This window comes from uncultured Porticoccus sp. (assembly GCF_963975625.1).
GTDB lineage: Bacteria > Pseudomonadota > Gammaproteobacteria > Pseudomonadales > Porticoccaceae > Porticoccus.
In genome coordinates this window covers 115343-173013 of sequence record NZ_CAXBHS010000004.1, presented here as the reverse complement: position 1 = coordinate 173013, position 57671 = coordinate 115343, and the positions used below count along the sequence as shown (strand labels likewise).

The following is a 57671-nucleotide window of genomic DNA, read 5'->3' as shown; positions in this document are numbered from 1 at the left end:
TCGGGGAGCCGGAGATGACGACCAAACGCGATGGCGAGGATACAGACATTCAGGCAATGCTCCATGGTGTAGTAATCCATGTGCTTGATTTTCACCATCCATAACAGCGCACTAGGATTGCGCAGGATACTGTCAATGCAATTGCCTACCACATCCTTGGCTCCCTGCGTATCCAGAACATTGCCGAGCCTGGCCTGTTCCAGCAGGTTTTCCACCTGGCTATGGGTTGCCTCATAGGCTCTGCGTGCCACGGGGTGTTCATTCTCCACCGTGTTCTGCATTGAGTATTCGGGCCGGGTATTCATTGCCTGAATCAGCGAACCGCTATCATTATCAACGCGAGCTCTTTTGTGCAGAGCATTACCACCTGGACTGGCAGCGCTTCGCTTTGAACGACCGAAACTGGCTCTGAACGGATCTTTCTTTTCGCCCCAAAGGCGACCCTCCTTTTCCACAAACACGTAATCACAGTATTCCTGCAGTTTGCGAATTTCAGAGGGGTGACGTATCACAAAACCCTGTAACAAAAACGGTGTTTCCAACCAAGGGCGATCCAACTCAGTCACCAGCATGCCCAGTTTCAACCCGCTCACCGGCACACGGATAAAATTTGATCGATCGAGAAACTGGTTACTCATCTCTATTCCTTGATATCGCTGTAATGCGACAGGCCACGCAAGAATGGCTCAATCGGCAAACAGCGTTTTACGTATGTTGAAGTCTCACTGCAACCTCTTGTTTCAAGCGGGGTACCAGTTCAGCCTCAAACCACGGGTTTTTGGCCAACCAATATCGGTTGCGAGGCGAGGGATGGACCAGAGGCATAGTATCAGGTAAGTAATCACGCCAGTGGTGGACCCGTGCAGTAAGCGTCCGGTGTTGCGTCTCTTTGAGATAATAGCGCTGGGCATATTGGCCAATCAACAGGGTCAGGGATATCCTCGGCAACCGGGTCAGTATCGCCTCATGCCAGGTGGGCGCACACTCTGCCCTGGGTGGTAAATCACCGGACTTCCCCCGTCCCGGATAGCAAAAGCCCATCGGCATAATCGCAAAAAAGCCCGCATCATAAAACTGTGTTTTACTGACCCCCAACCACTGGCGCAACCGGTCACCACTGGGATCATCCCAGGGAATACCACTGGCATGCACCCGAGTCCCCGGCGCCTGACCAATCACCAGAACCTGGGCCGTCGACTCTGCACGCAAGACCGGCCTCGGCCCCAGCGGCAAATTCCTGCACAGGGTACAAGATCGCACCTCGCTCAGCAGATCGCGAAGCACCAAGGCATCATCATCTCCGGCGACATGGCTCACGGATCAACCCCGAAGCTCATTGTTGTCGACACTGGCCCAGTAAGTATTGAGCAGAAAACCACCCAGCACACCCAGCACCAGCCACAGCGACCACACCCCGCCGGGAACGGTCAATAATACCCAGGCCACCCCCGACATAACAAACAGGGATACCAGAGGCTGGCGCAATTTTCGGTTGATCGAATAGCCATTATCGTAGGGACGAATACGATTCAGAAGGGGCGCCCCCGATGACAGTAAAACTCCCAGCCAAACAATATCCCGGGCGACAAACAATCCCGCCAGAGCGGCCAGAAAAGCCACCGTGCTCCAAGTGTAAAAAAACAGGGAAAAAAGCTTTTTCATAGGGCCGACCACCATCAATCAGACTGCTGAGTTGCCACACCAGACAGCCGAGGCATAACACGCGCCCGCAAAAACTCGGGCAACACCAGCATGGCCGGAGTGAACACCAGTGTCAAAATCGTCGAGAACAGCAGGCCATTGACGATCGCGGCGGCCAATTGCTGCCACCATGAAGCGAGCTCGCCGTTCACCTCAATCTGTCGGTGAATAAAGTCCAGACTGACACTACAGGCCAATGGCAGCAATCCCACCGCTGTTGTAACCGTGGTCAACAATACCGGACGAAGCCGGGTAATGGCGGACGAGACAGCGGCATCCAATGCGCTCAGATGACTCTCCTCCCGGCGCAGGTGGTTATAGGTATCAATCAGCACAATATTATTGTTCACCACGATACCGGCAAGCGCCACGATGCCGATACCCGACATCAAGACACTCAGCGGCTGTTGCATCACCAGTAAACCCAATAATACACCGGCCGTGGACATCACCACGGCCGAGAGAATCAGGAACGCCTGGTAGAAACTGTTGAACTGCATGACCATCAGAATCAGCATCAAAAACAGCGCCATCAGAAAGGCCACACCGAGGAATGCAATAGAATCTTCCTGCTCCTCGTTGGCGCCCCGAAAAGCAATTTTTACGGCAGGGTTGATGTCGGCGGTTTTCAGCCAGGCAGCAATTTCCTTCACCTTGTCATCCGGCAACACGCCATCTTCGGCATTGGCCTTCACAAACAACACATCACTCCGGTCGATCCGCTGGATGCTGTCCAGCCGCGGTCGGGGTTTGCGTTCAACAAAAGTGCTGACCGGCACGGCTCCGGATGGCGTTGTAACCCGCAGTTCATCCAACGCAAAAAGCCCGCGGTCCGCCGCCGGATAGCGCACCCGGATTTCCACTTCCTCCTCCGCATCATCGGGCCGGAATTCACCGATCTTGATGCCATTGGTCACCAACTGCACCATGTTGCCCACCTGCAGGGTATCGACGCCCAACATAGCCGCTTCGGCGCGATCGACCACCAGCTCCCACTCAATGCCGGGCAAAGGCAGGGTGTCCTCGATATCCCGCAAGCCGGTCATCTGACTCTCCAGGTAATAGCGAATCCGTCGGGCTTCCTCCCGCATAACTCCCCGATTGGAGGAAGAAAGCTGCAACTGGATGTCCTTACCCACCGGCGGACCACCCTGAACCGGATTAACCGTCACATCTATACCAGCCATACCGGCCACGGCGCGACGAACATCGGCATAGACTTCGCGGCTGGTGCGGTCGCGATCACTGGCCCGCCCTAATTCCACCAGGATATTACTGATCTGATCTTTGGCTCGCTCAAGGTTGCCGCCAATGCTGCTGCCCCGGCTTGCGGCGTAGACAGTTTTTACATGGGGTACGGCCATTACCCGGAGTTCGACCTCCCGGGACAGTCGCGCCATATCGGCTATGGTCAAATTGCCCTGTGCCTGTACAGACACAATCCCGTAGCGATCTTCGGTCTCCACAAAAAAGTCCACTCCACGACCAAACGTGCCGTAGAGCACAAAAATCGTCACCAACAGCAGCAGCACCGAAACTATCGTCAATACCGGCTGAGCCAGAGCCCAGCCAATAAACTTGCCGTAGGCGGTACCAAGCTTACCAAGATAAGCCTTCCCCCTGACCGGGATATCGGTTGCAAGGGCCGACTGATCTTTTTTCCGGCCAAACAACACACCCAGTACCGGCACAAATAACAGGGCGTACAACAGAGACCAACTGAGCACCGCAAAAACTGTCACTGGCAAGTAGGACATGAATTCTCCCACGACCCCCGGCCAGAGCATGAGCGGTAAAAAAACGGCCAGCGTCGTTGCCGTCGAAGCGACCACCGGCATAAACATACGGCGCACTGCTGTCACATAGGCATCACGCAGCGACATACCCGACAGGGTTTTCTGGTCGGCGTACTCCACCACCACAATGGCCCCATCAATCAGCATCCCCAGTGCCAGCAACAGTCCGAAAATCACCATGAAGTTAAAACTGTAACCGAGCAGGTAGACAACAATCGTTGCACCAAACAGTGAAAAGGGAATACCGAGACTCACCAGCAACCCGGAGCGCAAACCCAGTGCGGCCACCACTACCACCATCACCAGTGCAACAGCGGTGAGAATGTTGCCCTGTAACTCATTGACCATTTGCAGAGCGAAATCAGACGCGTCAAAAATATAGTCGATCTGGACGCCCCGGGGCAGGGTGTCGGCAGAACCTTCTACCAGAGCCTTGACCGAGGCGACAGACTTGATGGCATTGGCCTGGTTGCGTTTAAACACTTCAATGGCCATGGCCTGCCGACCATCGATATGGCTGAAGGTGGTGGGATCCTTAAAGGTACGGCGAATATCTGCCACATCTGCCAGCGTGACCACCCCCTCGGCGTTGGACTTCAGCGGCAATCCCATCAGATCTTCTCGCCCCTCGATAAGACCCGGCACCTTGACCCCGAAACGGCCGCTGGCCGTATCGTACTCGCCACTCGGAACCAGCAGGTTATTGGCTGCCACAGTTTTCAAGAGCTCATCGGCCGTGATGTTGTAGTGTTCGAGTGCAGAGGGGTTCAGCAGGACTTCGACCACCTCCTCGCGATCACCCGACAGATTGGCCTGTAGAATTTCCGGCAGTGATTCTATTTCCAGCCGCAAATCACGGACGATGTGAAACAACTCGCGCTCGGTAAGCTGTTCCCCGGAAAAAGCAATCACCAGAGTCGGCTCGGGGGATGCCGACAGTTCGTTGACGATCGGCTCATCCGTATCATTGGGGAATTCCGCCTTGGCGCGGTTCACCGCCTCACGCACATCCGCCAGTGCGGCACTGATATCAATATCAATCTCAAATTCCACAACCGCAAAAGCCGACCCTTCCTGGGCACGGGTAGTCAGTTCCTCCACCCCGTCCAGTGATTTCAATTCGATTTCCAGCGGCTTGACCAGCAGACGATTGGCGTCTTCTGGCGAAATCCCCTGATGCGTTACCGTCACCATCACCACCGGCACGGTCACATCGGGATTCAGATCAACACTGATCAGGTAACGGGCTACCACGCCGGCAATCAATACAAACAGCAGAATGGATACGGTGGCTCTGGCGCGACTGATCGCCTGCTCGAGAAGCTTCATTGGGCAGACTGAACCTCTGCGACAGGAAGCGTTTCTTCCTCTTCTGCCACCACCTGTTCACCCGCAGAGACATATTCCTGCCCAACGGTAATGATACGGGTGCGCTCCGGTAGCCCGGCAACCCACACGCCCTCGCCGTCATCACCGATCAGATCGATCAGGACAAAGTCCACCCGATCATCCTGACCAATGATTTTCAAGCCAAGCTCACCACCATCACCCAGAGCCAGCAGCGATGCCGGCACACGGTGGGCCTGAAATACTTGAGTAGCCACCATCACCTGACTGGCCACACCGGCGCGAAGGCGAAAGGAAGGGTTTGGCAGGGTGACCTCCATTTCATAGGTGCGGGTTTGCGGTTCGGCCAAGTGGCTTAGATAGGTCACCTTACCGGTCACCAACTGCCCCGTGGCCAGCCGTACCGAGGCTTTACCACCAACCTCCGCACGAACGACTTCGCGTTCCGAGAGGCGCGCAACCACTTTCAGTGGATTCATTTCCACTATCTCGGCACAGATATGATTGCGGTCCATGTAATCGCCCACCTCCACAGGCCGGTCATCGACAAAACCGGCAAAAGGGGCCGCAATACGGGTATTGGCTAAATGGATTTCCGTGAGGCGAAGTGCGGCCCTGGCGCTTTCCAGACGCGCATTGGCCTGGGCGATAGCCGAATCAGACTGATAGCCCTTTTCTTTCAGCTTCAGGGCACCGCGATAGTCGATTTCAGCCTGCGCAACGGCTGCCTGGGCTTCCAGCACCCGCTGCTCGCGGTCTTCCTTGGCAAGTTCACAAACGATATCGCCTTCCTCAACCGCCTGTCCCTTGTCGGCGGGCACTGCTATCACCCGACCACTGACTTCAGCCCGCAGGGTCACATGGCGATTCGGTACCGTCCTGCCCCGAGCGGAAATCTGGCGGGAATAGTCCTCTGCCTCCACCCAGCGAACCCTGACCTTGGTCAACTCACTCGCAACCACCGGGTCGTCCGCTGGTGTGATCCCGTCGTTACCGGTCACCAGTCCACTGACAAACCAGATGATGATTAATACCAGGATCACCAGCGCGATTTTCACATTGGCATTCAATTATGTTCTCCCCACAGAGCAGCACAACTCGCACGCAGACCATTCTGCACCGCAACAGCCATGGTAGCCGAGCCAATAAAAGGATGAAACGCGAATCACGGAGAGCTTCAACTCACGACATCCCAACATCATTGTTGATCGGCCCGAGTTTTGTATTGAGTTGCTGAAGGCGGTCAGCCAGAAACAGGGCGTAGTCCCGCTGCTCCTGCAACTCCGCTTCTGAATCACCTGCGGGAGAGCGGTGGATAAGGTTAAACGGTACCCGCACCATCGGGTGATCGGGAAACTGCGAGCGATAGAGCTCTATGCGCCAGCGGAGGATATGTACAATCTGCCGATAGACGATCAGTTGCGTCGGCAACGTCAACGGATTGTGCTCAGGCTTGGCATGCAGGCAGGCAAGGTCCGTGGCGAACACAACGGCTTCACGAATCAGCCCCGGCACAACGATATCCTGTGTTCTTTTATGGCCGGTAATCACGGCAATTTCGCCAAACACATCCCCCGGAATCAAAACCCCAATCACTTTGCTGTGATCAAGCGGGTCGCACACCAGCAGTTTTCCCCGCATCAGGAAGTACATCCAACTGCCCTGTTCACCGGCCTTGAGGAACGTCTCACCGGGTGCTACCGAATAGAGATGGGACTGCTGAATCAGTATCTGCAGCTGCTGCGGATCGTGACGGCCGACTTCCTTGAAAAAATGCAGTGAGGCGACCTTTTTTTCCAGCTCTTCTGCTGTCAATTGCAATGCCGGGTTCGTAGGCATCAATAGAGCTCCCCTGGTTGCTGGGCAAATTATCATACCCCTTGCGGCGGATAGCCAGTGTTTAAGCGTATTTAACGTAGGAACAGGGCACCGGGGTGATACAACCGGCAGACAGCTGTTACAGTAACCGGGACAAACCGGCAACCAAGATACCATACAGTAGCGGCGTCAAAACCTGCCCTGTCGCTTTTTGCCAAGATACTTTTTAACCTGCAATGGATGACCAGACTATCAGTACACTGCACTTCAAGAACAGTTTTGCCGCACTGGGTGAGAACTTCTCCACCCCGGTTACACCCAGTGGCATTGAGAATCCCTGGCTGGTCAGCGTCAACGAGGACGCCGCCGATTTGTTGGGTATTGATACGGCAGAATTGCAACAGAACTGGTTTTTACAGTGGTGCAGCGGCAACCTCACCCTGCCGGGCAGTGCCCCCCGGGCGATGGTGTACAGCGGCCACCAGTTTGGTTCCTATGTACCTCGATTGGGTGATGGACGCGGACTGTTACTGGGTGAAGTGGAGGGACCACAGGGCAAATGGGACGTCCATCTCAAAGGCGCCGGACAAACGCCCTACTCCCGCTTTGGCGATGGTCGCGCCGTATTGCGCTCTACCATCCGCGAATACCTGTGCAGTGAAGCCATGCACGGTCTGGGCATTGCCACTACCCGGGCACTGAGCATCGCCGCCAGTAACGAACCCGTCTACCGGGAAACCACCGAGCAGGCCGCCATGCTGATTCGGCTGGCCCGCAGTCATGTCCGCTTCGGCTCCTTTGAATATTTTCATCATCGAGGTGAAACCGAACAGGTCCAGATCCTGGCTGACCATGTGATCGAACAACATCTGCCTGAACTCGCTGGCTGTGATGACTCTTATCTGGGTCTGTTCCGGCATGCCGTTCACAGTACGGCACGGCTGATTGCCCAGTGGCAGGCAGTGGGCTTTGCTCACGGTGTGATGAACACCGACAACATGTCGATTATTGGCGACACGCTGGATTACGGCCCGTTCGGCTTTCTCGATGGCTACAACCCGGACTTTATCTGCAATCATTCCGATCACAGCGGGCGCTATGCCTTCAAACGACAGCCCGTTATCGGTTTATGGAATTGCAATGCCCTGGCCAATGCCCTCACCAGCCTGCTCAGTGTGGAAGCGTTGACCGCAGTATTGGAAGAATACGAGCCGCTGTTTATTGACAGCCTGCTGCAACTTCACCGACAAAAGTTGGGGCTGACTACGACAGAGGAAGGCGATCAGGCCCTGATCGATGACCTGCTGGCAACCCTGACAGCCAGCAACGTCGACTACACTATTTACTTTCGCAAACTCTGCGCCTTTCAGGAGCAAGGTGCCAGTGACCGACTGCGCGACTTGTTTCTGGATCGCGCAGCCTTCGATAGCTGGGCTGAACGCTATCATCAGCGACTCGCCAGAGAGCCTGAACAGATCTCAGAGGCTGAGCGCCGACAAGCCATGCTGAAAACCAATCCCAAGTATGTGTTGCGCAACTACATGGCGGAAATCGCCATTCGCCATGCCGAGGATGAAGGGAATTATCGTGAAATCGACCGATTGCTCAAGCTACTGCAAACGCCCTTTGACGAGCATCCGGACTGCGAGGAATACGCCAGGCATCCACCGGCCTGGAGCCAACAGTTGAGTGTCAGTTGTTCTTCCTGACCGCATTTTTAACCAATCGCTCGAATGCGCAATGACTCGACAGGATGACGTTTATGGGCCTATTGTGCAGACCCCTTGTCCTCCGGCTGCCAGGGCCACCGGCCCTCTATTTCAAGGTGCAGGGTCAGACTGAGGAAGGTTCGGATCAGAATGATCAGACCGAGCACGGCGACATTCTCCAATGAGGTTTCTACAATCACGGTACGGATGATGTCCCCGGCAATCAGGAACTCCAGCCCCAGGATTATCGAGCGTCCCAGCTGCCTGCGATACACCCGGTAAGCAATGCCCTCCGACTGATGTCGATAACCCCGCAGGAAATTGATAGTGGAGAGAACAGAGCCGATCATCACCACTAACACACCGGCAGCTTCGATGGCGTATCCCGCCAGGGAAATAATCTCGGTAAGTCCCATGATATTCCTGTCCTGTTTTAGAGCGGCCAGACCCAAAGAATCATGGGCGTGGCACTAGCCACGATCAGTATGGATAACGGCAGCCCCATACGCCAATAGTCACCGAACTGATAACCACCCGGCTCCATCACCAAAGTATTGGATTGATGTCCTATAGGTGTTAAAAAAGCACTGGAGGCACCAATTGCCACTGCCATGAGAAAGGGATCCGCCGAGACCTGCATGCCCTGCGCAAGGTTGATGGCTACCGGAGCAGCCAGAATAGCAGCGGCGGCATTATTGACTACATTGGATAGCAGCATGACCGCCGTCATCAGTATCGCCAGGGTCGCTATCGGCGGAACAGCGCCGGCAATATTCAATAGTCCGTCGGCAATCAACTGGGAGCCACCGGTCGTTTCCAGTGCATTACCAACCGGCAGCATCGCGGCCAGCAATACAATCACCGGCATATCGATACTTTTGTAGATTTCACCCGGCGGCACCAGATTCACCAGCACCATCACCAATGCGCCACACACCAGTGCAGTGGCGGCAGATACCAGATTCAGGGCTATCATCGCCAACGACAGGGCAAAGATCGCGATGGCCAGAAAAACCTTGCGTGGCCGACCTATCTCCAGCCCCCGGGAAGCCAGTGGCAGGCAACCCAGACTGGAAAGAGCTGCCGACATATTCTCCTCCTGAACCTGCAACAGCAGTATGTCCCCCGCCACAAAGCGGATTTTGCCAATCCGTTGCCGCAGCCGATGGCCCTGCCGGGCCACAGCGAGCACGTTCACGCTAAAGCGCTTGCGTAAATCAACACCGGTGGCGGTTGTGCCCAGCAGAACCGAGCCGGGCGTAACAATAGCTTCCGCCAACGTCAGCTTGCCGGGTTTGGTCTTTGATCTGTCTTCGACCTTTTCTTCAGCAACCGCATCGCTGCTCCTGTCGACCTGCGTTTGCTCCAGAGCAACCTGTAATTCTTCCTGATCATCTTTGGATGACTCTGCCAGATCCTGCTCTTTGTTGCTCCCCTCTGCCAATTCGAGCCCGGTCTCATCGATCAATGACTTGAGGCTGTCCGAGTCCGCCTCCACCAGCAAAATATCCTGCTCCCTGAGCACCTTGTAGATGGACGGCATTTCCTGACGCTGCTCGTCGCGGTAGAGGCCCACCACCATCACATCAGAATCGTCTTGCACGACGGACAATAGATCGTAGAGGGTTTGCCCCGCGTATTTACAGCCCTCGGGGATACGCAGTTCCGTCAGGTAGGCACTGATTTCAAACAGCGATTCCGAGTCATCCTGATCTTCACGCCGGGGCGTCAATCGCCAGCCGATCAGCGCGATAAAGACCACGCCAACCACCGTCACCAGCGTCCCCACCGGCATAAAATCAAACATGCCAAACGGTGTACCACCGGCCTCTGCCCGATAGGACGCAATGATGATATTGGGTGGGGTGCCGATCATGGTCAGCATCCCGCCGAGCAGCGAGCCAAACGCTAAAGGCATCAGCAGCAGGGAGGGAGAAAAGCCGCTCTGGCGGGACATCCACACTGCCACTGGCATAAACAGCGCCAGCGCACCGACATTGTTCATAAAACCGGAGCAGATGGCCACGATACCGGTCAGCACCGCCACCTGAATCCAGGGTGCATCGCCCGCTCGCATCAGATGCCGGGACAGGGTATCCACCACCCCGGCATTGAGCAGTCCACGACTCAACACCAGCACTGCCGCCACCGTAATCACTGCGGGGTGACCAAGCCCCATAAAGACCTGATCAGGCGGCACAATACCCACCAGCGCCACTACCAGCAGGGCCATCAGTGCGACGATATCGTAGCGCCAGCGATTCCAGACAAACATACCCAAGGTAGCGGCCAGCACCGCAAAGACAATTAATTGATCACTGTTTACACCACTCACAGGGATACTCCAGATCAACATTTGATGGGCTGAACAAACACAACAAACCGGGTTTGCCAGAGGCAGGCCCAACCGCTGATTTGTGTAGTATTCACTACAGGGTTACCTCGATCTGCCCAACAACCCGCAGGGCTTTCGCCACAGCTGCCTCAGTGCTGCTATCCCGGGCCAGTGCAACCCCGAGACGTCGTTCACCACGAACCGCCGGTTTACCGAACAGGCGCAGTTCCGTGTCCGGCTCGGCCAGCGCTGCAGACAGGTTGCCGTAACGCATGTCGCTGGACTCGCCCGTCACCAATAATACGGCGGAAGCACAGGGCCCAAGCTGTCGGATCACAGGAATCGGCAAGCCGAGAATGGCCCTGGCATGCAGGGCGAATTCGGACAGATTCTGGGACATCAGTGTCACCAGACCGGTGTCGTGGGGCCTTGGTGATACCTCACTGAAATAGACGGCATTGCCCTTGATAAACAGTTCTACCCCAAACAGGCCATAGCCACCCAGCGCGCCGGTGACGGCGGCGGCAACCCGCTGCGCTTCCTCGAGAATAGCGGCATCCATAAACTGGGGCTGCCAGGACTCGCGATAATCACCTTTCTCCTGACGATGGCCGATGGGTGCGCAGAAACTGGTGCCATCCCGATGACGCACCGTAAGCAGGGTGATTTCCTCATCAAAGTCCACAAACCCCTCGACAATCACCTTACCCTGACCGCTGCGACCACCGGATTGGGCGTACTCCCAGGCGGCATCAATCTGCTCTTCGGTTTTGACGGTGCTCTGGCCTTTGCCCGAAGAAGACATAATCGGTTTGACCACACAGGGCAGGCCGACCGCCCTGATAGCCACATCATATTCAGCCCTGGTTTCAGCAAAACGGTAAGGCGAGGTAGCCAGTCTCAGTTCCTCGGCGGCAAGTCGGCGGATGCCCTCGCGGTTCATGGTGAGGTGAACCGCTCTCGCCGAGGGCACCACCTGCCAGCCCTCCTGCTCGAGCGCCACCAGCTCGGCGGTGGCAATCGCCTCGATTTCCGGCACAATCAGATGCGGCTTTTCGTTCTCCACCAGCCAGCGCAAAGCCTCCCCGTCCAGCATGTTGATCACATGACTGCGATGGGCCACCTGCATGGCCGGGGCATTGGCATAGCGATCCACGGCAATCACCTCGCAACCATAGCGCATCAACTCTATGGCCACCTCTTTGCCGAGCTCACCACTGCCGAGAAACATCACCCGGGTGGCATGGGGTGCGAGAGGGGTACCAATGGTTGTCATGAATCACTCCTGTCGGTGGGCCTGTCGGTCATCTGGGACAGATCGGGAAGCTGCACGATCAAATCCGCCGGGCGTTATCTTTTTCTCGCCAATGTCAGTCCGTCCCCAATCGGCACCAGGCTGATGTCCAGCCGCTGATCGGCCAGCAGTTTCTGGTTAAAGGCACGAATGGCCAGAGTATCCTCATCCTGTTTGTCGGGATCGATAACCGAGCCGCCCCACAGGACGTTGTCCACGACAATCAGGCCACCCTGGCGCAGCAGTGCCAGACAGTGCTCGTAATAGGCGTCGTAACTTGCTTTATCGGCATCGATAAAGGCCATGTCAAAACGCCCGGCGGCACCGTCCTTGCGCAGGGTTTGCAAGGTCTCGCTTGCCGGGGCCAGATGCAGGTCTATTTTGCTGCTCACACCGGCCTCGCTCCAGTAGCGCTGGGCAATATTGGTATATTCTTCACTGACATCACAGGCCAGCAAACGGCCATTCTCGGGCAGTGCCAGCGCCATTGCCAGGGAGCTATAGCCGGTGTAGACCCCCACTTCGATGATGTTTCGGGCACCGCAGAGATGCACCAGCAGCGCCATGAACTGCCCCTGCTCCGGGGCGATTTGCATATTGGCCGTGGGAAGGGTCGCGGTTTCCTCGCGCAATGCCGCCAGCACTTCTGGCTCGCGCAGGGAAGTATCCAGAAGATATTGATGAAGTGCGTCTGTGAGACTGATGGTTTGATTGGACATCGTCGCTCTCTCCCCTTTTATTGCAAGAAACGTTTTTCCGGAACGGGATACTCAGTCCTGCTTATCTTCCGTATCCGTCACCTTGTTATCTGTTTCCTTCGATAGCTGCGCTTCCGCTTTTGTCAATACCGGGGCACCCTCACCGGAACCGAGCATGACACCCATCCAGCGGGTATCGGGGTCATTTTCCAGGGCAATCTTGACCATGATGGTCAACGGAATGGACAGCAACATACCCACTGGGCCAAGCACCCAGCCCCAGAAAACCAAAGAAAGAAAGACCACCAAGGGCGATAGATTGAGACCCCTGCCCATTATTCTCGGCTCAAGAAAATTCCCCACCAGCACATTAACCACCACGAAACCTAGAGCTGTGAGCCCCGCAAAGAGTGGGTTCAGTTGTACCAGTGCCAGCAGCACCGGTGGCACCGCCGCGATAATTGAACCTATATTCGGCACAAAATTGAGCAAAAACGCTAACAACCCCCACATCACCGGGTAATCCAGGCCGAGAATCCACAACCAGACCATCACCAGTACCCCGGTAAGCAAGCTCAACAGCGATTTGATACCCAGATAGCTGTTAACGCTGTCGGTAAACTTTTGCATGGTGTCACGACTGACACCGTTGTCCTTTCTGGCCAGCTGCAATTTTTCACTGAAGCCCACCTGTTCCGCGAGGATAAAAATAACTGTCAGCAGGATCAGGAAGGCGTTGGTCATGGCATTGCCCAATGAACTCAGGGTATTGCCAGCCAACTGCATGATCTTGCCGGGATCGAAGCTGTTGCGCATCTGCTCCATGTCCAGCTTGACCCCGTGCTCCCCCAGCCAGGTCAGCAGCCCACCGCTCAACTGTTGTAGGCCCTCCTGATAAGCTGGCAGGTTTTTGCGGAAATCACTGATGGATGAACCCACCAGGATACCGATCAGCCAACCAATCAATACCACCAGGGCAATGATCAGACAGATCGCCACCACATTGGGTACCCGGCGCTCTTTGAGCCAGGCCAGCAACGGCGAAAAGATCAGTGCAATAAATACCGACAACAGAAACGGTACCAGCACAGTTTCTGCGGCCTTGAGTCCTGCTACAACCACCACGAAAGCAGCAGCGATCAGTAGTCCCTTGGCCATGGGTGATAATTCTCCACTCATCATTGCTCTCCCTTGAGTTCATCAAGCAACTGCTTCACTTCGTCAATACCCCGTCTGGTCAACAAAAACCCCGTGCCGCCGATATACTCGCGCTGATCGATATCGACACATTGCTGACGAATCATTTCAAGACGCTCATTATGTCGGATCGGTACACCCAGAAATACCTGCCAATCGGAATCGGTGGCTCGCCCTTCCACCATCAGGGTGAGCAGGGTTTCCAGGTTCTCCTTTTTCAACAGATAGTAAGGTGTACCAAAGCGTACAAAAACCAGCAAGGCTACCAGCACTACAGCAAATGTCAGCAATATGGTTAACAGCAGGCTCACGGTAGCACCAACAGCTTGAACGCCACCAGCAGGGTTACCGCGACAATCACCGGCTGAACCAGAGCGGAGCCCCGGCTGATCACCAGATTGGAACCCAGCCGCGCACCCACCACCTGCGCCAGAGACATGGCAATCGCCAAAGACCAGTTCACATGACCACCGACGATAAATATCATAGCCGATACGCCGTTCACCGAAAGGACCATAGCCTTGGTCTGAGCCGTGGCTTTACGTAAACCATAACCCAATAACAAAACCAGCAGAAACGGAAAAATTGACCCCATTCCCGGGCCAAAGAAACCGCCATAAAATCCCATTAACGGTGCAGCGGTACAGGCAAACTGTGCCGGGGACAGACGGGACTGACGGTTTTCGTCGGTCATTTTCGGTGCCAGCAGAAAATACAGGCCAATGGCAATCAACAATACCGGTAGCAACAGGGCCAGTAATTCGTTGCCAACACTAAGGGCAGCCCAGGTGCCCAGGCAGGCACCCAACAGCGCTGTTATAAAGGATGGCAGCAGCGGCCTGAGTTCCAGATGACCCTTGCGAAAAAAATTCCAGGCCGAGGAGAGCGTACCCAGCGTGCTCTGTACCTTGTTGGTCGCCAGGGCAGTAATGGGCGGCAGCCCTGCCCAGAGCAGAGCGGGCAAAGTCAGCATGCCACCGGCACCGGCCATGGAGGAAATAAACCCGGCCACAAAGGCGATGGCAGTGAGCGGTAAGAAAATGGACAGGTCAGGCAACGCTTTGGCTACCTGCTGAATCGAAATCAGCAAGCCCTCGAGTTATTGACCTTGGTCGGGATGGTGGCATCAGGAGGTCTTGAATTGATCGAGCTCAGCCTTCAGCTCGGCAATTTTTTCCGGCACGACTGGTTCACTGGCAGGCAGCTTTTCCAATTCTCCAACCAGGTGTTTCAGTCTTTGCAGACGCAATTGCAGAATATCAAAGCTCCGGTTAATCGCTTCCGCCTCGGGCTGAAAAACATCCCGCTTACGCAAACGAACCCTGGCAGTAAAATCGCCGCCTGACAGCGCTTCGGCCTGCCGAACCAGCACAAAGACAGGGCCGGCAATACGATTACTCGACACCAGACTACCCCACCAGACACCGCCGATCAGCAGGACTTCCAACGCCGCCACCAGCAGAATATTCCAGCCCCCGAGTAGCAGGCCCGGGGGGCCGGCAAGCAGGGCATGGGTGATAATAGTCAGGTTGACCAACAGTACGGCAACGGCGGCGGCAAGCAGCGCATACTGGTACTGGAAGCGGCTGTTGATGACGACCGTTTTACGACGGTTATCCATGGCATTTCCCCATCCTTTCAATGGCACCCAGACTATTACAACCGGTGATGGTGGGCAATGACTAAGGGTTGATCAAAAATGACAGGCGGGCACTCAGAAAAGCCCCGCCAGATCTCTCTGTCAGAGCTCCCGTGTTGCCCTGAAGTCAATCTCGGGATAGCGCTCGACAGTCAGTGACAGATTGACCCGGGTGGACGCCAGATAGGTGAGGTGGCCACCGCCATCCACGGCAATGCCCTCCGGTACCTTGCGCTTCAGCTCGTCGATTTTTTTCTTGTCGTCGGATTCAATCCAGCGAGCCGTATATACATTGACCGGCTCATAGACCGCCTCCACCCCGTACTCGTCTTTGAGACGATAAGTCACCACATCAAACTGCAACTGGCCCACTGCGCCAACCACGATATCGTTGCTTTGTATCGGGAAAAACACCTGGGTACTGCCCTCTTCCGACAGCTGCTGCAGGCCTTTCTGGAGTTGCTTCATCTTCATCGGATCGCGCAGCCGGATACGCCGGAACAGTTCCGGTGCAAAATGGGGGATACCGGTAAATTTAAGATCTTCGCCCGCGGTGAAGGTATCACCGATCTGGATGGTACCGTGGTTGTGCAGGCCGATAATATCCCCGGCCACCGCCTCCTCCACAGCAATTCGCTCGCCAGCCTTGAAACCCACTGCATCGGCAATGCGGATGTCCTTGCCCAGACGCACATGGCGCATCTTCATACCCTGGGTATATTGACCGGAACAGAGTCGCATGAAAGCAATCCGGTCCCGGTGCCTCGGGTCCATGTTCGCCTGGATCTTGAACACGAAACCGGAGAATTGCTGCTCATCGGCTTCCACCACACGCTCCACTGCACCCCGGGGTTGTGGCGGTGGCGCCCACTGCACGAAATGGTCCAGCATTTCCCGAACACCGAAGTTAGACAGGGCAGTACCAAAGAACACCGGCGTCATTTGTCCGGCCAGGAACATCTCGAGATCGAACTGGTGGGTCGCACCGCGAACCAACTCGATTTGCTCGCGGATATCATCCACGTAATAACCCAGCAGTTCGGTGGCCTCATCAGAGTCGATTCCCACAATCTGAATGTCCTCCGGAATGGTGTGTCCCTGCCCCGGTCTGAACACGTGAATCGTGTCAGTATAGAGGTTATACACGCCCTTGAAATCCGGCCCCATGCCAATCGGCCAGTTGATCGGTGCACCGGTAATTTTCAGAACCGCTTCAATTTCATCCAGCAAATCGACAGGGTCGCGAATATCGCGGTCCATTTTGTTGACGAAAGAGATGATCGGCGTGTCCCGCAATCGGCAGACCTCCATCAACTTAATGGTGCGGGCTTCAACACCCTTGGCACCATCAATCACCATCAGTGCCGAGTCCACCGCTGTGAGCGTGCGATAGGTATCCTCGGAGAAGTCTTCGTGGCCAGGGGTATCCAGCAGATTGACCATGGCATCCCGATAGGGAAACTGCATCACCGACGAGGTGACAGAAATCCCCCGCTCCTTCTCCATCTGCATCCAGTCGGAAGTCGCCTGGCGATCACCTTTTTTACCTTTCACGGTACCCGCCACCTGAATCAGATTACCGAATAAAAGCAGCTTCTCGGTGATGGTGGTTTTGCCGGCATCGGGGTGCGAGATAATAGCAAACGTGCGCCTCTTATTGATTTCACTGGATAAATTGCTATCACCCATACTGCTCATACCCTAGTTTGTACTTAAATTTGTACTTGTTCGTCACATTACCCTTTCGGGGCGAAAAAACGCGTTATTTTACCAATAAACAACCGCGCTATAAATTACCGCTCCAGAATGTTTTCCAGCTCGGTTAATTGCTGCTCATAAACATCCGGCCTGTCCTTCTTGAATTTCTCTAAGTTCAGAAGCTTCCACTTCACCGATGGAAAGCTCTGATAGTCGTAAATCGACCAATCTGGCGCTAGACGATTCAAGCTCAGCAAAAAGGCTTTGTCGTCATGATTCAGGCTGGTTCGGGCCGTTTCGATAAGCTGAAGCCTTGTGGCCTCATAATCATCGTAACTAAACTCAATCGCGCTCATGCCTTCGAACTGATTTTCAAACGCTGTGCGCTGATCCAGTAAATGTGGATCAAGCATTTCATGGGTCGGGCGATTACTGCTCACCAAGCTGTAATTTACAAACCTTATCTTTGTGCTGCGCTCGTATCGATGGACGCAGTGCTTCGATACGCCCTTTAATGCGGTTAAGTGCCGCATTAATTCCGTCTAGCGTCTCTTTACGCTCGGCAATCTCGACATACGTTAAATCGATGTCCACCGATAGCCTTGGCATATCCCGCACAAAGAGATTGATCGCCGTGCCACCATGCATGGCAAAGCATTTTTCTTTGGCCACTTCGGGCAACACATCCAAAAGAAGCCCCACCGGCTTTTTATAAGCTTCATTCGTGGAGAGCCTCCAACTCTTTCGGCACAGTTATCTGATACTTCGGCACGTATACACCATCACTGACGATGGCGCGCTTGCCTGAGCCCAAATCGACCTTATCCAGCTTGAGATAGTTAAGCCATTCATGCCCTGCTCTATCCGCCAAATATAGGAATAGGCGTTTAACCTTCACCGAAGTACAAGCCTCCAACAGCTTTTGAACCGTGGCTGGGCGCAAGTTATTCAAACCCTCCATCAGTTCATAGACTTCCATGAGCGGCTGCGACTTGGGAGCCAAATACAAGCACTCCATAACCGCCCTAGCTGAGCTAGATACTTTAACCTTAAAGCTCTTATGCCCAACCTCTACCAATCCAAGATCAGCGGGTAAAAACGATGTCAGCTTACAATTCACACTGACACCCCAATCCCGCTTTTTAAACCAAAGGGGCAAACTGTCTTCTTTCCCACCAAAAAGCTGCACTGACTTGGTAGCCAGCTCCAGATAATGGGCTTTACCCTGCATCGACAGAGCTGTTTTAGCTGCTGGATGCACAGATAGCCCTAGCTGGGTTTGTAAGGCATAGATGCCGCCCAAATAGTCCACCTGATCGCTATGGCGTATTAGCGCCCCTGTACCGATAGAATTAAACCAATGACTTCGCTTATAGCGCTTCTGTAAATCAAGACTGTAACCTTGTTTAGCAAGCCATGCCGAAGAAAGCACGACGCCTAGTGGCTGAGTGCTGAGCAAATGGTTCAATTTTGACTCGTTTTCGGTACTCATAGTACCAATATATTATATTTTTTAAACTGCCTCAACCGAGAAGTTTATATTTTTCTTTCTTTCGGTACTTCAAGTACCGAAATAATGGATATTTTAAACTTCGGGCGGCTTTGCCGCATCATACACCGCCAAGCTCCATATCACGCCCCATCTTTTCATAGTCGATATAGAACGCGAGGCTTTCGGGAATCTCTATTGTGTCCGTTGTCAGCTCCTCGGCAAAGTCGGCCACACCCTCATGACAACCTGCATAGTTTTCTTTCATGGCTTTCTGGACTTCGTCAATCGTCGAAAAATGGCTTATCAACTCTCCTGTTATTTCGCCGTGCTCTTCGATAAAGCACGCAATTTCTGCGCACTTTGAATGTCTTCATACTCTGAGAGAGGGCAAGAACCCAACCGCTACAGTTTTCAGACAACAACAGCAACACTTCGCACCCGGTCATTCCCGGAGAAATTCAAAACACCGACAAAAGACATCAACTTTACTTATCAGGGGATCCTGATCTGCATCAACAGTTTGTTAAACAGCCACAACGAATAAGCCTGATGGCTACCTGCGCGCAAAAAAACGCCGCTTCGGACGATGAATCAATCAATCATTTCTGGTAAAGTCGCCCGCCGGATCGCACGCGCCAGCGGCGTACCCTGGAAGAGCTCCTCACGACCCCAATCATTACTGCCACACATGCCGAGGTATTCCTGAACATGACACGGACCGCTTGCGTCAAATCACTGCTATTCAGCCTGTTACTCTTCTTTCTTCCCACCGCCGCCTTTGCGGCAGCGGGCCCTATCGACCTGACCAGCACAACAACTGGTCTGGTGGCTCTGGTGGTTTTTACGCTGGCTTACATTCTGGTGATGGGTGAAGAAAAACTGCATTTGCGCAAGTCGAAACCCGTGCTGGTTGCCGCAGGCATTATTTGGGTACTGATCGGCACCAGTTATGTCGCCAACGGCATGCCAGATGAGGCCGAGGGTGCATTTCGTCATACCCTGCTGGAATTCAGTGAACTGATGCTGTTCCTGCTGGTGGCAATGACCTATATCAATGCCCTGGAGGAGCGCCGCGTCTTTGATGCACTGCGTGCCTGGTTGGTACGCAAAGGCTTCAGTTACAGGTCCCTGTTCTGGATAACCGGCGGCCTCGCTTTTGTTATTTCTCCGATTGCCGACAACCTCACAACGGCCCTGCTGATGTGTGCGGTGGTCATGAAAGTCGCCGAGGGTCACGGCCGCTTCATCAATTTGTGCTGCATTAATATCGTGATTGCCGCCAACGCCGGCGGGGCCTTCAGCCCCTTTGGGGACATTACCACCCTGATGGTCTGGCAGGCGGGCATTGTCAAATTCAATGAGTTCTTTACCCTGGCAGTCCCGTCCCTGGTGAACTATCTGATTCCCGCAATCATCATGAGTTTTTTTGTGCAACAGCACAAACCCGACACCGTCTATGAAGCAGTGGAGATGAAACGCGGTGCACGCCGTATTATCGTCCTGTTCCTGCTCACCATAGCCTCTGCCGTGGCCTGCCACAGTTTGCTGCATTTGCCGCCGGTACTCGGCATGATGACCGGCCTGGGCTATCTACAATTTTTCGGTTATTTTCTGCGCCGCACACTGCCCAAGTCCCTGGAACGCAAGAGAGCAATAGCCCTGCAGAAAGGCGATGAGGAGGCACTCAATCGCCTCGGCGGCATCGTTCCGTTTGACGTATTCAACCGGGTCGCCCGTGCAGAGTGGGACACACTGTTGTTTTTCTATGGCGTCGTGGTCTGTGTCGGTGGACTCGGCTATATGGGCTACCTGCATATGCTATCCACGACGCTCTATACTGACCTGGGCGCAACCTACGCAAACATCTTTCTCGGGCTGGCCTCCGCCGTTATCGATAACATTCCAGTGATGTTTGCCGTACTGACCATGGAACCTGAAATGAGTCATGGGCACTGGCTGCTGATCACGCTCACTGCCGGCGTCGGGGGTAGTGTGCTGTCGATTGGTTCGGCGGCTGGAGTCGCGTTAATGGGCCAGGCCAGGGGCTACTATACGTTCATGGGCCACCTGAAATGGGCACCGGTAATTCTGCTCGGCTACTTTGCCAGCATTGCCACCCACATGTGGCTGAATGCCGGCAGCTTTCATGTGATGGGATGACAAACCTGTCGGGGGCTACGGTGGACAACTGCCTCTCTGGAATGGCGAATGATCCGCTTTCACGAGGAAATACTCCACCGTGCCCCATACCCCAGGTAAAACCAGCTGATACCGCTAGCAGGCAACACAGACATTGCCAATGCCTGACAGAAAGCTATAATTCGCGCCCGCTTCGAATCAGGCCAGCCAATGCGTTTTAATCAGATACCCACGCCACCCTGACATAACGCTATCGGTCCTCTACACACGCTTAGCCCAGCCATTCCGTTCAAAGAAACACCAAGCACTGCGTTTTCCAAGTGGTTGGCGAACAGCCACCGCTTCTGGGTTTATTGAAAATTTTCATCCCGAATAGCGGGCAGAGCCATTTTGCCTCTCTCGGGAGTGAGCTGTTCCGGAAAAGGGCTGCCCAAAAAAAGTACCAGGAATTATTGTTATGTTATTTCATTCCACCCGCCAACAATGGCTGGGCAACATCCGCGCTGATGTACTGGCCGGGATAGTTGTTGCTCTGGCTCTGATTCCCGAAGCCATCGCGTTTTCCATTATTGCCGGGGTTGATCCCAAGGTTGGCCTCTACGCCTCATTCTGTATCGCTGTGATCATTTCGATTGTCGGCGGTCGACCCGGCATGATCTCAGCCGCCACCGGGGCCATGGCGCTGCTGATGGTGACACTGGTGAAGGAACACGGCCTGCAATATCTTTTGGCGGCAACGCTGTTGACCGGGGTACTGCAAATTGCAGCCGGTTACCTGAAACTCGGCAACCTGATGAGTTTTGTCTCACGTTCGGTAGTGACGGGATTCGTGAATGCGCTGGCTATTTTGATTTTTATGGCGCAATTGCCGGAGCTGACCAACGTCACCTGGCACGTTTATGCGATGACTGCTGCCGGTCTGGGTATTATCTACCTGTTCCCGCTGCTGCCGGTGATCGGCAAAGCGATCCCCTCACCCCTGATCTGCATAGTGGTGCTGACGGGAGTCGCCCTGCTGATTGGTCTGGATATCCGCACGGTGGGCGATATGGGTCAATTACCCGATACGCTGCCGATCTTTCTCTGGCCAGAGGTACCACTCAATCTCGACACCCTGATGATTGTCCTGCCCTACTCTGTTTCATTGGCGGTTGTGGGCCTGCTGGAATCGATGATGACTGCCACTATTGTGGACGATCTCACTGATACCCCGAGTGACAAAAACCGCGAGTGTAAGGGCCAGGGCATCGCCAATATCGGTGCGGGCCTACTGGGGGGCATGGCGGGCTGCGCAATGATTGGCCAGTCGGTAATCAATATAAAATCCGGTGGCCGCGGCCGTCTGTCCACACTCACTGCAGGGGCGCTTCTGATTATCATGGTGGTGTTTCTCGGCCCATGGCTGTCCCTTATTCCCATGGCGGCACTGGTAGCCGTGATGATTATGGTGTCTATCGGCACTTTCAGTTGGCAGTCAATTACCGACCTGAAGAAGCATCCGATCTCCACCAATATCGTGATGATGGCTACTGTCGTGGTAGTTGTGGCCACCCATAATCTCGCCTATGGTGTGCTGGTCGGGGTTTTGCTGGCATCACTGTTTTTCGCCAACAAGGTCAGTCATTTTATGTATGTGACTTCGACACTGGATGATCAGGCCAACACTCGCACCTATCGGGTGGTGGGTCAGGTGTTTTTCAACTCGGCCGATAAATTCAATGCCTGTTTCGATTTCAGGGAAGCGCTGGACAAGGTCATCATTGATCTGAGCCGCGCCCATTTCTGGGATATTTCGGCAGTGTCCGCTCTGGACAAAGTGGTGATCAAATTCCGTCGCGATGGTGCCGATGTGCAGTTAATTGGTCTCAATGACGCTACATCCACCATCGTCGACCGCTTTGGTGTGTTTGACAAGCCGGAAGAAATCGACAAGGTACTCGGGGGACATTAATGAATAACAATAATCACAGACGGACCATTCTGGCCTGTATTGATGGCTCCACCTACCGGGAATCGGTCACGGATTACGCCAGTTGGGTGGCCCAAAAGCTCAGTGCACCGCTAAAGCTGCTGCACAATATTGAACACCGCGAGACCCCGCCGCTGATGGATCTCAGCGGCAGTATCGGCCTCGGCAGCCGGGAAGAATTGCTGGAAGAACTCACCAGCATGGAAGAACGCCGCAGCAAGATCTTGCTGGAGCAGGGCAAGCTGATGTTGCAAAGTGCCCACCAACGCGCAATATCGATGGGCAGCAGCACGCCGGAGACCCTGCAGCGCCACGGCAGCCTGGAAGAAACTCTGGTGGAAATGGAAGAAGAAATCCGGGTACTGGTGGTGGGCGTTCGCGGCGAGGAGCACGAACATCAGGAAAAACAATTGGGTGCGCACCTGGAAAGTCTGATTCGTGCCATGCACCGTCCCGTACTGGTGGTTAACCGGCCGTTCGAGCAGCCACCACAGCGTATCATGATTGCCTATGACGGCAACGAGGCCTCCCGCAAGGCACTGGATATGGTGAGCCTCAGCCCCCTTTACCGGGGACTGACCTGCCACATCGTACATGTCAGCGACTCAGCGGATATTCCCTCGGCACAACTGGAAGAAGCTGCCGCCACCTTGCAAGATGCCGGACTGGACGTGGTTTCCACCAGTTTGCATGGCAATGTTCAGCCACAACTCGAACAATATTGCCGGGAAAACAACATCGAATTGATTGTCATGGGTGCCTTCGGCCAGAGCCGTATACGTGAACTGCTGTTTGGCAGTGTGACCCAGCGGATGCTGATCAATTCAAAAATTCCGCTGTTGTTGCTGCGTTGATACGGCTAATAGGAATAATTCAGGTATATAGTCGAGCGCTATTGGAAGATAGCAATGTAAACCACCTACAAGGGAATAGAAGAAAAGCCCGATATTAGTCCCCTACTGACTAATGCTACTCAACAGCAGGCACACTCGCAAAAAAACCAGCCACAATGTCTCCAAAAGCTGTGTGTTGTTGAATATGACTGCGAGTTCTCCCCTAAGGACGTACTCGGCCTTAAACGATCAAAACCAATTCCTGAGCGACAATGTCAAAACCAGGAATTACCTTTGGCGGAGATGATAACAATTGTCGTGTTATCCTGGTTTGGCTTGTTGACCTGCTCCACTGTTTTCAGGAGCTTGGATACCAGCAGAGACGAGGTTTTACGCTTGTATTTGGTCACCAACTTTTCGATCTCATGGCCCTCAAGGGTATCCAGCCCATCGGAGGCCAAGAATAGTTTATCACTTGGCCTCAACAGCCCCTCCCGGCTTTGCAAATCCATCAACGAAATATCATCAGCAGACAGGCAACTTCTCAAGGCATTACGCTGAGGATCCATTCTTGCTTCCTCAGGACTGATACGACCAATCTCGGCCAACTCATCAAGTACTGCAGCCATGGAATGATCCTGGTTGAGTTTCTCGAGCCTGCCTTTGCGATAATAGTAAAGGTGGGAATCCCCGGCACTCACCCAATGAACATCGTTACCAACGACATAGACTGCAACCAGAGTGGTTCCCATCTCGGGCGGTGCACCCTGCTCAGCGATTTCATTTCGTATGGCCTGGTGCGCTGCATCTAGTGATAACTGTAACGCCTCGGTGGGAGGGAGTCCTGACAGAGTCAAAAAATGATTGATAAATGCGGTGGCGGCAACTGAGCTGGCTACAGCTCCGCCCTTGTGCCCCCCCATACCATCGCACAACACTACCAGACATCCCTCAGGATCAGACACCTCCTCTACGCAGATTTCAAAGCAGTCTTCTTGGTAGTGACGAGCGCCCTGAATAGCCTCTCCGTGGATATCAAGCTTCATGAGCAATAGCCCATCATCAATGGAGGGTTACTCCCAATCAAAGCCATCACCACAGAGCTTTATAAACTTTAATGTGGTATTCCCCAGAGAAATCATGGCATCTTTGTTTAACTCACAGGAGGACAGCACCGGTTCGTTACCAACATAGGTGAGATTCTGACCACCTCCATGCTGGATATAGAACTTTTTGTTCTTGTGATCATAGGCGATCAGACAATGAGCCTTGCGAGAAACCTCTTCATCGCCAAAGTTCAGTTCTACGCCATTACTTTCCTCTCTACCAACCGGATTCATCCCATAACCAAGAGGGCGGCTCATACCCCGCCCCGGACCATCGACCACCACCAACCACCCCACCACAAATTCAGGGTGATAGGCAGTACCGCTGGAAACAGGAGTGGACGAGACCTCTTCACCACCGGCACCCGGTCGAACCCGGCGCGTTACCGGATTCAGATCACCCGCCAACCCACCGGAAATAGTGGCTTCCGCAGCTGGAGAAGAGGGTGAGGAATCGGCTGGGTTCTTTTTCACAGTCACATCCGTTGCCCCTCCTACCCGTCTAGTCGGGTTATTAAAAAAACCTCGGTCATTTCCATCATCATTTGACATGCTGATTCTCCTGAAAAAGTTTATTGTCGGGTAGCGCTAATTTTTTCCCGATGACGGCCATCGGGATGTAACCGCAAATAAATCTCAAATGCCTCTGTTGTATTGATCTGCTTGGCAATTTCAAAATCACGATCATCCTGAACAGAATCTTTAGAAGCAGCGGCAGGTGCTCTGGGCTTACTGTCCACCACCCGTGCTCTCACCGCTGACGGATCCGGCTCAGATGGTTCAGTGCGGTTTTCAGCTACTCCCTCATCATGACTTACCGTACTATCTGGTGCATTCTTCACAATCCGATGATCGGACTCCGACTTATCCAGTCCCGATGCCATGAAAAACATGACAAAACCAACCACAACTCCAAACGTCACAGCCACCATACCCCAGTGGAAGGATTTTTTTTCTCCTTGATTATTCGTGTTTTTGGAGTTTTTCCCACGCTTGTCAACCGACTCATCCACCGCGGGAGAAGATAACCGGACTGTTGCCTGATCATCCACTGACGATGAATCCAGAGTGGGGAGGACCCCACCTCTTATGACCTCGAGCCATTCACTGACTGTCTGTGGCCGATCACTTTCCTCAGGACTCAGGGCCCAATCCAGCGCATGCAAAAAAGCCGTATCAATGCTCTTTATACGGTCTACCAACTTGGGGAGCTGGTCATTTCGGATTCGTTCAGTTGCCTCATAATGGGATAGGTTTTCTCCGGTAAGGCAAACGTAGCCTACGGCAGCCAGTGCATAAATATCCGTCCAGGGGCCCTGATTTCCCCGAGTTGAATACTGTTCAATCGGCGCATAACCCGGAGTCAGAATGGTTGAGATGGACTGGGAGCGAACCCCGATGGCCTGCCGGGCAGCCCCGAAATCAATCAACACTGCCGTACCGTTATCCCGCAAACGAATATTGCCCGGCTTGATATCCCGGTGCAACATATCAGCAGAATGTACCGCCGCCAAACCTTCAGCAATCGGTAGTAAAATGTCTTTCAACTGCTCCACCGACAACAGGCCGTCCCTTCTTAAAACTTCCGAAACATCGCGCCCCACGGCAAAATCCATGATGATGTAGGCAGTACTGTTGCGTTCGATATAACGGATCACCCGGATGATGCTGGGGTGTTCGAAAAGCGCCAGTGTCCGCGCTTCCTGAATAAAACGGCTCAACCCCCATTGATATTCATCCACATCCTGAGCGACCCGAGTCTTCGGAGAGACATGCATTCCCTCATCACGGGAAGCAAGGTTAAAAGGAAAATACTCTTTGATGGCCACATAACGATCAAGCTGCTTGTCATAGGCCTTGTAGGTAATACCAAAACCACCAGCACCAATTTCTTGCTCGATCACATATTCATCAAGTTCGTATCCCGCCGGCAGGACTTGGGAGGATGACTGATCAGTAGTGAAATTGCTATTCTCCATCACGTTTTCCGAAAGATCCTAACCTTCGTTTAATGGTGCAAAAAGGCCGATAATTCGCCAGCCCCAAGCCTTCTCGGTAGCACCGGCAAAGTATAGTTGTCGACGTACTGTTCCTTTGGCTGTTATACGCTGAATGGAAGGGCACTCTATGCTAACCACAGCCCTGACTTGCCCGATTAAGCGCTGTAGCTCGATCCGCTCACCATCAAAAACGTCCGGAGTCGATGAACGAATTTCCAGGGTCGCCTCATTTTTTGAGCGACAATCAAGTGTAAGCATGAAAGCCTCCATTCCTGCGTGAGACATCAGTAGACGCTCCGAGGCCTGTACCGGGCTAACTGTCAATAAAAGCAGAAGCGTTGAAAAAAATGCAGTGACTTGCCAGTGGATAACGGGGTTACGAAGAAAGATTCCTATCAAGCTCATACGCATTCTTCAGTTAATAGCCTAAACCAGCTTCCAGGTACCATCGCCCTGCTGACAGACCCGCAAATCTTCTGTAATAGTTCCATCTGCTGTGGTCACTTCCTGTCTGACTGTTTTACAAACACTGCTGGCCTGTACTTTTACCTCGGATACAGATTCCGTGGAAGCCTGGGCATAACTTACCGGCTGGTTCGATGGGGACATCAATGGACGGTACACATAACCTCCAGCAGTGCCATCAGGGAGCTGGGAAATGAGGTACCACTTTTTATCCGGCAGGGCCTCACCAATCACTTGAACCGATTGGTTCCCGGCCAACTGGGAAACTATTTTATAGTCCGTCCCGGGGCCACTGCGCACATTAGTAACACTCTTCGGACTGTAGGGTGCACCGATCAAGCTCAGCGGTGGAGTCTGCTCTACTTTCTGCTTCAACACTTTAAGCTTAACCGTTTTTTCTTCTCGGCTCACAGGCTGGTCGTCAAGCACACTGACCTGACCGGTGACTCCATCATCACCGGAAAAAGTGACTCTCTGACCAGTTCCAGCCGCTTGTTGCTGAGCAGCAAACAACTTTTCCTGGTCACGCCGGCTCAACACTTTGGCAAACTGGTCACCAATATAAGCACCTGCCGCCGCACCAGCGAGGATGGCTGCCGCGCGAAGGGCATCGTTATCCATATCCTCTGAGAGCTTTTCCGCAATCACACCGCCACCCACTGCACCGGCTACCTTGCCCCAGGAAGCCTTTTGTTCTTCCGTCATAGAAGCACACCCCCCCAGAGTCAAGGATACTGCTACAACGCCACTGACCAAGGCTTTCCTTTTCAGTTTCATGTCTTTTCTCCATCTCCACTCATCATCAAAATTAACCGGAAATCACCTTAAATTTCACACCACCCAACCTGACTTCCGCGCCATTTTCCAACGGTACACTTTCACCTGATGAAAGCTGCCTGCCATTTACGAATGTACCATTGGTGGAATTGATGTCCCGGACATAGAGATTATTACCTTGTGCATAGAAAGCACAGTGCCGACGGGAAATACTGTCTTCGTTAACGGCATAGGCAGAATCATCAGGGCTGCGGCCCACCACCACATCACCTCGATATAACTGATCTCCGCTTATCACCAAGCGGTAACGTTGCCGGTTTGCTCCATACCCATCCAGAATCAGGTTTATCTTGGGAGCATCCAGCACAGTCGCCGCCGGTTGGGAAGAGCGCACTGCACCGGCAGAAGGAGACTTCGACTGGGGACGAGAGGCACGAAGTGAGCGAGAATAGCTTTCCACCGCATGACTAATCTGTTGCCGCGCAGCCGGGCTTCGCAACAGATGAACCAGAATAATGCCAATGATGACCAGTGCCGCACCACCAAAATAGAGAGAAAATTGTAGTATTTTGGAAAGTTTTCTATTTTCTTCTTCGTACAGATCCTGTTTGGAGTAACAGACACTTTCATCAAGAAAATATTTTATGCCCTTACTGTCCAAAACCCGGATCAACTCTGAAATATCTGAGGCCAGCCCATAGGCAGCGTTGGAAACCACACCCATCGCGTCCAATTGACGGCCCTTCGAGTCAAACAGGCGTGCAGTCTCCGTAGGAGATGCGCTGTGTACACCGACCACCCTCCCGCACTCGTCAAAAACGGGGCCACCACTGTTTCCCCCAGAGGTCGGAATAGTGTGCAGCAACTGCACAATGTTTTGTTCGGTACCAGACCACCGACCACCCTCGATAATCCGGGCAAGATTGTGCGCGGCATAGGTTGAATAGGCGGTAATGTCCTGAGATTTTACCGCCGTCTGATCGGCAATACCCGGATAGCCCTGGGTTGCCACTATACTGCCCTGTAGCGGTCGTTGATTGGCTAGAGTCACTGGCTCCAAATTTAATTGGTTCCAGTATTCTGGCTTGACTTTGAGGATAGCCAAGTCGAGGTCTTTCGATGTCCAGGGATTGTCTTCCACATTGGTTCCGACAAATTTATTCGCCACATCAAATCCCTGCATGGCATCAATACGCTGACCATCCCGTAAGACAAAAATAGCAGCTGCATTGTTCACCACATGCCAGTTGGTAACTATATGTCCCTCATCGTTGATCACAAAACCCGTACCATGTCCCATACCGACATTACCTTTGCGGTCCACGGTGAGAACATTAACCTTGACCACATGATTTTCGTAGGTCTTACCTGCAAAAGCCAAACGCCCTCCGGCCAAGAACAGAACGACACCAATAAGACAGGCAACACTGAATACGGTAGCTACTTTATTGCGCTCGTTGATTAGCATCACGACTTCGTGCGCTCCAAAACTGTCAATGTGCACTGCACCTGACCAAAATCGACTTTATCTCCGGTAATCAGTGCCGCGCCTTCCTCCGACACAGCCACACCGTTGACCCGGGTACCACCTGTTGATCCCAAGTCTTTGATATGCAAATAATTTTCTTTAATATAAAGTTGGGCGTGCTGTCGACTCACCGTGTCATCGGCAATCACTACTTGCGCTAGCTCAGGATTCCGCCCCACGACTAGGCCATTCTGACGCTGCATCAGATCTTTACCCAGCACCAGAAAAGCAATGGGCGCGTTAGAAGAGTCACGGCCTTCAAAACGGCAGTCACCAAAACTGGCGGATGCCGCCAACAGGGCTTTGCTAGCAACAGACAAGTCCTTGCGGCGCTTGATTAACAGTAATACCGCAATTAGCACCCCGATCACAATCGCAGCCACAGCGCCCCAGAACAATGTTTGGTTCTGCTTCTTGATATGGGCATTTTCCGAATCGATCAATTCTGCATTGCTGTTGATATCAGCAACAATGGTCGTGATCTCCTCTCGCTCTTTTTCCGCATCTTCGCGGGCTTGGCGTTCTTGTTGCGTATCCTCCTTGGCTTTATCCGCATCAGCCTTGGCTTTTTTTGCTGCGTCTTCCGCTTCCTTCGCCTGTTTTTTAGCCGCTTCGACTTCCTGCTGTTTGGCGGCTTCAGCAAGTTTCTGCTGCTCCACGACACTTAGGCAAGGGGAATCCGCTTTAAGTGGAGAAATAGATAGCGAGGCCAAAAAACTTTCAAGACGGGAGAGTGGCACAGCAGTAGCACCCACAGGGGTGTGAGCTCGCCAAAGCTCTTTGAGAGTTGCCCCTGGCTTGCTCCTGATCACCCCAGACAGTTGACCACAGCGATTCACCAGGGGGGCACCATAGCCACCGCGACCCATAGCTGTCACCAACTTCACATAACCAGTTTCCTCTTGGGATGTATCGAACAGCGCTTTGGTCCATTTCAGCTCTGGGACAATCACTGCAACAAACTTGGGCTTGTTCGAAAATCCAAAAAAGGTACTACGTGGCGTTTCTTCGGTTTTGTGCCAATACCCAGCCACCTCCAGCGTGCCTTTGTCCGAGGCTGTATCTTGGGAAAAAATCAGAGGAGAAGACGTCAGAGAAGCCGCTCGCAGGACTGCCATATCACTGGCGGCGTCCGCCTTGACCATCACGGCCTGCAGTTTCTGCCCTTGACTATCAAGGACAACATATTTGTCAGCATGCTCAAGAAGGTGTGCACTGGTGATAATCACGCCGCCATCAGCAACCACCACGCCAGAGCCCTGGTTATAGAGCTCATCTCCCTTGTAGGCGAGGACCTGAACTACCGCTGTTCGCCATTCCGCGCTGATGCAAAGCCGGGGACTGGTGCTGGAGGCTGAGCAGCGGTTGCTGGACAGTGAGGCGGCGCTGGTGGATGCCCAACGCAATTACCAGATAGTCACCGGTCTCCATCGGCGCCCGTCAGTGGCCTTCTCGGAAGAACGTAGCCAACGACAGGTCATCGACTCCGGGCACCCTCTGCTGGGCTTCTTGCAGGATCAAGCGAAAAGCCGACAACTGCAGGCACAACTGGCGCGACACGATAGCGCCGGCAACCCCACCCTGTTCATGGGCATGCGCCGGGAACGCGGTAGCAGTGGCGAGGAGGATATCGACAGTCTCGGCATCGCCATCACCGTACCCTTTGGCGGCGGCAACTATATTTCCGCAAAAAGCAGTGCCGCGCGCCTCGCCGCCACGGAAGCGGAAGTCCGTGTCATGCAGACCCACCGAGAGTTGCAACAACAACTGCACGAGGTGGAGCACCAGCTGGAATCCACCCGCCGCTCCCTTGAACTGGGCAAGGAGCGGCAGGCGCTGCATCGGCAGCACTGGCAGATGGCAAAGAAAGCCTTCTCCCTGGGTGAAACCGACATTTTGCCCGCCATTCAAGCCCTGCGGCGGTACCGGGAGAGTCGCCTGCAATACCAACTGACGGAGCTGGATCAACAGCGACTGGCCTCCGAATTCAATCAAACCGTTGGAGTACTGCCATGAAAGCCCCCAAGGAACCGTCGGAACTGACCACTAATCGGTTCTCTTTCGCCCTGCCACTGGCCCTGTCTCTGGCACTGATGACCGGCGGCAAAGTGAACGCAGAAGAAGCAGAGGCCATCCCCCTGAGCCGGGATGAAGCGGTCCGCATGAAGCTGGTTTTCCAACCCGCCCGCAGCGCCGACTTGCGCGACGGCAACAGCATACCCGCGACGGTCATCAACTCCCCCGAACACAGCGCCCAGGCCATTGCTCTCTACAGCGGCACCCTGACTCGCTGGCACCGGGTTCCGGGAGATGCTGTCAGCGCCGGACAACCCATCGTCACCCTGAGTAGTCCGGGCCTGATGGCCGTGGAGGAATCCTGGCTGAAAGCCCACCACGACCTGGAACAGGCCCGCTATGAATTCGACCGTGATAACGAACTGTTCAAGGAAGGCATCATCGCCAGACAGCGGCTACAACAAACCCGACGCCGTCTACAGCAGGTGGAATTCACCCTGGCATCCCACCGGCAACAACTCACCAGGGCCGGGTTTACTGACACAGACCTGGCCCAGCTGCCCAGCGGCAAACGGCAACCCGGTGAATACCCGATCAAGTCTCCGGCTGCAGGAAAACTCAGTGAACGCCTGTTCAATGCCGGACAGGCGGTGCCCGCCAACACCCCGGTCGCCACCCTGCAGGCGGACTCCGAGCTATGGCTCGAAGCCGCTGTACCCGCAGTGCTGGCAGCAAGCCTGGAAGTGGGTGACCGTCTGCAACTGACGGACACAGACAGAACGGCGATCCTCAAATACAAGAATGCCGCCGTAAACCCCACCACCCAGATGGTAGATATCATGGCGGCCCTGGAGCAATCACAGACCGCTCTGCCGGGCCAGACCCTGATGCTTACCCTGCCGCCCCTGGCCCGGGGTGTGTTGGTCCCCGCAGCAGCGGTAACCCATTCAGGCAATGCCACCACTATTTATGTGCGCAGTGAAAATGGCATTGAAGCCCGAGCTGTCGCTCTGTTACCCATGGGCAATAACTACCTGGCCACTGGAGGCATTTCCCCCGGCGAAGAACTGGTGGTAGAGGGCGCCGCCCTGCTGAAAGGTATCCAACTGGGACTCGGGGGCACCGAATAATGTTGAGTCGCCTGATTCAGTTTTCCCTCAGCCAGCGACTGCTGATCAGTCTGCTGTCCCTGTTGCTGATCGGTTTCGGTAGCAGAGCCATGCTGAACCTGCCCATCGATGCTTTTCCGGATATCTCTCCCACCCAGGTAAAACTGATTATCAAATCGCCGGGCATGACCCCGGAAGAAGTGGAATCACTGATAACCCAGCCCATCGAAGTGGAACTGCTCGGCATCCCCGACCAGACAGTGCTGCGCTCCATTTCCAAATACGCCCTCAGCGCCATCACCCTGGACTTCGCCGAGGGAACCGACATCTACTGGGCCCGCCAGCAGGTTACCGAGCGGTTGAACAATATCTGGAGCGATCTGCCCGGCAATATCAGCGGGGGACTGGCCCCCATGAGCACACCGCTCAGTGACATGTTCATGTTCACCGTGGACAACGACAATCTCTCCCTGCAACAGCGTCGCTACCTGCTGGACTGGACCATCCGTCCCGCTCTGCGCACGGTGCCCGGCGTGGCGGACGTGAACGCGCTGGGTGGTTTTGTCAAAACCTATGAGGTGGCGCCGCGCCGGGCAGCGATGGCTCAAATGCAGGTAACCAGCGCCGATATCGTCGTCGCCCTGCGGGCCAACAACCGCAACGACGGGGCTGGCCGACTGGATCAGGGAGAGGAAGCCATCCTGGTGCGGGTAGCGGGCGCCCTCACGTCCCTGGACGATCTGGCCGCCATTCGCCTCGACAACGCCCTCGGCCAGTCCATTCCCCTCAGCCAGATTGCCGACATTTCCCTCGGCAGCCTGGAGCGCTACGGCTCGGTCACCGCCAATGGCGAGGAAGAAGTGGTACAGGGACTCGTGATCGGCCTGAGCGGGGCCAACGCCAGAAACGTAGTGGCCGGCGTACAGGACAAACTGGCAGAACTGCAAGCCAGCCTGCCGGAAGGCACTGCCATCAATGTATTCTACGACCGCAGCGTGTTGATTGAGCGAGCGGTGGGCACAGTGAGCCTGGCACTGTTGGAAGCGGTGGTGCTGGTAGTGATTCTGTTGGTGCTCTTCCTCGGCAACTGGCGCGCCGCGGTAACTGTCTCAATGATCCTGCCCCTGTCAGCGCTGTTCACCTTTTTCATGATGGACCGCATGGGCATGTCCGCCAACCTGATGAGCCTCGGCGGCCTGGTGATTGCCATCGGCATGCTGGTGGACTCCGCCATCGTTATTGTCGAGAACATTGTCTCGGCACTATCCCGACAAGAGGGCCAACAGCAGGCGCGACAGAAAAACGGCGGCACGCCCCTGCCCCGCCTGCACATCATTTTCCGGGCAGTAAAGGACGTGGCGGTGCCGGTCACCTCCGGTGTCGCCATCATCGTCATCGTGTTTCTGCCACTGCTGACCCTGCAGGGGCTGGAGGGCAAACTGTTCGGCCCGGTGACCCTGACCATCGTGTTCGCTCTGGTGGGATCCCTGGCGCTGTCTCTCACCGCCATCCCGGTGCTGGCATCCTTCATGATCAACAAGGGCGGTGAACGCGAACCCTGGCTCAGCCGTCAGTTACTGCGAGCCTATGAACCACTGCTGGACAAGGCGCTTGCCAAACCGCGCTGGCTGGTGGGCGGTTCCGCGGCACTGCTGGTGGTATCGGTGCTGGTGTTCCCGCTGGTGGGCAAAACCTTCATGCCCACCATGGATGAGGGCGACATCATCGTGCAGTTGGAATCGATTCCCTCCATCAATCTGGAAAACAATACCCGCATCGTCAAACAGGTGGAAAAGGAACTGCTGAGTAATGTGCCGGAAATTCAGCGCATCGTCTCCCGCAGCGGCTCTGATGAAATTGGCATGGACCCCATGGGCCTCAACGAAACCGACGTGTTCCTGCAACTGAAACCGATGGCGGAATGGCAGGCCGACAGCAAGGCGGAAATCGAGCAGAAACTGCGCGCGGTACTGGAGCGCTTTCCCGGCATCAACTACGGCTTCACCCAGCCCATCAACATGCGCGTCTCGGAGATGCTCACCGGCTCCCGGGGCGACATCGCCATCAAGGTGTTCGGCCCGGATCTGGCCACTTTAAACCAATTGACCCAAGCTATTTCCGCGCGGGTGGAGACCATCGACGGCGCCGTGGATACCACTGCCACGATTAACGAGGGAGCCCAGTACCTGCAGGTGAGCGTGAACCGCCAGCGGGCCGGCATGCTGGGCATTGACGTGGAAGCCCTGCAGAATCGCCTGCGGGCGGAAATAGAGGGACTGCCCCTGGGCAACATTATTGAACACACCGCCCGGGTGCCATTGATGCTGCGCTATCACAAACCCCAAGGGGACGGCGTGATGCAACTTCAACGGAGCCGCATCAACCTGGTTGACGGCGGCACCATTCCCCTTGCAGAGCTGGCAGATATCCGCCGTATCGAAGGACCGGTTGGGGTTTCCCGCGAGTCCGGTCAGCGCTTTGCAGTGGTGCGCACCAATGTGGAGGGACGCGATCTGGTGGGCTTCGTCGATGAGGCCAAGGCCGCCATCGCCGCAGATATCGACCTGCCCCAGAGCTACTCCCTGGCCTGGGGCGGCCAGTTCGAGAACCAGCAGCGAGCCGCTGCCCGGCTGACGCTGGTGGTGCCGGTGGCGCTGGGTCTGATCACCCTGCTGCTGTTCATTACCTTCGGCTCCCTGAAACAAACCGCCATCATCCTCTCCAACATCCCCTTCGCCCTCACCGGCGGCCTGCTGGCCCTGTGGCTCACCGGCGAATTCCTGTCGGTTCCCGCCTCGGTGGGTTTTATTGCCCTGCTCGGTATCGCGGTGATGAACGGCGTGGTGATGATGTCTCACTTTAATTACCTGCAAGCGAAGGGGCTGCCCATGGCCGAGGTAGTGAAACAGGGCGCACTGCGACGCCTGCGCCCGGTCATGATGACTGCCAGCACCTGTGCTTTTGGTCTGTTGCCTCTATTGGCAGCCAGCGGCCCCGGTTCTGAATTACAAAAGCCCCTGGCCATCGTGGTGATTGGAGGGCTGATCAGCTCCACCCTGTTGACCCTGTTCCTGCTACCGGTGATCTATCGCTATTTTTTTCACAGCACTGACCACAATCTGTCAGGAGACCTTGTATGAACGTCCTGCTGGTACTCAATATCACCCCCGAACTGGAAGAGGAGCTGGTGGACTACCTGTTGTCCTGTGAAAAGGTCGGCGGCTTTACTTCCTACCCAGTGCACGGCCACGGTGAACAGGGCCGCCTCTCCATTGCCGAACAGGTCAGTGGACGTCGGAAGCGGGTGCAGTTTGAAATCCTGTTGCCTGAACAACAGGTGGATAATCTAATCGCCGGTCTCGCCGAAGAAGTCGGCAAAGGCATTCATTACTGGCAGCTTTCTGTAGCCTGCAGCGGTCACCTGTGATGGCGAATTTCCAATCCACCATCACTTCCGGTTCAATACCCCCCGCCATTGAAGGCTACGGACCAGCAAGTGCGACAATTTGTCACATCCCCAAAGGGTTGCTTCCACAGTAAGATGCCGGCCATTCGACTTGACCCAGGAGAAAGGCCCCGTGAAGCGCGACATTCCCGTTATAGCCACGCTATTGCTGAGCACCCTAACCGCCCCGACGCTGGCGGATCACGCCACCCCCGAAGAAATCGAAGTGACCGGCGTACAGCCCACGACCCGACTGACACTGGACACAGAACCTGGAGAGTTGCCACTGGTGGACACTTCAGCACTGCTAAAACGGGTACCCGGCGCCAACGTCAACAGCAACGGTCCGGTAACCGGAATCGCGCAATACCGTGGACTCTACGGCGATCGTGTCAGCATCCACATCGACCACGCACCGACTCTCACCGGCGGCCCCAACGCTATGGATGCACCGCTCACCTACACGCCGCCACTGCTGTTGAAGTCCCTTGTGGTGGATCGCGGCATCGCCCCGGTTAGCGCCGCCCAAGAGAGCATCGGCGGGCACATCACCGCGACTTTGGACCGCGGCGAATTCGGCGAGAGTGACGACTTTATTTTCTCCGGCTCCATTGCCAGTCGCTTCAACGGCAACAGCGATGGTTCCAACACCGCCCTGAAATCCACACTGTCCAACAATCACCACAAACTGTCAGCACTTTTCAGCCACGACGAAGGCGACGATACTCGCGTCGGTGACGACGACAAGATCGGTGGCAGCCAGTACCGACGGGGCCGATACGACCTCAGCTATGGCTGGCGCAACGACAACAGCAGCCTCGAAATCTACATCGGCGAGCTGGACACCCGGGACACAGGCACACCCGCCCTGCCCATGGATATCAATTACATCGACGGGGACACCGCGGGCGCCAATGTCAGCACCACCCTCGGTGAGATAGTGATCAGCGGTCACCTCTCCTACAACCATGTCGACCACCTGATGGATAACTTCTCCCAGCGAGAAGCACCGGCATCGCCGATGAGTTATCGTGCCAACAATGCCACCGCCCACAACACTGCATGGTCCCTGCAGGCCCGCTGGCCGATGGCCAGCGGCTTTCTAACCGTGGGCTCGGACGGCAACGAAACGGTGCACACTGCCACCATTTCCAACCCCAACAACGCGATGTTTGAATTGGCCAACTTCAACGATGCGGAACGGGATACCTACGGTATTTTCACCGAGTGGGAAGGCAGTATCGGCGAGTGGCATGTAAAGACCGGTGCGCGAGTCAACCGTGTAAAAATGGACAGCGACCCCGTCGGCGCCAGCGGTATGATGGGGATGATGGCAATGAATGCCAATATGCTAGCGACGACCTTCAACAACGGCGATCTGAACGAAGATTTTACCTACCTTGACCTGGTTCTTAACCTGAGCCGCCCCCTCACCAATAACACCACACTGAACCTGGGTCTGGGGCGTAAAAACCGCGCGCCCTCCTACCAGGAACGCTACCTCTGGTTGCCCCTGGCGGCTACCGGCGGCCTGGCGGACGGTCGCAACTATATCGGCAATCTCGACCTGGACGAGGAAACCGCCCACGAGGTCACCGTCGGTATCGATTGGCAAACTGCGAAGGCCTGGGCAACACCACAACTGTTCTACCGCCGCATCGATGACTATATCCAGGGCGTGCCGTCCGACAACGCTACCGCCAATATGCTCAGCACCATGATGAGTGGTGAGGCGGCACTGATGTTCGACAACGTGGATGCCAAGATGTACGGCGCGGACATGGGCTACGGTTACATGATCTCCACCACCCTGCGCCTGGAGGGCAACCTCAGCTACGTGCGCGGCAAGCGCCGGGACGAGGACGACGACCTATACCGGGTGGCACCCCTCAACAACCGCCTGTCTCTGATTTATGAACAGCGCGCCGTCATGCTGGCCCTAGAATCGGTGCTCTACGCCAGTCAGAACAAGGTGTCCGACTTTAACCAGGAAGAAAAAACTTCCGGCTACGGGATACTTAACCTGTCCGGCAGTTACCGGCTTACACCGCAACTGATCCTGTCCGGCGGCGTGGAAAACCTGTTCGATAACCGCTATGAGGATCACCTGGCCGGTTACAACCGCAATGGCGACAGCGATATAGCCCTGGGAGAGCGGTTGCCAGGGGCAGGCCGGAATATTTATCTGTCAGCAACCCTGCACTGGTAACCTGACCATTCTGGTAATATCCGGTCATGGCTCCCACCCTTGATTCATTCATACACTCGGCAGCGCGGCAAAACCTGCGCCAGCTGAGTGTCATCCGCAACATCGCTCTTGGGGGCCAGATTCTGGCCCTCATTTTTTTTAGTCAGATACGGGATATCGGTTTACCTATACTGGTACTGGGAGCCATTCTCGCCCTCTACGCCATTGTCATTACCACCACATGGTGGCGCACCTTCCGTTACCCGGTCATTACCGAACTGGAATTTTTCTGCCATTTGCTGGTGGATATCCTGTTTTTTACTGCTCTGCTGTTTTTCAGCGGCGGCGCCTCAAACCCGTTTATTTCCTACTATCTGGTGCCTATCAGCATTGCGGCAACCACATTGCCCCTGCGCTATACCTGGGCCATCACGATACTTTCACTGGCGGCCTACAGCTGGCTGCTGAACTTTTACCTACCCATTCCTGCCCTGGCACCGGGCCATCATCACGACGGCGTCAGCAATCTGCATATTCTTGGCATGTGGCTTAACTTCGCGGTCAGCGCTGGGCTGATTACCTATTTTGTGACCCGCATGGCCCGCACCCTGAAACAGCAGGAGGAACAGCTGACCATACAACGGGAAAATCAGCTGCGGGATGAACAGCTGCTGGCCATCGGTTCACTGGCTGCGGGTACTGCCCATGAACTGGGGACTCCACTCAACACCATGAAAATTCTGGTGGACGAAATGGTGGCAGACCAGTCCGGTTCAAACGACGATCTGAACATCTTGCAGCAACAGATTGAACAATGTCGACTTACCCTGAAGCAGCTGGTGGCCACTGCGGAAGGCAGTGCCGACGGCGGCGAAGACATTGCCCTGCGCCATTACTTTGATAGGTTATTCGAACGCTGGCAGCTGATGCGTCCCGGCGTACAGGCCAACATCCGTTATCCGGATAACCTGCCGGATATTCACACTCGCCTGCACCCGACCATCGCCCAGTCACTGACCAGCCTGCTCAACAATGCGGCCGATGCCAGCCCTGATCGGGTTGATATACAGGTACGCTGGGATCGGCAACACATTGAACTCTGTATCAAGGATTATGGTGACGGTGTTTCGCCACAATTGCGGGGCAGACTCGGTACCGCCTTTACCTCCAGCAAACCAGAGGGAATGGGGCTTGGGCTGTTTCTGACCCAGGCCACACTGCAACGCTACGGCGGCACTGTTGACATCAAACCCGGTCGGGAATCCGGCAGCGAGACCAAAGTGATTCTGCCAATACAGGATGTCCATGCCCGATAACCGCTATCTGCTTATCGTGGATGATGATGCCACGTTCACCCGTATTCTTGGGCGCGCCATGACCCGCCGCGGCTATCAGGTACTCACCGCCAGCACCGTCACCGAGGCCCTGAACCTGTGTCGGCAACACAATCCCCGCCGGGCTGTGGTGGACCTTAAACTGGAATCCGAGTCAGGACTTCATCTGCTACCACAGCTGATCCGGATCAATCCCAAACTCGAGGTGCTGATCCTCACCGGTTATTCCAGTATCTCCACGGCGGTGGAGGCCATCAAACTGGGCGCCCTGAACTATCTTTGCAAACCCGCCTCAGTGGAGGATATCCTCGCGACGTTCGATACCGATGCCACCCCCGAGACAACCGGGATCAGCGAAGGTCCGCCCTCGGTGGAGCGTCTTGAGTGGGAACATATTCAGCGGGTTCTGGCAGAAAATGACGGCAATATCTCCGCCACAGCTCGTCGCTTGGGCATGCACCGTCGAACCCTGCAGCGCAAACTGCAAAAACGGCCGGTAAAACAATAGCCTTACCCGGCCGCCTGTTTCTGACTATCTGGGTACCACCCATCCCTGAGCCAATAAAGCCTGTATAAGGGTGCTTTAACTGCTGTGGCATACGCAATATGGTCAACCGTGTATCCGGACACTAAACTGAGAATACACCCGGCTCGTCCAACATAAAGCCACTTTTTTTCACACCCGATTTGACGCATCAGAGAGTAATCAGTGAATAACAAACAGCCATTGCCTTTACCCGCCGACAGTCTCTACCGGCATTGTGATCCAGCCACCCTGCCCTTCGGTGATACCACTGAACTCGAGCACCTCGACAATTACTATGGCCAAGATCGCGCCCTTGACGCCCTGCGCTTCGGGCTGGGAATCCGACACGAGGGTTACAACATCTACGTGCTGGGCTCTTCCGGCATGGGCAAACACGAAATGTTGCAGGATTTTTTGCACCAACAGACATTTGACCGGCCGAAACCGAGCGATTGGTGCTACGTCAATAACTTCAGCGCACCCCATCAACCCAAAGTGTTAAGGCTGCCCTGTGGCCTGGCACAACAGTTGCGCAAGGATATGGAGCAGTGCATTGAAGATTTGCTGGTCACCATTCCCGGCGTGTTTCAAAGTGCAGAATACAAGGCAAGACTTAACGACATTAGCGATGCCTTCAACGATCAGGAACGACAGGCATTTTCAGAATTAAAAGAAAAAGCGAAAGCACGAAATATCTCAATGCTCGAAACACCTTCTGGCTACACACTCGCGCCACTGGTCAATGACAAAATCATTACCTCGGAAGAATTTGAAGCCCTGAGCGACGACGAAAAAACTGCCATTGAGCAGAAAATTAACGAGCTTAAGGAAGAACTGAAAGGGCTTGTGCAAAAAATGCCTATGTGGGTGAAAGCAAGCCGGGAACAATTCAAAAAACTGAACCAGTCCATCGTCCAGCATGCAGTGGGCCAGATATTCAGAGAACTGCAAAACCGTTACGCCGATTACCCTGATGTGGTCGAGTTTCTCGCTCTGGTGAAACAGGATGTGATTGAAAATGTGGATGCATTCCGTGAAGAGGAAGAACGTTCCAGTGTCCCCGAAAACCTGAAAAACCGGATACACGAATTCCCGATGTACAGGGTCAATGTATTGGTGGATAACGGTGGGGCCTGCACGGCGCCCATCGTCTATGAAAACAACCCGTCCCTGAGCAACCTGCTGGGCCGGGTCGAACACGAAGCGCAATACGGTACTCTGACCACCGACTTCACCCTGATAAAAGGCGGTGCACTACACCGCGCCAACGGGGGCTATCTGCTACTGGATGCCATTAAGGTCCTCACCAACCCCTTTGCCTGGGATGCGCTCAAACGCGCACTACAGTCCAGGGAAGCGCGGATCGAGTCGATCGACCAGTTGCTCAGCCTGGTGAGCACCAAATCACTCGAGCCAGAACCGGTACCGCTGGACATCAAGGTTATCCTGCTGGGTGATAGAACCGTCTACTACCTGTTGCAGGCCTACGACCCGGATTTCAACCTGCTCTTCAAAGTCCCCGCCGACCTGTCCGAGGAGCTACCTCGCACCGATGCCAATACGCTGGGTTACGCCCGATTGATCGCCTCACTGCAACACCGCAAGGGAATTCGGCCACTCGACCAGAGCGCCGTGGCACGGGTGGTTGAGCAGGGCTCCCGTCTGCTTGAGGACGCCCAGAAACTGCCCCTGCACCTCAACCTCCTCACGGACCTGCTCTGTGAAAGTGACTATTTTGCCGGGCAGGCCAATGCAGAACAGATTGGCATCGTGCACGTTCAGGCTGCAATAGAGGCAGCCTCCAGACGAATGGACCAATTCAGAGAGCGGGTCCACGAGAGCATCCTCAGGGAAATACAGTTAGTGGACACCCGCGGCGAACACGTGGCCCAGATCAACGGGCTCTCCGTCTACCAGCTCGGTGAGTACACATTTGGCCGCCCTACCCGCATTACTGCCCAGGCGCGGCTCGGACACGGCAAAGTTCTGGATATCGAGCGCGAGGTAAAACTGGGCGGTAATATTCACTCGAAAGCCGTGTTAATTCTCTCTGCCTTTATCGCCAATCGCTATGCCAGAGACCGACCGCTACCAGTCTCCGCCAGTCTGGTCTTTGAACAATCTTATGGCGGGATCGAAGGCGACAGCGCCTCTGTGGCGGAAATTGCTGTATTGCTCTCGGCAATAGCCGACATCCCGATCAGGCAATCTCTCGCGGTGACCGGGTCGACTAATCAACATGGGCAGGTTCAGGCCATTGGCGGGATCAACCAGAAAATCGAGGGCTTTTACGATATTTGCAATGCCCGCGGGCTGACCGATGACCAGGGGGTGGTGATGCCCGCTGCCAATACCCAGCACCTGATGCTGGAGGAACGTGTGATCGATGCCGTTAAACGGGGCGCTTTTCATATCTATGCCATTTCCACGATTGATGAGGCCCTGACGTTACTCACGGGACTGCCTGCGGGTGAACCCGATGATAAGGATGAGTACCCGGCTGATTCCGTGAACGGCAAGGTGATGGCAAAGATTGAAGCGTGGATCAAAGTCGCCCGAAAATTTGCTGTCGATAATACGCAGGGTGGCGACCGTGCAGACTGAACGCAGAATTTTAATCGCGCTGGATGCACTGAGTATCACCGAAGCCAGCCTGTTGTCACTGGTAACGATGGCGAGATGGCTGAACGCATCGCTCGCCGGCCTGTATATCGAGGACAGCCGCTTGCTGGCTGCGGCGGGGTTGCCCTTTGCCCGAGAAATTTCCAGCCTCTCGGGCGAAGAGCGGTTGTTCGGTCGAGATGCCATGATCAGATCCAGCCGCATGGCGTCATCCAGAGCACAGCAGCTACTGGAACAGTTATCTTCACAGCAGAAAGTGACCTGTACCTTCCATACTGAGAGCGGGATGCTGGCGCCCTGTGCATTATCCCACGAGGGGTACGATATTTTTTTTCCGGGACGAATCCGCACTTCGGCCAGACCTCGCCCACCAGGACTATCCTCACGACCCAGCAAACCACTGGTGTTGGTTTACGATGCCTCCCCACAATTTCATCGGGCGCTGGAGGTAGTGAGACGGCTAGCAGCCAACGGAATGGTATCGGATGTCACCCTGTTGAGCGAGACAGCACTGCCCCATGAGATTGCTGACCAACTGCCGGTTGATGGCATTAGAGTGCACTTTCAGCGGGTCGAATCCATTCATCCAGGAGATTTAACGTGCCTGAGGCTACCGGCAGGTTCACTGATCATGATGTCAAAAATGAACTTCGAAAAGCTGTCGGCCACGGAGTTGGCCGACCTGCCCGATTTACTGCCTTACCCCTTGATGCTGATTGCTTGACGGGTCCAACCCATCAAAAAGAAAGTTCTACCAGCTAATTCAGCACCCGATAACCGCGGCCCCTCAGGCAGTTCTTGACCACGCGTTTGCGTTCAGCGCTACCGGATGACACGCCCTTGATAGCACCGGTGACGGCCCCGACACCAGCCCCTTTCTTGGCTGTGCCGGAATCACCGACGATGGCCCCGACAACACCGCCGACCACCGCACCACCCGCTGCGGAGGTTGCCGTTCGCTCCGCCACAGGCACCTCAGAAGCGTAGCGCTGGCAATCGGCAAGGTCCGCGCGGTAATAGGACATGTCTACGCCCTGAGTATCGATAATAATACCGTCCGTTGCACCGTAACCGGATTGGCGCTGACTGCTACAACCCGCTGCCATGACGGACAACAGTAAAATGAGTGGTAGTCGCAACATCAATGTCCTGCTCTCCAAAGTCATTTCTCCCGTCAGCTCCTATGGCAGAGGTTCGAACCTTACCCGTACAAAACGTTTTTGCGCAGAATCGGTTGACAGAAACCCGTTCCCCATTAACTCAACGGGATTATTTCGCCGTACTCATCAGTCCCCTGACCGCAGCGGGAATATCACCCGGCAACAGTACCAGCTTGGCATTCTCTGAGACGGCCAGTTCACGCATCGCTTCAACGTATTTTTCACCCAGCAAATATACCGCTGGCAACTCCTTGTCCTGAATACCTGCGGTCACTTTTTCGATCGCTTCCTGGGTGGCCGTTGCCAGTACCACCTTGGCCTCGGCATCCCGTCGAGACGCTTCCAGCCGGCCCTCGGCTTCGAGAATGGCCGCGGTTTTCTCGCCGTCGGCGCGGGTCACTGTGGCACGGCGCTGGCGCTCGGCAGCGGCCTGCTCTTCCATGGCCTGCTGCATGGTTCCGGAGGGATTGATATCCTGAATTTCCACCGTTTTCATCACAATACCCCAGTCAGAAATATCGTCAGATATAGAGGTTTTTAACTTGGCTTTGATCTGGTCTCTGGAAGAAAGGGCATCATCCAGATCCATCTCGCCGACAATGGAACGCAGTGATGTCTGAACCAGGTTGCGAATCGCCAGTTCATAGTCCTCGACCCCGTAGACGGCCTTTTCCGGCGCCACGATATTGATATAGGCCACGGCATTGGCAACGATAACCACGTTATCCCTGGTAATAACCTCCTGTGAGGGAATATCCAGTACGATATCTTTGGTGGAAACCCGGTAGGCCACGGTATCGATATAGGGAATAATGATATTCAGCCCCGGCGGCAGTATTTTGTGAAACTTGCCCAGCCGTTGCACCACATGTTTGCTCCCCTGGGGCACAATCCGGACACCCAACCCAACGGTAATAACCAGCAGTACCAAAACTGCCAAAACAACGACTGTGCCGCCCATACCACCCACTCCGGAAAAAAGTTAACGTTCCAAAAACCGGTCGATTCCGGTCAGTTACTCAATCGAGCTTCACCACCACCAGGGTATTACCGGAAAACTCCTTGACGAATACCCGGTCACCCAGTGATAACGTCTGGTCACAGATGAACTCCCATTCATCAGCACCGAGCAGTGGCGTGGTAAAACGCACTACCCCCCGGCCGTGTTCAACCGGCAGTTTTATGACACGGCCCGATTCGCCAATGGCGGCCTCCCTGGAAAGTCCAGCCAGGGTTTTATCCACCATTCGCGGTTTCAGGTATTTAAACCAGAACAGCGCGAACCCGCCGGAAGCAAGCATCCAGACCAACAGCTGACCCACGATCGGCAACTGCGGCACCAGCCATAACAATACGCCCACCACAACCGCACCGAGACCAAACCAGAGGATGGTAAAACTGGGCACGACGATCTCCAGTATCACCAGCAGAATACCCAACACCAGCCAGTGCCAGTAGACAATCTCCATTAACGATCTCCTCGATGATCATTCTGCTTGGACCCGGGGGATGCCAGTAAACGAAAAATCGCCAGCACCAGAGGCATCATCAACAAAAAACCCACAACTGTCATGACCCAGGCGGCAACACTGCCACCGTCAATCAGCTGCAGGATGCCCATTGCCGCCAGCACGGCACCCACCAGATCCAGCAGAATCAGGCGATAGGGAACTTTCAATGGTTTACTGTTGCTCATGATCATACTTCCCGATTTTATAGCAGATTCATCAGGCGCAATTCTGCCGGGTAGGGGTTCAGGTACCAGGACCGATTGATATACTCGTCCGGAGCTTTACGAAAGTGGTGCTGCAGGAGTGTGACAGGCACGATCAATGGCAACTCCCCTCGTTCGAAGCGTTCAAATATTTCAATCAGTTCCTGTTTGTCTGCGGCATCGAGCTGCCTTTTCAGATACCCCTGAATATGCTGCAGGACATTCAAATGATTTTTACGCGTGGCAATTTTTTTCAGATTGGTCATGGCCAGTGACAGGTAATCCGAGGCAACCATACCCAGATTATCAGGACGGGCAAGCGCTGCAATACGACCCAGTTCCCGACACTGATTCTGGTCATGACTCATGAAGATCAGTTTGTGTCGGGCATGAAAATCCGTGAGTTTCTGTACACTGAGCGCCGGGAAGTAGTCAGATCGCCAGCGATGATAGATAAACACCCGCTGAATAAAATTCTCCCGCAACCCGGGATCCCCCAGCCGGCCCTCTTCCTCTACCGGCAGACAGGGAAATTGATCCATCACCGTGCGGGCAAACACGCCCCGCCCCTCTGGCCTGGCCCCGGCCGCGCCATACACCTTGACTCTCGCCATGCCGCAACTGGGTGAATCCCGCTTTAAAATCAGTCCGGATAGTTGACTGATTTCGGCAAACTGTTCCCGACTGTAGCTCACCAGCTGCTCGGTGACATCGAACGCCTGATCCTCTGTGCGCACCGCCCTGGTATCATCATCTGTGGCAATCAGTCTGAGAGTGGGCCTGGGAACGCCGAGACCAATACCGACTTCCGGACAGAATCGATAAAAACTGAAGTGGCCCGCCAGAGTCCCATTGATATAGGCATCCCGCTTATGACCACCGTTATAGCGCACCTCATCGCCCATCAGGCAGGCACTGATCCCCACCGGAATTTTGTCCACAGTTCACCTCGTAAAAAATGCTCCGTGACTATACCGGTTCCCGGTCATTCAGTGCACGTTTTACCGCTACAGTTGATGCGCCAGTCAATCTAGTTAACCAGACGCAACAGGGCATCCTCAGATGCAGACCGGACCAACGACCTGAATTGCCCGGGATCAACAGGTTTGCTGAAATAGTAACCTTGGAAGTACTCACAGCCCAGATCGGCGAGAATACGGTATTGTTCTTCTGTCTCAACGCCCTCGGCGATCACGTCGAGGGACATAATTTGGCAGAGCTTGATGACCGCTTTGACAATGGAATAGGTATTCTCCGAAGAAGCCAGATCGTTAATAAAACTCCGGTCCAGTTTGACAAAGTGCACCGGTAACTTCTGTAACATCGCCAGCGAGGAATAGCCGGTGCCAAAATCATCCAGTGCAATCCGCAGACCAAGGTCCAGTAAATCCTGGAGCTGGCCCTCGACCTCATCAAGATTATGAATCAGGCTTTCCTCGGTAATCTCCAGCACCAGTTGATGGGGGTCAATGGCATATCGACTGATCAGCTTCCGTATATCGGCTGCGAAATGCTCATTTTCCAACTGCTTCGGACTGATGTTCACGAATAGTACCCCGTCTTTTGACCAAAGCTCTTCATCAATCCATTGGCGAAGATTGGCGCATGCACTTTCGAAAATCCACAGGCCTACTTCGTTCATCATCGGCAACGTTGCCATGAACTCGATAAATTCGCTGGCTGCCACAATACGCTCTGAGGGGCGGTTCCAGCGAAGCAGTGATTCAGCAAATACAATATCGCCACCGGTGTTGACGATAGGCTGAAAGTGCAAATCAAATTCCTTGTTTTCGACACCCTGACGCAGCTCGCGAATCAGGCTAACCCGGTATTCCGCCTCGACCGCGAGAGATTCATCATAGAAACTGAACCCTTTTCGCCCAAAGTTTTTCACCCGATACATTGCCAGATCGGCCTGCTTTAAAAGGTCATTTGGTGAATAGCGATCACCCTGAAACAGCACGATACCGCCACTGACGTCAATCTCGTATTCCAGCCCCCGCTGCTTGCAGACTGTTTTACCCAGCTCCATGATTTTATCTGCAATAGAAAGCACTCTGGCCCGTGCTTTGGTCGCCTTTGTGCCAAGATCCTGTATCAGCACTACAAACTCATCACCACCAAAGCGGGCGACCACGTCTTCCTTACGAACGGCCTGCCGCAATAACTCGGCAAAAAACTGCAACACCATGTCACCCACATGATGCCCCTGGGTGTCATTGATATCTTTAAAATTATCGAGATCGAGGAAAATAACAGCGCCGAATTGATTGTTTCGCTTAGACCGTGAGATTGCAGCATCCAGTTCACTCATCATGCAGCTGCGGTTCGGCAGCGCGGTCAGGTTATCGTAGTTCGCCTGCCGTTTGATGGTCTCCCGATCCTCAATCTGGGAGGTCACGTCCTTGATGAAGGAGGCAACACCGATAAGCTTGCCGTCTTTTGTCAGCGGCGTGTTATGCCACTCGCATATTTTTATCTGTCCGTTTCTGTCGACAACTTCCCGCACAGCGTAATAACCCTGCTCTTCCTTTTGTATCAGGGCCTGCCACATATCGCGAAACGATTCCCGCGATCCCGGTGGTACCAGAAAATCTCCCTGACGACCCGACACCTCTGCTACAGGATAACCGAACAGCTCTTCAGCACTGATATTCCAGCCAGTTATCCGCTGCTGACGATCCCACTGAATGGCCGGTAGCGGGGCATTTTGCCAGTGCTGCTCAAGCAGGTAGCTGGTCGCTTCCTGCTGTTTAAGCAGCGCCTCAGCCTCGCTTCGAAGCGCGATGTTTTTTTCCAGGGTCCGCTGTTGTTGGCGCAAACCGAAGTACAATACGGCAACGGTACCTGCTACAAAACACATAAAGTACAGATTGGCCCCACTGCCCGCGATTGAGACCTCGATCAGCAAGGGCAGCAATATAACCACCGCCCCGAGCAGGGCAGCTTTGAGGTTATAGCTGAGCAGTCCTGCGCTGATCACGGCAATAGCCGCTAACGCGGACACATAAAGCCATTGATTTGGTTCCCTGAGATAAAACTGAACAAAACTGTCGAAGGCCCATATCAGTCCCGTCATGAAAGCCAGGACAATAGCCAGATTATTAATGTCTTCAACCAGTTTCTGGTTAATCCCAACTACCGCATACGTCACAGACAATCTTCGGATGAGCAGCCAACCGGGCACAATGACTCCCAGACTGTAAAGGATCCACAATCCGGCCGGCCAATAGGTTGAAATCCCGCCCCAGGTAAAAATCTGTATCAGACAAAATCCAGAGGTGACTATCAGAAAGAATGGGAGTCTTTCCAACAGCAGCTTTGCCACTTCAAATTTGGCAGCTTGTACCGCCTCATCTGGCATCGTTTCCATAACAGGCTACTTCCTTATCAATCGACATGATTATTTTATGGAGTCTGCAGCTGAGAGAGGGTCGCAAGTATGAAAATTGGCGACGAACGGGCATAAAACGGCACTGATAATACCGATTATGTGAACCAGTTCACATTTTTGAAGGGAACCAAGTAACAGATTAGACATTCAACGAGACTGGCACTCACTGAAAACCAGTGAAATCCATTGCCATAACAATGGCATCTTCCTGTCCGGTATCGTTCTGGTAATAGTTTCTGCGCAGGCAGATTTCCACCAGACCCACGTCCTGATACAGCGCCACAGCCGGCTCATTCGTGACACGAACCTCGAGAAACAATCGTTCAGCCCGGTCAGTCATCAGGTCAATCAGGTGATTGAGAAATCGTCGGCCGTAACCCCGCCCCTGGTAATCCCGCCCTATCGCAATATTCAGAATCTCTGCTTCGCCGAGCACAATCGTATAAACGGCATAACCCACCAACTGGTTCTGCAGGACCATGGTCAGGCACTGGTGTTTATCGAGGCTCTCCCTGAACTGGGATTCACGCCAGGGATGGGGCGTCACCTGTTGCTCAATGGCTGCGATCAACGGCAGGTCAGCGGCCAGCATGTTGCGAATCAGAGGGATCATGGTTGATGGCTCATCACCCGAATGGCTCGCCAGGTTTCGCTTTTAAGCTCGGGAGTATTTAGTAACTCCTGTAGACTTGGGGTGACGATAGCCCGGGCACCTCCGGGTAATTCTTCCATCTGACCCACAGATAGTGAGCAGACTGACCTTGAGGGCAGCAGCAGCGCTGAAGGCAATTCACCCATCAACAAAACCCAAAGCACACCCTGCTTTTTGACACGGGCTTCCACGAACACTGACAGCATCTCTTCTGCGCCTGATCTGTCGGTTTGATCTGCCGTAGAAGGGGGCCAGTCAATCAATTGGGGCGATGTAAGTACATCACCGAGACGACCAATTGCCCGGATTATATTGGCAAGCAGACCGGATTCCTCCTGAAGGGGTACGCTGCCCGGCGCCAACCCGTTGATAACCAGTAAGTCATCGCTGGGTTGCCAGCAAGCCAGCCGGAAACTGCCGATCTGCTCCTCTTGCAAATCCGTCAGTTCGTTTTCGGCCCCCGGCAATTCGGGGTTCTCTGGCAGGGCAACGATAACTTCAGGCGGGACGGTATTTGCCACTTCTGTGACGGTTTCCAAATGAAGATCCAGCGCAACGGGCTCAGTATCTCTGGGCCGATACTGTACAACACCCAGGGTACTGAGATACCAGTCACGCAGCTCCCGGGATACAGGCATCAACGCTATACCCCGCCCAACTGCGGGTGCAGTCGGTCGGGATTCTCCAGCACACTGAGTGCATTCAGGTAAGCTCTGGCACTGGCCACCAGAATATCGGTATCGGCCCCCTGTCCATTGACGATACGCCCCCCCTTTTCGAGCCTCACAGTGACTTCGCCCTGAGAGTCGGTTCCCTCGGTAACAGCGTTCACCAGATACAATTTGAGTTCGGCCTGGCTATTGATCAGCTTTTCGATCGCCTTGAACACGGCATCCACCGGGCCATCGCCATCCGCTGACGTGCGATAATGCTCACCCTTGTAGGTCAGACTTAACGCCGCGTTGGGCAGCTGCCCGGTCTTGGTCGTTACCGCCAGATCACCCAGGATAATATGCTCAATACCATCTTCCTTGACCTGTATTTCGGAAACCAGTGCCTGCAGATCCTCGTCGTAAATTTCACGCTTCTTGTCCGCCAATTCCTTAAATCGCAGAAAGGCTTCATTCATCACTGTCTTGCTGTCGAACTGAATACCGAGCGCGTCAAGCCTTGAAGAGAACGCAGCTCGCCCGGACAACTTGCCCAGTACAATCTTGTTGGTACTCCAGCCCACATCCTGTGCCTTCATAATTTCGTAGGTTTCACGGTATTTCAGCACACCGTCCTGATGAATGCCCGACTCGTGTGCAAATGCATTCGCACCAACGATGGCTTTGTTCGGCTGAACAGGGAATCCGGTGATACTAGATACCAGGCGTGAGGTAGCGACGATCTGCGTAGTATCAATGTGAGTCTCCACCGGAAAGATATCCTTGCGGGTGCGCACTGCCATGACAATTTCTTCCAGCGCAGCGTTGCCGGCGCGCTCACCCAAACCATTAATGGTGCACTCGATCTGCCTTGCGCCTTGCATGACGGCAGCGAGGGAGTTGGCAACCGCCAGACCCAGGTCATTGTGGCAATGCACAGAAAAAATCGCCTTGTCTGCATTCGGCACTGCGGCAATCAGGCGGCCAATAGTATCGGCATATTCCGCAGGAAAACCGTAACCCACCGTATCGGGGAGGTTGATCGTGCGGGCACCGGCATTGATCACCTGTTCGATGATACGGCACATGAAATCAAATTCAGAACGACTGGCATCCTCCAGTGAAAATTCCACATCACCGACCTTGTTGCGGGCGAGTTTCACAGCGGAGACTGCCTGCTCAACCACCTGATCAGGGGTCATCTGCAATTTATATTTCATATGGATCGGGGACGTGGCGATAAAGGTGTGAATGCGTGCCGAGCGAGCATTTTTTAACGCCTCTGCCGCGCGCTCAATATCCACGTGGGTAGTCCGCGCCAAGCTGCACACCGTCGAATCCCTGATGGTGTCGGCTATGGATTTGACGGCTTCAAAATCTCCCTGACTCGATACGGCAAAACCCGCCTCAATAACATCCACTCGAAGTTTCTCCAGCGCCTTGGCGACTCGGAGTTTCTCCTCCCTGGTCATGGAAGCGCCAGGACTTTGCTCGCCATCGCGCAAGGTCGTATCGAAAATCACCAACTGTTGTTTATCCATGACTTGCTGCTCCAGATAATCCGCCCCATCCTTCGGGACAGGACAAAATAATTACGCGAATTCTCCGCACGGAGGGAGATATTTGCAAACAGGAATGAGTAAAATCGGAAAAAAATCGTTGCCCCTCAGGGCAGGAGCAGCACAGTCATAACAGCACAGTGGGACAAGATACCCTGCTGTGGTTGCGCTGTTCTTGTGTGATACACGTTCTTGATCACATTAAAGACTGGCCTGGAAACCCTGTGTTTATTCAATCAGGTTTTCCATTTTTTGCCAACCACTGCTTCCCCCCAAGCCTCTCAACCAGAGACAACCTTATCCCCTCTTTTTTTATGCCATAGCCACTCGAGTGGCCCGGACAGCGAATACGCCACAGCAAGCAGAAACAGGATTCGGGGTGGATCAATCAGAATAATGACCAGCGCCATGGCGATGCCGAAAATCACCACAAAGGGTACCTTGCCCTTCAGGTCCAGGCCCTTGAGGCTACGGTAGCGAAGATTTGATACCATCAACAGGCCCGCCACTGCGGTGACCAACGCGGCCAATAGTGCCAACTCGGTGGATGGCTCAGCATCAAAGCCGCTCCACACCATGGCTGCCACCAGAGCTGCCCCTGTCGGGCTGGCAATGCCAATAAAGTAACGCTTGTCCACCAAGTCTACCTGGGTATTGAAGCGCGCCAGACGAAACGCCGCACAGGACGCGTAAATAAAGGCGGCAGCCCAGCCGATTCTACCCACTTCATCAAGCATCCAGCTAAACACGACAATGGCGGGCGCCACACCAAATGACACCATATCGGACAGACTGTCGTACTGAACACCAAATTCGCTGGACGTATTGGTCATCCTGGCGATAAGACCATCCAGGCCATCAAAAATCATCGCCACAAAAATGGCGATGGCGGCCGCCTGAAACTTGCCGTCCATCCCTGCCAAAATCGCATAGAAGCCACTGAACAGTGCGCCGGTAGTAAACAGGTTTGGCAGCAAATAGATGCCTCTATGGCGTGCGGGCTCTGGGCCCCCGACCGGCATTTCCTGCCCGGAGGCGGTATTATCAGGGACCGCTTCCTGTTTTTCGTTGTCCGTCATCGTTTCGCCTCAGCATTGACTGTCAGTGGTGTATGGTGTGTTGTTTTTACAGAAAAAACCATCTTATTAAAAATCGACGGCTACAACAAAAAAACCGCGCCAGGGCGCGGTTTTCTCGGCTAAAACAGGCCCGTTAGTTTTTCTCTTTGTCCACCAGCTTGTTGGCGGCAATCCAGGGCATCATCGCACGCAGACCGGCACCAACCTGCTCAATCTGATGGGCTGCGTTATTGCGACGGTAGGCCGTCATGGAAGGATAATTGGTAGCGCCCTCCGCAACAAACATCTTGGCATATTCTCCATTCTGGATACGCTTCAGGGCGTTGCGCATGGCCGCACGGGACTGCTCATTGATAATTTCCGGGCCGGTCACGTACTCACCGTATTCAGCGTTGTTGGAAATCGAGTAGTTCATATTGGCAATACCGCCTTCGTACATGAGATCGACAATCAGCTTCAGCTCATGCAGACATTCGAAATAGGCCATCTCAGGCTCATACCCGGCTTCCACCAGTGTTTCAAAGCCCGCCTTGACCAGTTCGACGCAACCGCCACAGAGAACCGCTTGCTCACCGAACAGGTCCGTTTCTGTTTCGTCCTTGAACGTTGTTTCAATAATACCGGTGCGCCCACCACCAACCCCGCAGGCATAGGACAATGCCACGGATTTGGCCTTACCGGACGCATCCTGGAAAATTGCCACCAGATCGGGGATACCACCACCTTTGGTGAACTCGTTGCGTACAGTGTGGCCGGGCGCCTTGGGTGCGATCATGATCACGTCTAGGTCCGCACGAGGAACTACCTGGTTGTAATGGATAGCGAAACCGTGCGCGAATGCCAGCGTACTGCCTTTCTTCAAATTTGGCTCGATCTCATTTTTGTAAAGCTGGGACTGGAATTCGTCGGGTGTCAGGATCATCACCAGGTCTGCCGCTGCGACAGCATCGGGAACACTCTTGACGGCCAGGCCGGCATTTTCCGCTTTGGCCGCAGTGGGTGAACCGGGGCGCAGACCCACCGTGACATCCACCCCTGAGTCCTTCAGATTCAGAGCGTGGGCGTGTCCCTGGGAGCCATAACCGATCACGGCCACTTTCATGCCCTGAATGATGGATAAATCACAGTCTTTATCGTAATAAACTTGCATTTTTTCACCTGTCTAATTTATTAATCTGAAAGAATACGGAACTCGGAATGGTCGTTTTTAGCCACCCTGACATTCTGCGCAAAAGGGCTTAAAGTCGCAGTGCTTTTTCCCCCCGGGCCAACCCGGATACGCCGGAGCGCACGACCTCAAGTATCTCGGCACCCGCAACCGCCTGAATGAAGGCGTCGAGTTTATCACTGTTGCCGACAATCTGTACCGTATAAGCATTGGCACTCACGTCGATAATCTGCCCGCGAAAAATGTCCACGCAGCGCTTGATTTCGGCGCGTTGCGGACCGGAAGCCTTAACCTTGAGAAGCATCAACTCGCGTTCGATATGCGGGCCTTCGGTGAGATCCACCACCTTGACTACATCAATCAACTTGTGGAGATGCTTGGTAATCTGCTCAATTACCTGATCATTGCCGTGGGTCGTCAACGTCAGACGCGACAACGTCTGGTCGTCAGTGGGGGCCACCGTCAATGTATCAATATTATAACCGCGCTGGGAAAACAGGCCCACCACCCGCGACAGCGCTCCCGGTTCGTTCTCCATCAAAACTGAAATTATGCGTCTCATCAGGTGCGCTCCGTCTTGCTCAGCCACATATCACGCATGGAACCGTTCGGTGCCACCAGCATGGGATACACATGTTCAGAACGGTCGACGTAAATGTCCATAAACACAACACGGTCCTTGAGGCTGAAACACTCTTCCATTTTCTGGTCCAGCTCATCGAACCGGGTAACCTTGATACCCACGTGGCCATAGGCCTCAGCCAGCTTGATAAAATCCGGCAGTGAATCTTCGTAGAGGCTGGAGGAGTAACGACTGCTGTACTGCATATCCTGCCACTGACGCACCATGCCCAGCGCCTGGTTGTTCAGATTGATAATCTTGATCGGCAACCCGTACTGGGTACAGGTGGACAACTCCTGAATGCACATCTGGATGCTGCCCTCTCCGGTGACGCAGGCCACCATGGCATCGGGGTGAGCCAGCTGCACCCCCATGGCGGCAGGCAACCCGAAACCCATGGTGCCAAGCCCACCGGAGTTGATCCAGCGGCGCGGCTGGTCAAACAGGTAATACTGGGCTGCGAACATCTGGTGTTGTCCCACATCGGATGTGACAAAGGCGTCGCCGCCGGTGGCCCGATACAACGACTTGATAACGTCCTGCGGCTTGATAATATTGCCGCCACTGGCTTCATAGCGGGACTGGGTATAAATACCGTGACGGTCGCGCCATTCATTGATCTGCTTCCACCAGTCTGCCATCGCTTCATCATCCAGCCGCTTGCCACTGTCCTGCAGCTGATCAACCATTTCCCGCAGCACCACATCGCAGGCACCGACAATCGGAATATCCGCCTTGATGGTTTTGGCGATCGATGTGGGATCCACATCGATATGGATGATTGTTGCAGAGGGGCAGAACTTGCCGGTTGTGTTGGTTACCCGATCATCAAAACGAGCACCGACGGCCAGAATCACATCGGCGTGATGCATTGCCGTATTGGCTTCAAAAGTGCCGTGCATACCGAGCATGCCAACAAACTGGGGATCTGAGCCCGGGAAAGCACCCAGGCCCATCAGAGTATTGGTAACCGGCGCATTGATCAGCCGTGCCAATTCCGTTAATTGGGAGGAGGCCTCGCCCAGAATCACCCCGCCACCGCTGTAGATAATCGGACGCTTGGCCCCCAGCAGTGTTTTAATGGCCCGCTTGATCTGACCGGAGTGCCCCTTACTGGTGGGCTGGTAAGAGCGGATTTTGACTTTTTCAGGGTATTCGTAAGGCACCCGGTGATTGGGGTCTGTCACATCCTTCGGGATATCGACAACAACCGGGCCCGGTCGGCCCGAGCCAGCGATATAGAAGGCCTTGGCAATGACACCGGCAATCTCGGTGGCATCCTTGACCAAAAAGCTGTGCTTTACGATAGGGCGGGAAATCCCCACCATATCCGTTTCCTGGAAGGCATCTTCACCTATTTTCTCTCTCGGGACCTGACCGGAGATAACCACCAGAGGTATGGAATCCATGTAGGCGGTAGCGATCCCGGTAATGGCATTGGTAGCACCCGGACCGGAGGTGACCAGCACGGCACCTACCTCCCCGGTAGAACGGGAGTGACCGTCCGCCGCATGAACAGCGGCCTGCTCATGGCGAACCAGGATATGCTGTACATCCGTTTGTTGGAACAGGGCGTCGTAGATATGGAGCGCAGCGCCGCCGGGGTAACCCCAGATGTATTTAACGCCGGCATCTTTCAGTGCGCGGATGACTATTTCACCGCCAGAAAGTAGTTCCACTGTGCAAATCCTCAAAATCAACAAGCCACAAAGTCGGTTCCTCCGCCAGGGTGAAACAAACAAAACGCTGTGACATCACAGATCTGCAAGTGCAATTACGCTACCGACGACGACTAAGGTCGTGATACTCGATGCGTCAGGCCTGTGGGTAAACAAACCTGTCTGGACGCCTGGCGAACGCTGTTTACGCTCACTTGGCAGATTGGTATGGAACCAGTTGGCGGACAATTAGCATGCCCGCAGAAGCGGTACTTTATTTACTCCGATCCAGCCCGTCAAGCAGTTGTTGTGATCCGCGCCCATAAATAGCCCCCGTTCTGCTAGCTTGTACTCAACACGCGACCGCCAAATCCGCTATGATAAACAAAAATCAATACGGGTTTATCCGATTCAAACGGTTTATGAAAGGTTCACGGACATGATAGGTATCAACAACCTCGTACTCACTCTGCTGACAATGGCGTTGTGTCTTCCTTTGCACGCGGCAAAAGTTTACAAGTGGCAGGATGCCGATGGAGCATGGCACTTTTCTGAAAAACCGCCCGTAGAGCAACCTGCTGAAATAATAAAAATACCCACACCCGGCAAAGGTAAAGAAGTTACTGCAACAACTCCTGACCAAATACCTGAAAGCAACGGATCAGAAGAGAAGAGCCCGGATCTGAAAACCAAAAAATCTGAAGAGGTAACCGCCGAAGATGTGGCCCTTGCCAGAGAAAACTGTATTAAAGCCAGAGAAAACCTTGAAAACCTGCAAAGGGGCAGCAGGCTGAGAGTAAAAGACCCGGACACTGATCAAGTTCGTTATCTCAGTACAGAAGAGCAAAATGAATGGATAGAAAAGTCCCGAACAATGATTCAGGATAACTGCCAGTAACCGATTTGAGTTTGGGTGTGGCAACCAGCCCGGATTCGGGCTGGTTGCAGATTATCCATGATGACCTGTAGACAACAGGAAACCCTCAGTCGGATGAACGGCCCTGAGTCCGGTGAAACCTGACATCGCTCCCATCAAGGTCCCCAGTAATCTCATCCCCTGGTGAAAACTGGCCACTCAGTACTGATTGCGCCAAAGGATTTTCCAGTAATTGTTGTATCGCCCTTTTCAATGGTCTGGCCCCGTAGACCGGGTCAAAACCCGCCTCACAGATCTTGTCCATCACCTCATCCGACAAAACCAGCGACAGCTCACGATCCTGTAGGCGTTTTCTAA

54 protein-coding genes (2 of these 54 running past the window's edge) are annotated in these 57671 nt (G+C 54.3%); 14 read left to right on the top strand and 40 right to left on the bottom strand.

Annotation, left to right across the window (positions count from 1 at the left end):
• From AACZ64_RS05675 to AACZ64_RS05650, 6 genes are all read right to left on the bottom strand, one after another.
• Positions 1-638, bottom strand: the 5' portion of a protein-coding gene (locus AACZ64_RS05675; protein ID WP_293614047.1) for an HD-GYP domain-containing protein. The gene continues 727 nt to the left of window position 1, outside the view; only the first 638 of its 1365 coding nucleotides appear in the window; the start codon lies at positions 636-638; the stop codon falls past the left edge of the window.
• Between the two features lie 67 nt (positions 639-705).
• On the bottom strand, positions 706-1317 hold the full coding sequence (locus AACZ64_RS05670) for a uracil-DNA glycosylase family protein (protein WP_293614048.1): 612 nt from the start codon (positions 1315-1317) through the stop codon (positions 706-708).
• A 3-nt stretch (positions 1318-1320) separates the two neighbouring features.
• Positions 1321-1662 (bottom strand): hypothetical protein, encoded by a 342-nt coding sequence (locus AACZ64_RS05665; protein ID WP_293614049.1) that lies wholly within the window; start codon positions 1660-1662, stop codon positions 1321-1323.
• Positions 1663-1676: 14 nt separating this feature from the next.
• The gene (locus AACZ64_RS05660) at positions 1677-4826 is read right to left on the bottom strand and encodes an efflux RND transporter permease subunit (RefSeq protein WP_293614050.1); all 3150 of its coding nucleotides are present in this window, start codon (positions 4824-4826) and stop codon (positions 1677-1679) included.
• Positions 4823-5914 carry an efflux RND transporter periplasmic adaptor subunit gene (locus AACZ64_RS05655; protein WP_293614051.1) on the bottom strand — a complete coding sequence of 364 codons (1092 nt, stop codon included), beginning with the start codon at positions 5912-5914 and terminating at the stop codon, positions 4823-4825. The genes AACZ64_RS05660 and AACZ64_RS05655 overlap by 4 nt, the downstream gene beginning before the upstream one ends.
• A gap of 112 nt (positions 5915-6026) precedes the next feature.
• Positions 6027-6683, bottom strand: a complete 657-nt coding sequence (locus AACZ64_RS05650; protein ID WP_293614052.1) for a cyclic nucleotide-binding domain-containing protein — start codon at positions 6681-6683, stop codon at positions 6027-6029.
• 215 nt (positions 6684-6898) lie between these two features.
• Here AACZ64_RS05650 and AACZ64_RS05645 point away from each other — a divergent pair, with 215 nt between their 5' ends.
• Positions 6899-8371 carry a YdiU family protein gene (locus AACZ64_RS05645; RefSeq protein WP_293614053.1) on the top strand — a complete coding sequence of 491 codons (1473 nt, stop codon included), beginning with the start codon at positions 6899-6901 and terminating at the stop codon, positions 8369-8371.
• A 59-nt stretch (positions 8372-8430) separates the two neighbouring features.
• Here the strand turns inward: AACZ64_RS05645 and AACZ64_RS05640 are convergent, their stop codons facing one another.
• From AACZ64_RS05640 to AACZ64_RS05580, 13 genes are all read right to left on the bottom strand, one after another.
• Positions 8431-8787 (bottom strand): DUF1622 domain-containing protein, encoded by a 357-nt coding sequence (locus tag AACZ64_RS05640; protein ID WP_293614054.1) that lies wholly within the window; start codon positions 8785-8787, stop codon positions 8431-8433.
• Between the two features lie 17 nt (positions 8788-8804).
• On the bottom strand, positions 8805-10706 hold the full coding sequence (locus AACZ64_RS05635; RefSeq protein ID WP_293614055.1) for an SLC13 family permease: 1902 nt from the start codon (positions 10704-10706) through the stop codon (positions 8805-8807).
• 94 nt (positions 10707-10800) lie between these two features.
• Positions 10801-11982 (bottom strand): formate-dependent phosphoribosylglycinamide formyltransferase, encoded by a 1182-nt coding sequence (gene purT, locus AACZ64_RS05630; protein WP_293614056.1) that lies wholly within the window; start codon positions 11980-11982, stop codon positions 10801-10803.
• Positions 11983-12056: 74 nt separating this feature from the next.
• Positions 12057-12719 (bottom strand): class I SAM-dependent methyltransferase, encoded by a 663-nt coding sequence (locus AACZ64_RS05625; RefSeq protein ID WP_293614057.1) that lies wholly within the window; start codon positions 12717-12719, stop codon positions 12057-12059.
• A 51-nt stretch (positions 12720-12770) separates the two neighbouring features.
• Positions 12771-13880 carry an AI-2E family transporter gene (locus tag AACZ64_RS05620; RefSeq protein WP_293614058.1) on the bottom strand — a complete coding sequence of 370 codons (1110 nt, stop codon included), beginning with the start codon at positions 13878-13880 and terminating at the stop codon, positions 12771-12773.
• Complete coding sequence (locus AACZ64_RS05615) at positions 13877-14206, bottom strand: hypothetical protein (protein ID WP_293614059.1); 330 nt, start codon at positions 14204-14206, stop codon at positions 13877-13879. Before AACZ64_RS05615 ends, AACZ64_RS05620 begins: the two co-directional genes overlap by 4 nt.
• Positions 14203-14985 carry a TSUP family transporter gene (locus AACZ64_RS05610; RefSeq protein WP_293614060.1) on the bottom strand — a complete coding sequence of 261 codons (783 nt, stop codon included), beginning with the start codon at positions 14983-14985 and terminating at the stop codon, positions 14203-14205. The genes AACZ64_RS05615 and AACZ64_RS05610 overlap by 4 nt, the downstream gene beginning before the upstream one ends.
• 36 nt (positions 14986-15021) lie before the next feature.
• Positions 15022-15516 carry a hypothetical protein gene (locus AACZ64_RS05605; RefSeq protein WP_293614061.1) on the bottom strand — a complete coding sequence of 165 codons (495 nt, stop codon included), beginning with the start codon at positions 15514-15516 and terminating at the stop codon, positions 15022-15024.
• A gap of 120 nt (positions 15517-15636) precedes the next feature.
• A complete protein-coding gene (locus AACZ64_RS05600; RefSeq protein WP_293614062.1) occupies positions 15637-17223 on the bottom strand; it encodes a peptide chain release factor 3 in 1587 nt (528 codons plus the stop codon).
• Between the two features lie 104 nt (positions 17224-17327).
• Positions 17328-17672: a hypothetical protein gene (locus tag AACZ64_RS05595; RefSeq protein WP_293614063.1), complete on the bottom strand. Its 345-nt coding sequence runs from the start codon at positions 17670-17672 to the stop codon at positions 17328-17330.
• Positions 17662-17916: a nucleotidyl transferase AbiEii/AbiGii toxin family protein gene (locus AACZ64_RS05590; RefSeq protein WP_293614069.1), complete on the bottom strand. Its 255-nt coding sequence runs from the start codon at positions 17914-17916 to the stop codon at positions 17662-17664. The genes AACZ64_RS05595 and AACZ64_RS05590 overlap by 11 nt, the downstream gene beginning before the upstream one ends.
• Before the next feature lie 34 nt (positions 17917-17950).
• The gene (locus AACZ64_RS05585) at positions 17951-18724 is read right to left on the bottom strand and encodes a type IV toxin-antitoxin system AbiEi family antitoxin (RefSeq protein ID WP_293614064.1); all 774 of its coding nucleotides are present in this window, start codon (positions 18722-18724) and stop codon (positions 17951-17953) included.
• Positions 18725-18842: 118 nt separating this feature from the next.
• A complete protein-coding gene (locus AACZ64_RS05580; protein WP_293614065.1) occupies positions 18843-19031 on the bottom strand; it encodes an antirestriction protein ArdA in 189 nt (62 codons plus the stop codon).
• A 401-nt stretch (positions 19032-19432) separates the two neighbouring features.
• Between AACZ64_RS05580 and nhaD the strand changes: the two genes are divergently transcribed.
• From nhaD to AACZ64_RS05565, 3 genes are all read left to right on the top strand, one after another.
• Positions 19433-20884 (top strand): sodium:proton antiporter NhaD, encoded by a 1452-nt coding sequence (nhaD, locus tag AACZ64_RS05575; protein WP_293614108.1) that lies wholly within the window; start codon positions 19433-19435, stop codon positions 20882-20884.
• A 436-nt stretch (positions 20885-21320) separates the two neighbouring features.
• Entirely contained in the window at positions 21321-22814 is a 1494-nt protein-coding gene (locus AACZ64_RS05570; protein ID WP_293614109.1) for a SulP family inorganic anion transporter, read from the top strand.
• Entirely contained in the window at positions 22814-23686 is an 873-nt protein-coding gene (locus tag AACZ64_RS05565) for a universal stress protein (protein ID WP_293614110.1), read from the top strand. The genes AACZ64_RS05570 and AACZ64_RS05565 overlap by 1 nt, the downstream gene beginning before the upstream one ends.
• A 254-nt stretch (positions 23687-23940) precedes the next feature.
• Here the strand turns inward: AACZ64_RS05565 and AACZ64_RS05560 are convergent, their stop codons facing one another.
• The 7 genes from AACZ64_RS05560 to AACZ64_RS05530 all read right to left on the bottom strand — a co-directional run bounded on the left by AACZ64_RS05560 (position 23941) and on the right by AACZ64_RS05530 (position 30791).
• Complete coding sequence (locus tag AACZ64_RS05560; protein WP_293614111.1) at positions 23941-24711, bottom strand: protein phosphatase 2C domain-containing protein; 771 nt, start codon at positions 24709-24711, stop codon at positions 23941-23943.
• A gap of 27 nt (positions 24712-24738) precedes the next feature.
• A complete protein-coding gene (locus AACZ64_RS05555) occupies positions 24739-25245 on the bottom strand; it encodes an FHA domain-containing protein (protein ID WP_293614112.1) in 507 nt (168 codons plus the stop codon).
• Between the two features lie 98 nt (positions 25246-25343).
• Positions 25344-26750 carry a serine/threonine-protein kinase gene (locus tag AACZ64_RS05550; RefSeq protein WP_293614113.1) on the bottom strand — a complete coding sequence of 469 codons (1407 nt, stop codon included), beginning with the start codon at positions 26748-26750 and terminating at the stop codon, positions 25344-25346.
• Between the two features lie 18 nt (positions 26751-26768).
• Complete coding sequence (locus AACZ64_RS05545; RefSeq protein ID WP_293614114.1) at positions 26769-27029, bottom strand: hypothetical protein; 261 nt, start codon at positions 27027-27029, stop codon at positions 26769-26771.
• Between the two features lie 168 nt (positions 27030-27197).
• A complete protein-coding gene (locus AACZ64_RS05540) occupies positions 27198-27941 on the bottom strand; it encodes an SH3 domain-containing protein (protein WP_293614115.1) in 744 nt (247 codons plus the stop codon).
• A 103-nt stretch (positions 27942-28044) separates the two neighbouring features.
• The gene (locus AACZ64_RS05535) at positions 28045-29481 is read right to left on the bottom strand and encodes a trypsin-like peptidase domain-containing protein (protein WP_339639761.1); all 1437 of its coding nucleotides are present in this window, start codon (positions 29479-29481) and stop codon (positions 28045-28047) included.
• Positions 29481-30791 (bottom strand): FHA domain-containing protein, encoded by a 1311-nt coding sequence (locus tag AACZ64_RS05530; RefSeq protein WP_293614117.1) that lies wholly within the window; start codon positions 30789-30791, stop codon positions 29481-29483. The genes AACZ64_RS05535 and AACZ64_RS05530 overlap by 1 nt, the downstream gene beginning before the upstream one ends.
• A 76-nt stretch (positions 30792-30867) precedes the next feature.
• On the opposite strand from AACZ64_RS05530, the gene AACZ64_RS05525 reads away from it, so the two are divergent.
• The 9 genes from AACZ64_RS05525 (at position 30868) to AACZ64_RS05485 (ending at position 43505) form a co-directional block, all read left to right on the top strand.
• Positions 30868-31557, top strand: coding sequence for a TolC family protein (locus AACZ64_RS05525; RefSeq protein ID WP_293614118.1), 690 nt, complete (start codon positions 30868-30870; stop codon positions 31555-31557).
• On the top strand, positions 31554-32687 hold the full coding sequence (locus AACZ64_RS05520; RefSeq protein WP_293614119.1) for an efflux RND transporter periplasmic adaptor subunit: 1134 nt from the start codon (positions 31554-31556) through the stop codon (positions 32685-32687). The genes AACZ64_RS05525 and AACZ64_RS05520 overlap by 4 nt, the downstream gene beginning before the upstream one ends.
• A complete protein-coding gene (locus AACZ64_RS05515) occupies positions 32687-35806 on the top strand; it encodes a CusA/CzcA family heavy metal efflux RND transporter (protein ID WP_293614120.1) in 3120 nt (1039 codons plus the stop codon). The genes AACZ64_RS05520 and AACZ64_RS05515 overlap by 1 nt, the downstream gene beginning before the upstream one ends.
• Positions 35803-36093 (top strand): DUF3240 family protein, encoded by a 291-nt coding sequence (locus AACZ64_RS05510; protein ID WP_293614121.1) that lies wholly within the window; start codon positions 35803-35805, stop codon positions 36091-36093. The genes AACZ64_RS05515 and AACZ64_RS05510 overlap by 4 nt, the downstream gene beginning before the upstream one ends.
• Before the next feature lie 151 nt (positions 36094-36244).
• Positions 36245-38320 carry a TonB-dependent receptor gene (locus tag AACZ64_RS05505; protein ID WP_293614122.1) on the top strand — a complete coding sequence of 692 codons (2076 nt, stop codon included), beginning with the start codon at positions 36245-36247 and terminating at the stop codon, positions 38318-38320.
• Positions 38321-38346: 26 nt separating this feature from the next.
• The gene (locus AACZ64_RS05500; RefSeq protein ID WP_293614123.1) at positions 38347-39615 is read left to right on the top strand and encodes an ATP-binding protein; all 1269 of its coding nucleotides are present in this window, start codon (positions 38347-38349) and stop codon (positions 39613-39615) included.
• Complete coding sequence (locus AACZ64_RS05495) at positions 39599-40141, top strand: response regulator transcription factor (RefSeq protein WP_293614124.1); 543 nt, start codon at positions 39599-39601, stop codon at positions 40139-40141. The genes AACZ64_RS05500 and AACZ64_RS05495 overlap by 17 nt, the downstream gene beginning before the upstream one ends.
• A gap of 201 nt (positions 40142-40342) precedes the next feature.
• The gene (locus tag AACZ64_RS05490) at positions 40343-42763 is read left to right on the top strand and encodes an ATP-binding protein (RefSeq protein WP_339639757.1); all 2421 of its coding nucleotides are present in this window, start codon (positions 40343-40345) and stop codon (positions 42761-42763) included.
• Entirely contained in the window at positions 42753-43505 is a 753-nt protein-coding gene (locus AACZ64_RS05485; RefSeq protein ID WP_339639755.1) for a hypothetical protein, read from the top strand. Before AACZ64_RS05490 ends, AACZ64_RS05485 begins: the two co-directional genes overlap by 11 nt.
• A gap of 34 nt (positions 43506-43539) precedes the next feature.
• Here AACZ64_RS05485 and AACZ64_RS05480 read toward each other — a convergent pair whose 3' ends face one another.
• The 13 genes from AACZ64_RS05480 to AACZ64_RS05420 form a co-directional block, all read right to left on the bottom strand.
• Complete coding sequence (locus AACZ64_RS05480) at positions 43540-43947, bottom strand: glycine zipper family protein (protein ID WP_293614126.1); 408 nt, start codon at positions 43945-43947, stop codon at positions 43540-43542.
• A 103-nt stretch (positions 43948-44050) separates the two neighbouring features.
• On the bottom strand, positions 44051-44902 hold the full coding sequence (locus tag AACZ64_RS05475) for an SPFH domain-containing protein (RefSeq protein ID WP_293614127.1): 852 nt from the start codon (positions 44900-44902) through the stop codon (positions 44051-44053).
• A gap of 58 nt (positions 44903-44960) precedes the next feature.
• Entirely contained in the window at positions 44961-45410 is a 450-nt protein-coding gene (locus AACZ64_RS05470) for an NfeD family protein (protein ID WP_293614128.1), read from the bottom strand.
• Positions 45410-45637, bottom strand: a complete 228-nt coding sequence (locus AACZ64_RS05465) for a hypothetical protein (RefSeq protein ID WP_293614129.1) — start codon at positions 45635-45637, stop codon at positions 45410-45412. The genes AACZ64_RS05470 and AACZ64_RS05465 overlap by 1 nt, the downstream gene beginning before the upstream one ends.
• Before the next feature lie 17 nt (positions 45638-45654).
• On the bottom strand, positions 45655-46596 hold the full coding sequence (locus tag AACZ64_RS05460) for a DUF1722 domain-containing protein (RefSeq protein ID WP_293614130.1): 942 nt from the start codon (positions 46594-46596) through the stop codon (positions 45655-45657).
• Between the two features lie 89 nt (positions 46597-46685).
• The gene (locus tag AACZ64_RS05455) at positions 46686-49028 is read right to left on the bottom strand and encodes a bifunctional diguanylate cyclase/phosphodiesterase (RefSeq protein ID WP_293614131.1); all 2343 of its coding nucleotides are present in this window, start codon (positions 49026-49028) and stop codon (positions 46686-46688) included.
• Positions 49029-49212: 184 nt separating this feature from the next.
• The gene (gene rimI / locus AACZ64_RS05450; protein WP_293614132.1) at positions 49213-49662 is read right to left on the bottom strand and encodes a ribosomal protein S18-alanine N-acetyltransferase; all 450 of its coding nucleotides are present in this window, start codon (positions 49660-49662) and stop codon (positions 49213-49215) included.
• Positions 49659-50339 carry a hypothetical protein gene (locus AACZ64_RS05445; RefSeq protein ID WP_036859821.1) on the bottom strand — a complete coding sequence of 227 codons (681 nt, stop codon included), beginning with the start codon at positions 50337-50339 and terminating at the stop codon, positions 49659-49661. The genes rimI and AACZ64_RS05445 overlap by 4 nt, the downstream gene beginning before the upstream one ends.
• A gap of 5 nt (positions 50340-50344) precedes the next feature.
• Entirely contained in the window at positions 50345-51892 is a 1548-nt protein-coding gene (locus tag AACZ64_RS05440) for a 2-isopropylmalate synthase (protein WP_293614133.1), read from the bottom strand.
• Between the two features lie 299 nt (positions 51893-52191).
• On the bottom strand, positions 52192-52932 hold the full coding sequence (pssA, locus tag AACZ64_RS05435; protein WP_293614188.1) for a CDP-diacylglycerol--serine O-phosphatidyltransferase: 741 nt from the start codon (positions 52930-52932) through the stop codon (positions 52192-52194).
• A 190-nt stretch (positions 52933-53122) separates the two neighbouring features.
• Positions 53123-54139, bottom strand: a complete 1017-nt coding sequence (gene ilvC / locus AACZ64_RS05430) for a ketol-acid reductoisomerase (protein ID WP_036859817.1) — start codon at positions 54137-54139, stop codon at positions 53123-53125.
• A gap of 88 nt (positions 54140-54227) precedes the next feature.
• A complete protein-coding gene (gene ilvN, locus AACZ64_RS05425) occupies positions 54228-54719 on the bottom strand; it encodes an acetolactate synthase small subunit (protein ID WP_036859816.1) in 492 nt (163 codons plus the stop codon).
• Positions 54719-56458, bottom strand: coding sequence for an acetolactate synthase 3 large subunit (locus tag AACZ64_RS05420; RefSeq protein WP_036859815.1), 1740 nt, complete (start codon positions 56456-56458; stop codon positions 54719-54721). The genes ilvN and AACZ64_RS05420 overlap by 1 nt, the downstream gene beginning before the upstream one ends.
• A 418-nt stretch (positions 56459-56876) precedes the next feature.
• On the opposite strand from AACZ64_RS05420, the gene AACZ64_RS05415 reads away from it, so the two are divergent.
• Positions 56877-57335 carry a DUF4124 domain-containing protein gene (locus AACZ64_RS05415; RefSeq protein ID WP_293614134.1) on the top strand — a complete coding sequence of 153 codons (459 nt, stop codon included), beginning with the start codon at positions 56877-56879 and terminating at the stop codon, positions 57333-57335.
• An 85-nt stretch (positions 57336-57420) separates the two neighbouring features.
• Here AACZ64_RS05415 and clpB read toward each other — a convergent pair whose 3' ends face one another.
• Positions 57421-57671, bottom strand: the final stretch of a protein-coding gene (clpB, locus tag AACZ64_RS05410; protein WP_293614135.1) for an ATP-dependent chaperone ClpB. Its footprint extends 2413 nt past the window's final position; only the last 251 of its 2664 coding nucleotides appear in the window; the start codon falls outside the window, past its right edge; it ends in the stop codon at positions 57421-57423.

What these genes read in the sequence shown, in the direction of transcription:
- AACZ64_RS05445 (WP_036859821.1), bottom strand. Translation starts at nt 50,339, where the DNA reads ATGCCTGTATCCCGGGAGCTGCGTGACTGGTATCTCAGTACCCTGGGT.
- AACZ64_RS05470 (WP_293614128.1), bottom strand. Translation starts at nt 45,410, where the DNA reads ATGGAGATTGTCTACTGGCACTGGCTGGTGTTGGGTATTCTGCTGGTG.
- AACZ64_RS05540 (WP_293614115.1), bottom strand. Translation starts at nt 27,941, where the DNA reads ATGACGGAAGAACAAAAGGCTTCCTGGGGCAAGGTAGCCGGTGCAGTG.
- AACZ64_RS05475 (WP_293614127.1), bottom strand. Translation starts at nt 44,902, where the DNA reads ATGGGCGGCACAGTCGTTGTTTTGGCAGTTTTGGTACTGCTGGTTATT.
- AACZ64_RS05625 (WP_293614057.1), bottom strand. Translation starts at nt 12,719, where the DNA reads ATGTCCAATCAAACCATCAGTCTCACAGACGCACTTCATCAATATCTT.
- rimI (WP_293614132.1), bottom strand. Translation starts at nt 49,662, where the DNA reads ATGATCCCTCTGATTCGCAACATGCTGGCCGCTGACCTGCCGTTGATC.
- AACZ64_RS05480 (WP_293614126.1), bottom strand. Translation starts at nt 43,947, where the DNA reads ATGACTTTGGAGAGCAGGACATTGATGTTGCGACTACCACTCATTTTA.
- AACZ64_RS05600 (WP_293614062.1), bottom strand. Translation starts at nt 17,223, where the DNA reads ATGGGTGATAGCAATTTATCCAGTGAAATCAATAAGAGGCGCACGTTT.
- nhaD (WP_293614108.1), top strand. Translation starts at nt 19,433, where the DNA reads ATGACACGGACCGCTTGCGTCAAATCACTGCTATTCAGCCTGTTACTC.
- AACZ64_RS05570 (WP_293614109.1), top strand. Translation starts at nt 21,321, where the DNA reads ATGTTATTTCATTCCACCCGCCAACAATGGCTGGGCAACATCCGCGCT.
- AACZ64_RS05440 (WP_293614133.1), bottom strand. Translation starts at nt 51,892, where the DNA reads ATGGATAAACAACAGTTGGTGATTTTCGATACGACCTTGCGCGATGGC.
- AACZ64_RS05585 (WP_293614064.1), bottom strand. Translation starts at nt 18,724, where the DNA reads ATGAGTACCGAAAACGAGTCAAAATTGAACCATTTGCTCAGCACTCAG.
- AACZ64_RS05620 (WP_293614058.1), bottom strand. Translation starts at nt 13,880, where the DNA reads ATGATGAGTGGAGAATTATCACCCATGGCCAAGGGACTACTGATCGCT.
- AACZ64_RS05565 (WP_293614110.1), top strand. Translation starts at nt 22,814, where the DNA reads ATGAATAACAATAATCACAGACGGACCATTCTGGCCTGTATTGATGGC.
- AACZ64_RS05560 (WP_293614111.1), bottom strand. Translation starts at nt 24,711, where the DNA reads ATGAAGCTTGATATCCACGGAGAGGCTATTCAGGGCGCTCGTCACTAC.
- AACZ64_RS05525 (WP_293614118.1), top strand. Translation starts at nt 30,868, where the DNA reads ATGCAAAGCCGGGGACTGGTGCTGGAGGCTGAGCAGCGGTTGCTGGAC.
- AACZ64_RS05515 (WP_293614120.1), top strand. Translation starts at nt 32,687, where the DNA reads ATGTTGAGTCGCCTGATTCAGTTTTCCCTCAGCCAGCGACTGCTGATC.
- AACZ64_RS05660 (WP_293614050.1), bottom strand. Translation starts at nt 4,826, where the DNA reads ATGAAGCTTCTCGAGCAGGCGATCAGTCGCGCCAGAGCCACCGTATCC.
- AACZ64_RS05650 (WP_293614052.1), bottom strand. Translation starts at nt 6,683, where the DNA reads ATGCCTACGAACCCGGCATTGCAATTGACAGCAGAAGAGCTGGAAAAA.
- AACZ64_RS05510 (WP_293614121.1), top strand. Translation starts at nt 35,803, where the DNA reads ATGAACGTCCTGCTGGTACTCAATATCACCCCCGAACTGGAAGAGGAG.
- AACZ64_RS05550 (WP_293614113.1), bottom strand. Translation starts at nt 26,750, where the DNA reads ATGGAGAATAGCAATTTCACTACTGATCAGTCATCCTCCCAAGTCCTG.
- purT (WP_293614056.1), bottom strand. Translation starts at nt 11,982, where the DNA reads ATGACAACCATTGGTACCCCTCTCGCACCCCATGCCACCCGGGTGATG.
- AACZ64_RS05495 (WP_293614124.1), top strand. Translation starts at nt 39,599, where the DNA reads ATGTCCATGCCCGATAACCGCTATCTGCTTATCGTGGATGATGATGCC.
- AACZ64_RS05520 (WP_293614119.1), top strand. Translation starts at nt 31,554, where the DNA reads ATGAAAGCCCCCAAGGAACCGTCGGAACTGACCACTAATCGGTTCTCT.
- ilvC (WP_036859817.1), bottom strand. Translation starts at nt 54,139, where the DNA reads ATGCAAGTTTATTACGATAAAGACTGTGATTTATCCATCATTCAGGGC.
- AACZ64_RS05645 (WP_293614053.1), top strand. Translation starts at nt 6,899, where the DNA reads ATGGATGACCAGACTATCAGTACACTGCACTTCAAGAACAGTTTTGCC.
- AACZ64_RS05535 (WP_339639761.1), bottom strand. Translation starts at nt 29,481, where the DNA reads ATGCTAATCAACGAGCGCAATAAAGTAGCTACCGTATTCAGTGTTGCC.
- AACZ64_RS05605 (WP_293614061.1), bottom strand. Translation starts at nt 15,516, where the DNA reads ATGGATAACCGTCGTAAAACGGTCGTCATCAACAGCCGCTTCCAGTAC.
- AACZ64_RS05465 (WP_293614129.1), bottom strand. Translation starts at nt 45,637, where the DNA reads ATGAGCAACAGTAAACCATTGAAAGTTCCCTATCGCCTGATTCTGCTG.
- pssA (WP_293614188.1), bottom strand. Translation starts at nt 52,932, where the DNA reads ATGCCGGTCGGGGGCCCAGAGCCCGCACGCCATAGAGGCATCTATTTG.
- AACZ64_RS05640 (WP_293614054.1), bottom strand. Translation starts at nt 8,787, where the DNA reads ATGGGACTTACCGAGATTATTTCCCTGGCGGGATACGCCATCGAAGCT.
- AACZ64_RS05415 (WP_293614134.1), top strand. Translation starts at nt 56,877, where the DNA reads ATGATAGGTATCAACAACCTCGTACTCACTCTGCTGACAATGGCGTTG.
- AACZ64_RS05665 (WP_293614049.1), bottom strand. Translation starts at nt 1,662, where the DNA reads ATGAAAAAGCTTTTTTCCCTGTTTTTTTACACTTGGAGCACGGTGGCT.
- AACZ64_RS05455 (WP_293614131.1), bottom strand. Translation starts at nt 49,028, where the DNA reads ATGGAAACGATGCCAGATGAGGCGGTACAAGCTGCCAAATTTGAAGTG.
- AACZ64_RS05500 (WP_293614123.1), top strand. Translation starts at nt 38,347, where the DNA reads ATGGCTCCCACCCTTGATTCATTCATACACTCGGCAGCGCGGCAAAAC.
- ilvN (WP_036859816.1), bottom strand. Translation starts at nt 54,719, where the DNA reads ATGAGACGCATAATTTCAGTTTTGATGGAGAACGAACCGGGAGCGCTG.
- AACZ64_RS05545 (WP_293614114.1), bottom strand. Translation starts at nt 27,029, where the DNA reads ATGCTTACACTTGATTGTCGCTCAAAAAATGAGGCGACCCTGGAAATT.